The sequence below is a fragment of the Heyndrickxia sp. NPDC080065 genome (assembly GCF_050281185.1).
Classification (GTDB): domain Bacteria; phylum Bacillota; class Bacilli; order Bacillales; family Bacillaceae_C; genus Heyndrickxia.
In genome coordinates, this window is sequence record NZ_JBNNWS010000021.1 from 1 (window position 1) to 57,671 (window position 57,671).

Below are 57,671 nucleotides of genomic sequence, written 5' to 3' on the forward strand. Positions count from 1 at the left end.
TGTAATATAAATTGAAACGCCGTATACGCGAACCGTACGTACGGTGTTGTGAGAGGGGCGAAAATAAATTACTTTATTTTCCCTCTACTCGATTGTCCAGCTCCAGCGCTTCGAGGGGGGCTTCCGCTTTTAATATTTTATGAATATCCCTATTTTTATGAGAGATGATAAAGATAAAAAAAGGGGATATTTTATGCGTCAGTTTATGCTGTTATTATTCTTCGATTTATTATTCTGTCCTCAAATTAGTTTAGCCGCAAAGTGGGATATTCCGCCTTTACCCAAGCCCTCGCCTAACGAAGAAGTAGTGATGATTTTTGCTACAAATGGCCCACCAAAAAAATCCGAAATAGATAATCATATTGGAAGTTATCAATCAATCAAGCTAAGGTCTCTTTTTACAGAATCTTTCGAGGGGTTTTCTGTGAGTGGCAGGAGAAGCGAGCTTACTGAATTATCACGTATGTACCACAAAACTTCAGCAATGTATGAAAACAACGAATATAGTGTCGATGATGACGATGGTGCTATTTTGTCACTAATAGGTGCAGAAAAGGCAAGGGATTATTATGATTCAAAAGGAAACCATTTAACAGGAAAAGGAATAAAGATAGGAATTATCGACACTGGTATTGATTACGAACATCCCGATTTAAGAACAAATTATAGTGGGGGATATGATCTTATAGATGATGATAAGAATCCAATGGAGACGCTGATTCATCAAGGAAAACCAACAATACACGGAACTCATGTTGCGGGTGTGATTGCTGCTAACGGTCAGATGCAAGGAGTTGCCTCAGAAGCTAGGATATATGCGTACAGAGCGTTAGGTCCGGGGGGGAAGGGGACTACAGAGCAAATATTGTCTGCTATTGAAAAAACTATAAAAGATAAGATGGATATTATCAACCTTTCTTTAGGGTCAGATGTTAATGGACCAGACTTACCTATTAGTAAGGCGTTAAATAAAGTTGTAGAAAAAGGGATCGTAGCAGTTACTTCGAATGGTAATTCAGGCCCAAAACTATGGACAGTTGGTACGCCTGGAACATCATCTAAAGCAATATCTGTAGGGGCTTCCACACCATTAATAAAAACTCCTTACTTATCCGCTGTCCCGATAAACCGGCCAATTAAGCTAATCCCGCTAGTGGGTAGTGTAAAGTGGAATCTTGGGCAATCCTACCCAATTGAATATATTGGACTCGGAAAGAAAAATGAGTCGAAAAACCTAAATGGAAAAATTGCTCTTATAAAACGTGGTGAAATTGAGTTTTCCAAGAAAGTAAAAAATGCAGAAGCAGCAGGTGCAGTTGGGGTGATTATTTTCAATAATACAAAAGGACAATTCATTGGAAAAATGGAAGAAAACACGAATATACCTGCAATGTCAATTTCTAAAATGGACGGGGAGAAGTTATTGCAGGAATGGAAAAAGAGTCCCTTTCTTACTTCTACAATCTATAAACGGGAAAAAGATCTATTAGCTGACTTCAGCTCTAGAGGTCCAGTTACATTTAATTGGTCGATAAAACCGGACATTACAGCTCCTGGTGTGGCAATTAAAAGTACAATTCCTAACAGGAGATACGTAGAGCTTCAAGGAACAAGTATGGCATCACCTTATATTGCAGGTGCGGCAGCATTGATTAAACAAGCTCATCCAAAATGGAGTCCGAATGAAATAAAAGCAGCAATGATGAATACAGCGACACCGCTTTACAATGAAAAAGGAGAGCGTTATAAAGTATATGAACAGGGGGCGGGAAGAATCAATATAGATAAAGCTATAAAGACGGAAACGTTAGTATTACCCGGCAGTTTATCATTTGGAATATTATCGGAAAAGTATGATGAAAATAAAAAAGATGTAATGATAAAAAATATTAGTAATCAAACGAAGCATTATTATTTTCAAACTCCACGATATAATCCTTATATTGATTGGCAGCTGCCTCTGCCTTTTGCTTTAAAGCCAGGACAGAAAAGAACTATAACTATAAAAGCACTTATAAAAAGAGAGTTTCAAAACAATAAAGAAATGGTGGAAGGAAATTTCATATTAACAGAAAGAAACCAAAATATTAAAATACCTTATCTATTTATTAAAGAAGAACCAAGCTACCCTAGGATTATGGGATTCACTATTGCTCCAGGGGATTCACCGGAAAAAATCCGCTATGAAGTGTATTTGCCTATGGGAGCAGAGGAGTTTGGAATTGCGCTATTTGATTCAACATCATTACAATTCATAGGGTATTTAGAAAAAAGAAGCAATTTAGGACCAGGCATTAAAGAAAACCAAATAGAGTTAATGAATCTAGGGCATATTAATCAAGTGGTAGCTGTAGCATTTGCCATCAAAAATGGGCAGGAGGATAGGCAAACACAAACAATAAAATTTTCTGCTAAATAATTTGCTATTGGATTGTTAAATATTTGACGAAACAATATTCTTCTTTTGTAAAAATAGTGTATTTATGGAAAAAATAAATATAGAAATACTAGAACAAAAAACTATAAAATAAAATATGTGGTTTAAAGGGAATAGTTTACTAAATTTTGAAATGCAAACTATTTGTAAAATTTGATGATTTTGTGACAATTTATATGAGAATGATTGAGACAGTAACGTTTTTCACAGAAACAGATTGACATTGATAATACCCTATTGTATGCTAACAGAGGGTGTTAAATGATAGGGTTTTCAGGTGTTTTTTTACATGAAAAATCTGCTTGTTCAACTAACCTAACAAGAATTGCTTAATAGGAATTTGATAGTAGCAAATACTGGTTCTATTACCATATAGGATACCGTTTTGCAGATTCTTTTTAAAATAATTCTTGATAGTTGAGTAGATCCTCATTTTAATACTGAACCACTATTTATTTCATCGGACTACTCCCTGACCATAATGCTAGCATGTTGGTCATGCTTCATAAAAGTCCGACATTTCTTTTCAGGAGAGATTAGAAAGACATGCCGGAACTCCAACTAATGTTTAATAGGCATCGCAAGTACATGCTGTATCTTTTATCCCTTTATGTTTTAGGTTGGGGATTTACCCAATATCAATCTGTCTTTTTAGGCTTAATTCTTGGTACAACAATCAGCCTATATAATCATTGGCTTATGGTAAGGAGAACGAAACGCTTCGGTGAAGCAATTGAGACTGGAGGAAAGTTTCGATCTTTTGGGACTGTGACGAGAATGGTCGCAGCGGTTCTTGCTGTTATGATTGCCACAAAGTATCCAGATTACTTTAATTTTTTATGTGTTATTTTGGGAATAGTGACTTCTTATGTCGTCATTATGATAGATTTTATTATTCATCACATTATACAATCACATAAATAAGCAGGAAGAGAGGTGAAATTGATTGGAACACGAAGCGCCTTTATGGGAATTTATGGGGCTTACCTTTAATTTAGCCAACGTTTTGATGATTACAGTTGCGTCAGTAATTGTTTTTCTTATTGCGTTAATTTCCACTAGAAAATTAGCAATGAAACCTACAGGTATGCAGAACTTTTTTGAGTGGATTATGGATTTTGTTAAAGGGATTATTAAGAGTAACATGGATTGGAAAACAGGTGGTGCCTTTCATGTATTAGGTATAACTGTTATTATGTATATTTTTGTTTCCAACATGTTAGGACTTCCATTTTCAGTACAAATAAATGGAAAATTGTGGTGGAAATCTCCGACTGCCGACCCTGCAATTGCTTTAACACTCGCAGTTATGATTGTGGGCTTAACTCATTTCTATGGTGTTAGACAAAAGGGATTTGGTGGATATTTGAAAGGCTTTAAAGAGCCATTTGCATTTATGGTTCCTTTCAAAATTATTGAGGAATTTTCAAACACATTAACATTAGGTCTCCGTCTATACGGAAATATCTATGCTGGGGAAATTTTATTATCTCTTCTAGCTGGTGGACTTGCAATGTCAGGTCCCGGAGGATTGATTGGAGCTATCATTCCAACATTAGCATGGCAAGGATTCTCAGTCTTTGTCGGTTCAATCCAAGCATTTATTTTTACTATGTTAACGATGGTTTATATGGCCCATAAAGTGAGTCATGACCATTAATATATTTATCGTCCAAATTTGGACAAAGCTTATTTTTACAAAATAAATTTTTTTATACATTTAAAGGAGGAACTTTATAATGAGTTTGGGTGTAATCGCAGCAGCTATTGCTATCGGTTTAGGTGCACTTGGTGCAGGTATTGGTAACGGTCTTATTGTATCTCGTACAGTTGAGGGTATTGCTCGTCAACCAGAAGCACGTGGTATGCTTCAAACAACTATGTTCATCGGGGTTGCGTTAGTTGAGGCCCTTCCGATTATCGCAGCGGTAATCGCGTTCATGGTTGTTAATAAATAGTTTTAACATTTCCAAATGGCGAAGATCATTCGATAGAACCTTCGCCATTGCTTTATGTTAGGAAAAAGAAAGACGTTCTACTTTACTTAGGGTAACAAGTATAGCAGAAATACTAGAAAAAATACGAATGATATGCATCTTTCTATAGAAAGCTTATCGATTTAACATTGATAGGAATTAACTCTTTGAAAGGAGTGAATAACGGTGTCAACAAGTAGTTTTGTACTTGGAGCAGCTGATCATCCGTTTCTTAACACGGGAGATATTCTTTTCCAGCTGGTCATGTTTATTATACTGTTAGTCTTACTTAAGATATTTGCTTGGGGTCCATTAATGGGCATCATGAAGCAACGTGAAGAACATGTTGCAAATGAAATTGAAACAGCAGAAAAAAGCCGTGCTGAAGCAAGTAAATTACTAGAAGAACAGCGTGAATTACTTAAAGAGGCTCGCCTAGAAGCACAAGGTTTGATTGAAAATGCGAAAAAGCAAGGCGACCTTCAACGCGAAGAAATTATTACTACTGCCCGTGCAGAAGCAAATCGCTTAAAAGATGGTGCAAAAATCGAAATCGAGCAGCAAAAAGAACAAGCAGTTGCTGCTTTACGTGAGCAAGTTGCATCTTTATCGGTTCTTATTGCATCTAAAGTGATTGAAAAAGAGTTAAGCATAGATGATCAAGAAAAGCTTATTAACGATTATATTCAAGAGGCAGGAGAAAAGCGATGAGTAACAATGCAGTTGCAAAACGTTATGCTACAGCGCTTTTTGAGCTAGCGAAAGAGCAAAATCAATTGGAACAAGTCGAAGGTGAGCTTCGTGTCATTAAGAAAGCAATAAAAGATAATCCAGAATTAATAAATCTTTTAAAGTCACCAAGATTCTCAAAAGAGAAGAAGAAAGAGATTTTAAAAGATATATTTTCTTCTACTTCAATACTAGTTTCAAATACACTTTTGTTATTAACAGATGTTCATCGTGTAAATGAAATTGAAAATATTGCAGATGAATTTATTGAACTTGCAAATAATGCTCGTGGGATTGCAGAAGCTAAAGTTTATTCTATTAGACCGCTAACAGCAAGCGAAAGTGCATCTATTTCATCTGTTTTTGCACAAAAAGTGGGTAAAATCTCATTAAATATTGAAAATATCATTGATACGGATCTTCTCGGAGGAGTAAAGGTTCGCATTGGTAATAAAATATTTGACGGTAGTTTACGTGGTAAGCTAGAACGTCTTGAACGTAATTTAGTTGTTTAAATTTATTCTTGAGGGGTGAAATTCATGAGCATTAAAGCTGAAGAAATCAGTGCGCTGATAAAAAAGCAAATTGAAAACTATCAGTCTGAAATGAAGGTTAGCGATGTTGGTACTGTTATTTCAATCGGTGACGGTATTGCTCGTGCTCATGGTCTCGACAATGCAATGTCTGGTGAGCTTGTAGAGTTTTCGAACGGAGTTATGGGTCTTGCTCAAAACTTGGAAGAAAACAATGTAGGTATCATTATTTTAGGACCATATACTGATATACGTGAAGGTGACGAAGTTCGTCGTACAGGTAGAATCATGGAAGTACCTGTCGGTGAAGAATTAATTGGACGTGTTGTCAATTCATTAGGTCAACCTGTGGATGGACTTGGACCAATTAACACTTCAAAAACTCGTCCAATTGAAAAGAAAGCTCCTGGTGTAATGGCTCGTAAATCTGTACATGAACCATTACAAACAGGTATTAAAGCGATTGACGCACTAGTTCCAATCGGACGTGGTCAACGTGAATTAATTATCGGTGACCGTCAAACAGGTAAAACAACAGTTGCAATCGATGCGATTATCAATCAACAAGATCAAGATATGATTTGTATCTATGTTGCTATCGGTCAGAAGGAATCTACAGTTAGAAGTACAGTAGAAACACTTCGTAAACATGGAGCATTAGATTATACAATTGTTGTAACAGCTTCTGCATCACAACCATCTCCATTATTATACTTAGCACCATATACTGGGGTAACAATGGCAGAGGAATTCATGTACAACGGCAAGCATGTTTTAATTATTTATGATGATCTTTCTAAACAAGCTGCTGCTTACCGTGAGCTTTCCTTGCTATTACGTCGTCCTCCAGGTCGTGAAGCATATCCAGGGGATGTATTCTACTTGCATTCACGCTTACTAGAACGTGCGGCTAAGCTAAATGATGAATTAGGTGGAGGATCAATCACAGCTCTTCCTTTCGTTGAAACACAAGCAGGTGATATTTCTGCTTACATTCCGACAAACGTAATTTCGATTACAGATGGTCAGATTTTCTTACAATCAGACTTATTCTTCTCTGGTGTACGTCCAGCGATTAATGCGGGTCTTTCCGTATCACGTGTAGGTGGATCAGCACAAATTAAGGCGATGAAAAACGTTTCAGGTACATTACGTCTAGACCTTGCTTCATTCCGTGAGCTTGAATCTTTTGCTCAATTCGGTTCTGATCTAGATCAAGCTACACAAGCGAAATTGGCTCGTGGTCAACGTACGGTTGAAGTATTGAAACAAGACTTGAATAAACCGATTAAGGTTGAAAAGCAAGTAACGATTCTTTATGCCTTAACAAAAGGCTTCCTAGATGATATTCCTGTTCAAGACATCGTTCGTTTTGAATTAGAAATGTACACTTGGTTAGATGCTAATCGTGCAGAATTATTAGGTCAAATTCGTACAACAGGTAAACTGCCTGCTGATGAAGATATGGCTTCAGCGATCAATGAATTTAAGAAAACATTTTCTAAATCTGAATAATACTGTTTGAAAATAGATGTGGACTAATATGCCTTCACTTAAATTTAGGTTATATCCTTGGTTGTGAAGGCCTACTTTAAAACAAGGGTGGTGAGATTAAGTGGCATCCTTACGTGATTTAAAATCTCGTATTACTTCGACGAAAAAAACAAGTCAAATAACAAAAGCTATGCAAATGGTTTCTGCCTCTGCCTTAAATAGGGCTGAAATGAATGCAAAATCCTTTGTACCATATATGGAAAAAATTCAAGAAGTAGTTGCTAGTATTGCTTTAGGAAGCAAAGATGCAAGTCACCCAATGCTTGTTTCGCGACCTGTGAAAAAAACTTGTTATTTGGTGATCACATCTGATCGTGGTTTAGCAGGTGCTTATAACAGCAGTGTTCTAAAAGCTGTGCATACTAGAATTCTTGAAAAGCATCGTTCCAATGATGAATTTGTTATTGTAGCGATTGGACGTGTAGGTGCGGATTATTTCAGAAAACGTGATATGAATGTAGTATTAGATGTGATCGGTCTTCCTGATCATCCATCATTTGCTGATATTGTAAAAATTACAAATAAAACAGTAAGCATGTTTGCTGACGGTACGTATGATGAGCTTTACATGTATTACAACCATTTTGTAAATGCAATCAGTCAAGAAGTTACAGAGAAAAAACTGTTGCCACTTACTGATATTACTTCCTCTAATAAGTTGATTTCGTATGAATTTGAACCTTCTGCTGAAGAAATATTAGAAACTCTACTTCCTCAGTATGCTGAAAGTCTTATCTTCGGAGCTTTATTAGACGGAAAAGCAAGTGAGCATGCAGCCAGAATGACTGCGATGAAAAATGCAACAGACAATGCAAAAGAATTGATTGATACGTTAACACTTTCTTATAACCGTGCACGCCAAGCGGCCATCACTCAAGAAATCACTGAGATTGTTGGCGGAGCGGCTGCACTTGAATAGACTGAAAAAATTGTTTGATTAAAAGAGACTTTGGAATAGTTTCTATTCTTAAAGCTTTCTCTAATGCAAGATAGGAGGGAAAATGATGAACACTGGACGCGTTCTTCAAGTAATGGGTCCGGTTGTTGACGTAAAGTTTGATAACGGTCAACTTCCAGATATTTATAATGCGATTAAAATTCAATATAAAGCCCAAACTGCAACTGAAGTTGATATTGAATTAACTTTAGAAGTTGCACTTCACTTAGGTGATGACTCTGTTCGTACAATTGCTATGGATTCAACAGACGGTGTCCAACGTGGTATGGATGTTATCGACAGTGGTGCACCAATTTCTGTTCCTGTAGGTGACGTTACACTTGGTCGTGTTTTCAACGTATTAGGTGAAACGATTGACTTAAATGGTGATGTTCCTGCAGATGCTCGCCGTGATCCAATTCATCGATCAGCACCAAGCTTTGATCAACTTTCAACTGAAGTTGAAATTCTTGAAACAGGTATTAAAGTAGTTGACTTACTTGCTCCTTATATTAAAGGTGGTAAGATTGGTCTATTTGGTGGTGCCGGTGTTGGTAAAACGGTATTAATCCAAGAACTTATTAATAATATCGCACAAGAACATGGTGGTATTTCTGTATTTGCTGGTGTAGGTGAACGTACTCGTGAAGGAAATGACCTATACTGGGAAATGACTGATTCAGGAGTTATTAAGAAAACAGCAATGGTTTTTGGTCAAATGAATGAGCCACCAGGTGCACGTATGCGTGTTGCATTAACAGGCTTAACAATGGCTGAATATTTCCGTGATGTTCAAGGCCAAGACGTGCTTCTTTTCATTGATAATATTTTCCGTTTCACACAAGCAGGTTCAGAGGTTTCTGCCCTTTTAGGACGTATGCCATCTGCTGTTGGTTACCAACCAACACTTGCAACTGAAATGGGTCTATTACAAGAACGTATTACATCTACAAATGTAGGTTCTGTTACATCTATCCAAGCAATCTACGTTCCTGCCGATGATTATACCGATCCGGCTCCAGCAACTACGTTTGCTCACTTAGATGCAACAACAAACTTAGAGCGTAAACTATCAGAAATGGGTATTTATCCTGCGGTTGATCCACTTGCTTCAACATCTCGTGCACTTTCACCTGAGATAGTTGGTGAAGAGCATTACAATGTTGCTCGTCAAGTTCAACAAACATTACAACGTTATAGAGAATTACAAGATATTATTGCTATTTTAGGTATGGATGAGCTAAGTGATGAAGACAAACTTATTGTTGCTCGTGCTCGTCGTATCCAGTTCTTCTTATCCCAAAACTTCCACGTAGCGGAACAGTTTACAGGTCAAAAAGGTTCTTATGTACCTGTAAAAGAAACAGTTAAAGGATTTAAAGAAGTACTTGAAGGTAAATATGACCATCTTCCAGAAGATGCTTTCCGTCTTGTTGGTTCAATTGAAGATGTTATCAAGCAAGCTAAAGAGATGGGCGTAGAGGTATAATAAGGGACCAGGAGGATCAAAAATGAAGACATTAAAAGTCAGTATTGTCACTCCAGACGGCCCAGTGTATGAATCGAATGTTGAAATGGTAAGTACAAAAGCCCAAAGTGGTGAATTGGGTATTTTGCCGGGACATATTCCAATGGTTGCTCCACTTCAAATAGGTGCTGTGCGACTAAAAAACGGCAATAACACTGAGCTTGTAGCAGTGAGCGGTGGTTTTCTTGAAGTTCGTTCGGAGCAAGTAACTATTTTAGCACAATCAGCTGAAAAGGAAGAAAGCATTGATATAGAGCGTGCAAAAGAAGCAAAGATTCGTGCTGAAGAACGTATTCAATCGAATCAAGCTGAAATTGATCATGCACGAGCAGAGCTGGCACTAAGACGTGCAATCAATCGTATAAATGTATATGAACACCGCTTCTAAAATCCAAAACACCTTCTGATTAGAAGTCAGAAGGTGTTTTTTCTAAGATAAGAATGTAAAAGCTTATTTTAGTAATCAAGGTCAGATTGGAAAAAAGCTTAATAATATCGGTAACTCGCCGACTTACTCCAGTTTTACCTCGGAAAAACGCGGAGAGTTTTTCTTAAGAAAGGGGTATAACCATGACCTCAGGTTTTGGTCAACAAGCATTGACAAGTATAATTTCTCATTTATTTTTTATATGTTTAACCTTTTGGGCACTGGGTGCACTTAATTTTGAAAAATTGCTTAAACCTAATCGTGTATTACAAGCAAGATTATTATATATAATTTTAACCATTGCCATTGGATCGATAATTAGTAACTTCTTCTTAGATTATCTTCTTTGGTCGAGGCAGCTTCCTCTTATATTTCAATTCGTCATAAATTTGTAATAATTAATCCATCTACCCTGTTTTCAATTGAATAAATATTGATTATGATTTGAGTTATTGGGGATCTTTCCTTATACTTGATTGTATTATGTAAATGCTGTTACTTTTTTTAATTTAAAACGTCTAATATAAGGAAAGATAATTACATATGCTGATTATCGATTTGTCAAAAGATGACGACTTTTCCCAAGTATGTACTCTTCTCTACTGGTAAAGACTTTTACTAAGGAGAGGGGAAATTTATATGTGGAAAAATACATTAGTTTTAGTAATAATTGCTATTGTTATTAGTTTGTCATATGGAATTGTTGGGAAAAAGAGTGTATCAGCAAAAGTAAGCTCAGATTTAGAATTATTGGCGGATGAAATTAATCGTCAAAGTGGTAAAATTACTGAATGGTCTCTATATACAAGAGAAGCCATAGATGTTTCTTCAAAAACTGAATGGATTAATCAGGTAGAATCATTTAAGCAGCAATTTCCAAATATGAAGTGGAATGAATTTACAAAGGGAAATCAATTGACTTTAGAGGGTTATTTTAAAGAAAAAAGATATGTCGAAACAATAAAATTTTTGTCGACCCCTACAAAAAAAAATTATCCATCGTATTTAATATATGAGATAAAAGGAACTCATTGGAATAAAAAAATTGCTGTCGACATAAATGAAAAAATTGGTAGCAAATTGGATGCGCTTTACATCCATAAACCTGTGATTTTCTCTTGTATCAAAGGCGAATTCAGTGATAAAATTGATAAGGTTTTGTTGTCAGAAATGAATCATTTATTGACAAGCTTAAATGCTCACGAAAAAGAGGCGTTGAAAGAAAAAGATTTCTATTCTATATCTGCATACTCAAAGAAATTATTACAATCAATTCCTACGAAAGATAATCAAATGAATTTGCAAATTGGTTTAAGAAAAACTGGATTGGGCGCTAATACGAGCTTCGTTATTGGCACACCTATCATAACGATTGAATATTAATATAGAGAAAATGGACGCGGAGGGGAATACTTTTGGAAAAAATCATCGTCCGCGGCGGAAAAAGGCTAAACGGTACGGTTCAAGTTGAAGGTGCAAAAAATGCTGTACTGCCTGTTATCGCTGCATCATTGTTAGCTAGTGAAGGAAGAAGTATCATTCGTGATGTACCAAAACTCTCCGATGTATATACAATTAGTGAAGTGTTACGATATTTAAATGCTGATGTAACGTTTCAAGATAATATAATTTCTGTAGATGCATCAAGAGAGTTATTAATTGAAGCTCCATTTGAATATGTACGTAAAATGCGTGCATCTGTTCTTGTTATGGGACCACTTTTAGCAAGATTAGGAAGAGCACGTGTTGCATTGCCTGGCGGGTGTGCAATTGGATCAAGACCAATTGATTTACACCTTAAAGGATTTGAGGCCATGGGAGCGAAAGTAACGGTAGGAAATGGATTTATTGAAGCTGAGACAGAAGGCCGTTTACGGGGTGCAAAGATTTATTTAGATTTCCCAAGTGTTGGTGCAACGCAAAATATTATGATGGCTGCAGCATTGGCTGAAGGTACATCAACGATTGAAAACTGTGCAAAAGAACCAGAAATTGTTGATTTAGCAAATTATTTAAATAAAATGGGTGCCGTTGTAAAGGGAGCAGGAACGGGTACGATTCGTATTGAAGGTGTTGAACGTTTATATGCAGCTGATCATACAATCATTCCTGACCGAATAGAAGCAGGTTCATTTATGATTGCTTCTGCTATTACTGGTGGAAATGTACTTGTTAAAGGCGCTGTTCCTGAACATTTGACATCTCTTATTGCCAAGCTTGAAGAAATGGGTGTCATTATTATTGAAGAGGAACAAGGACTTCGTGTAATTGGCCCTGATAAGCTTAAGGCAGTAGATATTAAAACTATGCCTCATCCTGGTTTCCCAACTGATATGCAATCACAAATGATGTCTTTATTAGTAGTTGCTGAGGGCACGGGAATGATTACGGAAACCGTTTTTGAGAACAGATTCATGCATGTGGAAGAATTCCGCCGAATGAATTCAGACATAAAAATAGAAGGCCGATCAGTAATTATCAGTGGACCTTGTCAACTTCAGGGAGCAGAGGTAGCAGCTACCGATCTTCGTGCAGCAGCCGCGTTAATTATTGCTGGATTAAAAGCAGAAGGTTATACGAGGGTTACTGAATTAAAACATCTAGATCGGGGTTATTTGAATTTCCATCAGAAACTTGCGGCCCTTGGTGCGGATATAGAGCGTGTGAATGATGAAGTAGAAGCTTCAAAAGATTCCAAACAGATCCTTTCAGAACAAGTATAATCAATTAAGAAAAACCCAAAATTTTTGGGTTTTTTTATTTTGGGCATAATAAAGAAACAAGTGATATTATTACTAATAATATTTTTTGATATTAAAATTTATTGAAACCTTTTCGTGTTGTTAATCGATATACATATAAGAGGAGTGAAATAAATGAAAAAAGGCAGCATTATATTAATAAGTATAGTAGTTGTATTAGCTATTCTAATTTTTGGAACAGTTTCAAGCTATAATAGCTTTGTTTCCGCAGAGGAAAATGTAAATCAGCAGTATTCAAATATTGATACCCAGCTGCAAAGACGCATAGATTTGATACCAAACTTAGTGAACACTGTTAAAGGATATGCAGCGCATGAAAAAGGAGTCATTAAGGATGTATCTGATGCTCGCGCAAAGCTAGCAGGTGCTAAGACTCCGGTTGATCAAGCATCCGCTAATGATCAACTTTCGGGGGCATTGAGCCGGCTGCTAGTAGTTGTAGAGAAATATCCTGATTTGAAGGCGAATCAAAATTTCCAACAATTAATGGATGAACTTGCGGGTACAGAAAATCGAATTGCGGTGGCAAGAAAAGATTACAATGATTCAGTAGCAGACTATAATAAGAAGGTAAAGCGATTCCCAGGGGCTATGATAGCTAACGTATTTGGGTTTAATCAAAAAGAATACTTTAAAGCTCAAAGTGGGGCTGAAGAGGCTCCAAAAGTCGATTTTGAGGGGCAAGGAAAATGATGAAAAAAACTCTTCTCGGCATTGCAGTTATTGTTTTCATGGCAATAAGCATGTTGGGAAGTAAAGTGAACGCAGAGATACCTACTCCAAAAGGTGATATTTATGTTCAAGATTTTTCTAAAGTCTTATCAGTCGATGAAAAAAATGAGTTAATAACTCTAGGAAGACAGCTCGAAGATCAAACTAAAGCACAAATTGCTGTGTTAACTATCCCGACACTTGAGGGGCAAGATATTGCATCATATGCTAATCGAGCATTTAGAAAATATCAGCTAGGGGATAAGAAATTAAATAATGGTGTTCTTTTACTACTTGCTACTAAGGATCAAGAAATTAGAATAGAAGTAGGCTATGGATTAGAGGGAGCATTACCAGATGGCAAAGTGGGGAGAATACTTAATAATTATGCTCTCCCTTATTTAAAAGAAAATAAAACTAATGCAGCAATCGTAAATACGTATAAGGAATTGCTGAACGTTGTAGCAAATGAGTATCATTTGGATAATATAGCACAACCTAAGCCCTATAAGGAAAGCCAAACGATTCTCTCTTATTGGAAGGTTATATTAATTACAATAGGGATAATTATTTTAATCATTATTGATACAAAATATTTTGGCGGAACATTAACTTATTTGCTTATCAATATCCTCTCTGCTTTTATGAGAAGTGGTGGAGGCGGTGGAGGTAACCGTGGCGGCGGAGGTGGATCCTCGGGCGGCGGAGGTGGATCCTCGGGCGGCGGAGGCGCAAGTAGGAAATGGTAAAGAGCAAGATTCAGTTTGAAGATAACAAACTGAAATCTTGCTCTTTTTCTTCGTTTAGCGTAATTATAAAATATTCGCACTGTGGATAACTTTATAAAGTGCGAGGTTTACGTCTAGCGCAAGCAGCCGTCGGCTAGCGGATTTCTCCGTCTCCTCCCTACGATAAGTCAACATCAGGTGAAATTTGAAGTGCCAATTTCACTAGCTCGTGAACTACCTCACCGTGTTTCCTTTATCTCAGTCGAAGACTACGAAATCCGTACGCTAGACCTGCGGCGCTTGCGCTTTTGTTTTTTTCGACAAAATAAACAGGGATACTAGTAATAAAAGCTTGTCCTTCACCATATGAATGAATGTAGTGGAAACTATTTAAATTTAAATATGGAGGCATCAAGCATGAAACAACAATTTAAACTAATTATTCTTATCGCCGTTCTAGTTCTCGTCGTATCATTCGCCATTCCAATCTTACTCGTCCTGCCTTTTTCCGGTGAAAAGGCCAGTGGCAAGCTTGATGAAAATTTAAAGAATACAGCTAGTACGCTTAAATCTTCCGTTGAAGTGGCTGTTTATAGAAACAGTAGTAAAAAGGTTGAAAAATTCCCTCTTGAGGAGTATGTCATAGGAGTGGTCGCTTCGGAAATGCCGGCAAAATTTGAAGAAGAAGCATTAAAGGCTCAAGCATTAGCCGCTAGAACCTATATTGTTAACCATTTGTTAATAAAGAGTGACTTACCTAAGGGTGCCAATGTAACTGATACAGTTAATGACCAAGTCTTCAAAAGCAAACAAGAACTAAAAAAGATCTGGGCAAAAGATTATAATTGGAAGATTAATAAAATTACACAGGCCGTAAAATCCACAGAAGGCAAAATATTAACCTATCAAGGAAAACCTATTTTTGCCGCATTTTTTTCAACAAGTAACGGATATACAGAAAATGCAGAAGAATATTGGTCAAAAGCTATTCCCTATTTAAAAAGTGTTGAGAGTCCGTGGGATAAAAATTCACCAGAATACGTTAGTAAGAAGACACTGACGGTAAATGATTTTGAAAATATGCTTGGTGTCAAATTAAATGGAACGAATGATATAGGTACCATTACTACACTTACAAAAGGGAAAAAAGTTGGAACGATAGTAATAGCAGGAAAAAAATTCTCAGGAAGAGAAGTACGTGAAAAACTTAATCTCCGATCTTCCGATTTTAGCTTTGTAAGAGTGGACGATAAAATTATTATTACGACAAAAGGATATGGTCATGGTGTAGGGATGAGCCAATATGGTGCAAATGAAATGGCTAAAAGTGGAGAAAACTATTTAAATATTGTAAAGCATTATTATAAAGGGGTAAAGGTTGAAAGCTCCAATCAGTTATTAGATAAAGTGACTGCGAAAAGATAAAAGCAAAAAATAGCTTGTCAGAGGCAAGCTATTTTTTGTTTTATTATGACTAATCCTAATTTAAAGAGTTAAATAATCAACAATTATAAATGCATATTTTGGAGAATAATATCAAATAATAAAAAGTTTAAAAAATTTTTCGGAAAAATGTATATATTTGCTTATTTGTGTTCAAAATGGTTGCTGAGGTGATGAAAATGAGAGAGGAAGAAAAGAAACTAACTTCTCGAAAAAAGGGTAATAAAAGCTTTTTTAAAAAACGCTGGGTTTATCCTGCTATTTATCTAGCAAGTGCAGCATTAATTATTACAGCAATCTTTTGGTATCAATCAATCGGAAATAATTCAGCAAAGAATAACTTTGGATATCAAGGGGATAAACTAGGCGAAAATGGCTACAAAAATCCTGCGGTTGAAGCAAATAAGTCAGTAGAAGATTTTAAATGGCCGGTAAAAAATTATGAACAGGCACAAATTGATAAGGAATTCTATGACTCTAACGCTTCAGAAGAAAAGCAAGAAGCAGCAATGATTGTATACGGATCTACCTATGAACCTAATCGTGGAATTGATATTACGATGAAGGATGGGAAGGAATTTGAAGTTATTGCAGCTTTAAGTGGAACCATTTTAAAGGTTGAAAATGATGCGTTATTAGGAAATACCATTGATATTCAGCATGAAAATGGTGTGGTAACACAATATCAATCCATTAAAGATGTAAAGGTAAAAGTTGGAGACAAAGTGAAACAAGGACAAGCTATTGCAACTGCAAGCACAAGTCAATTAAGTGAAAAAGGGAAAACACATCTTCACTTTGAAATTAGAAAAGACAATGTAGCAGTGAATCCAGTAACATACTTTGATAAACCATCATCTTCCATTGAAGTAATGAAAGACGATAAAGCAAATAAGCAAAATCAAGATAAATCAAATGATGCTTCTGATGATGGAAAATCAAATGAATCGAATTCAGAAAAAAATACAAATGATAAAAGCAATACAAACGAAGATTCACAAGGATAATGTTAAAAGAGCGGAATTCAAAGGATTCTGCTCTTTTTTCTTTTTGTATGTAAATTGCACTATACTTTATTTTATAACAATAATCATTAACAATACTTTCTTTTCAGTGATATATTTAAATAAAGGCTGTTTTCGTAATGATTGTTGCTTTTCGTAAATTGCTCCAATACTTAACTAAATTGGTATCGTGCTCTTTTCTTCATCCCATACTTATTATATAAATGCAAAAACAACCGTAAAAATCCTACTGCCGATTTTTACTTTGCTACAAATAGCAACAAAGTATAAGAAAAGAGCCTAAATAAATCACTAAAAAGGGGATTAATTTCGATGAAAAAACTTCTTCTCACAGGATTTGAACCATTTTTAGGGCTGCCGATCAACCCAACGGAAAAAATTGTTAAGGAATTACAAAATAAAAATATTGGTCAATATCAAATTCAAAGTGTCCTTTTGCCAGTTGATTTTGAAAAGGGACCAGAACTTCTGATATCCTGCCTCAATGATATAAAGCCTGATGCGGTTATTTCCTTAGGACTAGCGGCTGGGAGAAAAAAAATAACTCCCGAAAGAATTGCTATTAATTGTCGTGATGGTGAACCAGATAATAATGGAGTAGTAATGGTTGATTCTCCAATTTACGAGGATGAACCAGCTGGCTACTTTTCTACATTACCTATTCGGGAAATTGTCCAAATACTTAATGAAAATGGCTACCCTGCTAATATATCAAATTCAGCAGGAACCTATTTATGCAATAATATTATGTATACATTACTTAATGAGCTAAATAAAAACAATTTACATATCCCGGCTGGTTTCATTCATATTCCTGCTTCACATGAATTAGTAATAGAAGGGAAAAAGAATATGCCAAGCTGGTCACAAAGAGACCTCCAGCAAGCAATTGAACTTATCATTGAAAATATTTAAAGGTGTCGTTGTTGAAATATAATGAAGTAACTAACAAAATCCTGTGGTGCTTACGTGCAGCTAGTTATACTACGTATAGAAATTGCTGCCTGCATGCACCACAGATAATTTTTTATTAGCAACTTTAAATTAATTATAAAATCTAAAAATTCAACAAAATTCCTCAGGAAATAACTTTGAAATTGTCGAATGAAATGTAGCATCCATATTTATGAGAAATTTTTTAATAATGCCTTGTCCTTATTGTTGTTTTTGTGCATATATTTTAATCCAAGCTAATAAAATGTTACAAACTTGACAAAAACAAAGAGAGTGTTTGAGGTGAGCAATCGTTAAAAACAATTCCTATAGATATAGTTGCATACGTGATTAGTCATTGTAAAAGCAGAAAGGTGATTCATTGCTTTCTGCCACATATGAGAATAGTCATTAAGACTTAGAAAATAGTTTTACCTCATATGGGGGATACAGTATATTCAGTTGATAAATAGGCGAGTCTCATTTCACACTTCTCACACATCCAATTTAGGGAGGGCGAGTGGTGTGCACGATTACATCAAAGAGAGAACTATCAAGATTGGAAAGTATATCGTGGAGACGAAAAAAACAGTTCGCGTAATTGCGAAGGAGTTTGGCGTGTCCAAAAGTACTGTCCACAAAGACCTTACAGAAAGATTGCCAGAAATAAATCCTGAACTTGCCAATGAAGTAAAGGAAATATTAGATTATCATAAATCAATTCGGCACCTACGCGGTGGTGAAGCAACAAAGCAAAAATATAAAAAGGAAGAACTTCAAAGCAATTAAAGGGGGGCAGGAGCAATCTAAATAATAGGTTGCTTCTTTTATTTTGGCTGTTTTCGTAAAGTTTGTTGCTTTTTTAGTGATATTTTATTAACAATCTGAGTTGATTGTAGCGGAGGACACTTGACTCCTGCGGGAAAAAGAGGGAAGTGGGAGACCCCACAGGCGGTAACGCCGAGGAGGCTCCCATCCCTCCCCGCGGAAAGCAAGTGTCTGGAGCGGAAATCAACGGACTAAGTTTATAGTCTAAAAACAACAATTTATACGAAAAGAGCCTTTATTTTAAATAGGCTTTGTTAATGCTTTTATCAACAAAAAGCATTAACAAAGCCTTTAAATAAAAAAAGGTATTTGTATTATGAAATCCGCACAGTGGATTTCTAATACAAATGCTGGTTTTTTTCTGTGAAAAAAGTTTCAATTATTTTTTCCATTTTTTAAAAATATTTTATGACAATTCATTCCTAATATCGACAAAAATATGCTAAAATATTATCTTAGGGAATAAAAACTTTTGAACATATAAATTTTACATAGATAGCCCTTTAATAATAAAAAATAAAGCTTTTACAAATGGAAGGAGTATCAATTGATGTTTGCGAAGGATATAGGTATAGACTTAGGGACGGCGAATGTATTAATACATGTAAAAGGACAGGGAATAGTCTTAAATGAGCCTTCTGTAGTGGCGATTGATAAAAACGTAAATAAAGTATTGGCAGTTGGCGAAGAAGCTCGCCGTATGGTCGGTAGAACTCCTGGAAACATTGTTGCAATCCGTCCTTTAAAAGATGGAGTAATCGCTGATTTTGATGTAACGGAAACAATGTTAAGACATTTTATAAATAAATTAAATGTAAAAGGATTTTTATCAAAGCCAAGAATCTTAATTTGCTGCCCAACAAACATTACAAGCGTAGAGCAAAAAGCAATCAGAGAAGCAGCAGAAAAAAGCGGTGGGAAAAAGGTTTATTTAGAAGAAGAACCTAAAGTAGCTGCCATTGGTGCGGGAATGGATATTTTTCAGCCAAGTGGGAATATGGTAGTTGACATTGGTGGCGGAACAACAGATGTTGCCGTACTTTCCATGGGTGATATTGTTACATCCGCTTCGATAAAAATGGCAGGAGATAAATTTGATAGTGAAATTCTTCAATATATTAAAAAAGAGTACAAATTGCTAATTGGTGAGCGTACTGCTGAAAATATCAAAATTAATATTGGAACGGTCTTCCCGGGTTCAAGAAACGAAGAAATGGAAATACGAGGACGTGATATGGTTACAGGTCTTCCTAGAACCATTGCTGTTAATTCAAAAGAAGTGGAATTAGCTTTAAGAGAATCCGTTTCCGTAATTGTTCAAGCAGCGAAAAATGTTTTAGAAAAAACTCCACCGGAACTATCAGCTGATATTATTGATCGTGGCGTGATTTTAACTGGAGGTGGAGCCCTTCTTCATGGAATCGACCAACTGCTTGCTGAAGAGCTAAAAGTTCCAGTATTGGTTGCTGAAGAACCTATGGACTCTGTTGCCATTGGAACAGGAATTATGCTTGAGAACATGGATAAAATCGCAAATCGCAGATTATTATAATTTATCAATAAAGGCGGGTGTAGAGCAGTGTTAAGAGGTTTTTATACAGCAGCATCAGGAATGCTTACACAACAGCGGAAAACTGATTTGCTGACGAATAATATGGCAAATTCAAATACTCCTGGCTATAAAAGTGACCAATCAACGATTAGGGCATTTCCAGAGATGTTGCTTGAGCGGATTGACCCAAAATCTATACCCGTGGAGAATAATATTTCATTTTCAAAATTTCAAACGATTGGTGCACTTAATACTGGAGTTTATTTGCAAGAAGCAATTCCAAAGTTTAAACAAGGCGACTTACAAGAGACGGAACTAAATACTGATTTAGCTATTATCGATATGAATGGAAACACGAGTAGTGCTTTTTTTACGGTCAGGGATCAAAATGGGCAAACAAAATACACTCGTAATGGTAACTTTACCTTAGATCAAAACGGATATTTAACTACTGCAAATGGCCTTTATGTATTAGATAATCAGCAAAATCGGATTCGATTAGATAGTGATCAATTTAAGGTGAACAGTACAGGAGTCATTACCTCTAATGGAGCCGGTCCTATTCAATTAGGTATAGCTTTTTCAAATAATCCTAATTCTTTGCTTAAAGAAGGGGATGGTTTATACCGGCCCGAAAATAATACGATGCTTCCTACTGCAGCTAATAATCAATATCGTTTGCAGCAAGGCTATCTTGAGGCTTCTAATGTCGATGTCTCTCAAACGATGACCGAAATGCTTTCGACATATCGATCTTTTGAAGCAAACCAAAAGGTTCTACAAGCGTATGATAAGAGCATGGAAAAAGCAGTAAATGAAATCGGACGAGTAAATGGCTAATCGAAATGTATTGTGAGGGAATAATCTGTGAATAGATCAATGATTGTAGCATCTAATACGATGAATCAATTGCAAAAACAACTTGATATTATTAGCAACAATATGGCTAATGCCCAAACGAATGGGTTTAAAAAAAGAGAAGTTACTTTTACCGATCTTTTAGCGCAATCATTTAATAATCAGCCGAATAAAAATGATGAAGTAGGGAGATTGACCCCTGCCGAAATACGCTTAGGTGTAGGTGCGAAAATTGCTCAGTCTCAAATGGTTTTAAAGCAGGGGAACCTCAAAGAAACTGGACGTCCTTTAGATATTGCCTTTACAAATGAAAAACAATTTTTGAAGGTATTAGTAAATACTAATGGAGTAAACCAAGTTCGATATACAAGAGATGGTGCCCTATCTCTATCTCCGATTAGTCAAAATGAAGTCATGCTTGTAAATAGTGAAGGTTATCCAATCCTAGATGAAAATAATCAAATGATTACGTTTAATAGAAATGCAAATCAATTTTCTATATCGGGAACAGGGAATTTATCAGTAAAGTTACCAAATGGAAAACTGCAGAATGTGAATCTAGGTATCATTTCCTTAGAGAAGCCCCAATTTCTTGAAAAAGTGGGTGAAAATCTACTTGGTTTACCTGAAAATGTGGGAGTAAATGTAAGTAATGTTTTAACAGAATTGACAGGTCCATTAAGAAACCAAGTTTCAATGAAACAAGGTTCCTTAGAAGAGTCTAATGTAGATCTAGGTAAAGAAATGACAGATTTAATTAATGTTCAACGTTCCTATCAATTTCAATCAAGAGCAATTACGTTGTCAGATCAAATGATGGGATTAGTAAACGGAATTCGTTAAAGAGGTTGTTCAAAAAGTCCGGGAAAAATAGCTGTCGAATTTCTTCGTCAGCTTGCTGCTCTGCTCCTCACGTATTAAAAGCATACGTTCCGGTGCTCGCAGACTGCCCTTCCTCGAACTTCTCGGCTCTTTTTGTCCTCCTTTTTGAACTTGTACTTAAAGAGGGGTTTTTTCAATGACTGAAAAGGAAATCCAGCAAAGTCCAAAAACACGTGAACAATATAAAAAAGAAAAGACCAAAGAAAAACCGCAAAGGAAAGAGAAGCGGAGGGTCAGAGTTCGCTTATTTCCTATATGGTTGAGAATCATCATTGTGGTTGTTACAGTGTTCATTAGTGTTATAGCAGGAGTAATTGTTGGCTATGGGGTACTTGGTGATGGAAATCCGAAGGACGCATTGAAAAAGTCAACATGGACCCATATAATTGATTTAGTAAATAAAAAATAAGGAAAGGGGCAAGAAGACTCCCTTTTCTTTTTTTGTAAACCTGAAGTACATATGGAGGTTTTTGCATTGTTAGATATTCAACAAATAAAAGAAATTATTCCACATCGTTATCCATTTTTATTAATTGATCAAATTTTAGAAGTTGAAGAAGGAAAAAAAGCTATCGGAATTAAGAATGTAACTGGCAATGAGGAGTTTTTCAATGGACACTTCCCAGATTACCCAGTTATGCCAGGAGTATTAATTGTAGAAGCTCTTGCACAAGTTGGAGCGGTAGCTATGCTTAAAATGGAAGAAAACAAAGGGAAATTAGCCTTTTTTGCTGGAATTGATAATTGTCGATTTAAACGCCAAGTGAGACCAGGGGATCAACTAAAATTAGAAGTTGAGATTATCCGTTTAAAAGGCCCCGTTGGCAAAGGAAAAGGCATAGCGACCGTAAACGGTGAAATTGCATGTGAGACGGAAATCATGTTTGCATTAGGGAATTAAGAAAAGCTCGAGGTTAGAACTATATTTGTAAGCTCTTTAGAGGTCTGTAAAGAAACAGACCTTTTCTGTATGCAATTTGTAAATAGAGGGAATAGTAATGTTACCATTGCATACGGGAAATAGAAAGGAGTTTCACAAATGTTTAAGATGATAAAAGTATTGGGAATTACTGTGCTCGCAGCTATGCTTATTGCAGGCTGTACACCAAATAAGCAAAAACCTGTAACACCGACGAATAATCCCAATCCCACTGATTTAAATAACAATAAAACAGATTTAAATAATACTAATACCAATAGCACCGACAATAAAATAGAAAAATATGATACAGACATAAATATGGGAAATATAAAGAAGAAAAAGTAAATAAGGCTCTTATTTTTAAGTATGTATTAATAAAGAAAAATACATATCTTCCCATTCAATATTTGAGTGCGGATTTTTTTAAGGAAAGATGCCGCAAAATCGTAATTGCTAGAAATTATGACATTTAAAAAAAGAAGCAATTTTAAAAAAATAATTAATTAATAGCAGAAGAATCTCTGCTTTTTCTTGTAGTTAAAAGTTGAATTATGTTATAGTAAGAAATGGTCTAAATAGTAATTTATTTAGGGGGTATTTTACATAGATGTTAAATACATTATCTTCGGGCATGAAAATTAGCATTTCCCGATCCATCTCAACGGTTTTTGAGCAATATATGGAGGAAATTGGCTGGGATGAAGAAAAGTATAATCTAGAGGATTTTATTAAGCAATGGCAAGTATATATTAATGAGCAGGCTTCATGGTATAAGAATTTAAGTGATGATATTAAGAGGGATCCGACTTTTCATGAAGAGTTGGCTGCCAAAATTAATGAAACCATTCAAAAAATTCTTACCGATTCGCCAACAGACGAACAAATTAAAGCATTTGATCAACTACAAGAAGATTACTCTTTTTCTTGTAAAATGGAAGCGAAATATCTATTGAATCATTTAAAAAATTAGTATTTATATAGAAAAGCTCACCGGTTTAAAAACCGAGCGAGCTTTTTAGTGCTTTATTTTTTCGCTTTTGCAAATCGAGTCTTTTTGCGCATTCGGTTTTTAAATTCTTCCACTAAATTTTGACCGCTAAATCCTTCTTTAATTAAATCATTTAAAAGTAATTCTGCATATTCACTTCGTTTAATATTTAAGTGCCCTTCCAGTAAAACACTCATAAACTTATCAAATGACTTGATCGTACGAACATGGGTTTTAAAAGGAGCAGGGTCATTTGCTTCATTAGTTATAACGGCTTGTACCTCTAAATCATCAGGCTTTTGTTGGGCTGATCGAAAATAATCATAAAATTTCTTATCAGTATATGCTTCAATTAACCAAGTCATTTTTCCGTCTTCTTTATTGATGATGATCCCTTCTTCTAAAGGGATATCCATAATATTTGTATCATCTACAACTTGCAGCGACACTAATTTGAAGGTTTTCATCTAAATTCCTCCTCCACATTTGTTCAAATTATAACATATTCTATTTGAAAGAAGAAAAATCTCTTTCCCTATTTTTTAGCATTATGAACAAAAGGGTCTACAAAAAAAGTGATAAAAAACTAAAAAAGTACTTTTGAATAAAAGTTAAAAGCAAAATCTAATTTTGAGTATGAATACTTTATTTTTATCCTAATTAAAATGGTGAAAACACAATTTCCTTAATTTTACCATTTTTGCAAATCAAGATATGATAAGAGCAGTTAAAGAAAGGAGATGATTACTGCTTGCTCAATCAAGTTACTTTAGTAGGGAGGTTGACAAAAAAACCTGAGCTTCGCTATACATTGGATGGAAAAGCTGTCCTGAATGTAACCCTCGCTTTAAATCGTCAATATCGGAACAGTGCAGGAGAATATGATGCCGATTTTGTACTATGTACGTTATGGAACAAAGCCGCAGAAAACACCGTTAAATATTGCACAAAAGGTTCAATCCTCGGTGTTGTTGGACAACTTCAAACGAGAAACTATGAAAACCAAGAGGGTAAAAAAGTTTATGTGACAGAGGTAGTCGCAAATTCGGTAAAATTTTTAGGAGGAAAGCCATCTGAAGATCGGGAGCTTCATACAACTTAAAAAGGAAAGGATACGATATGGAAGATCTTAAGAAAAGAATAGAAAGATTAGAAAATTTAGTAGAAGACCTAATCATAATGTTGGGAAAAGCCAATCAAAGAGTAGTTAACCTCAGCTTACAAACAAGTTTTTTAGAAAAGCAGCTAAATAGCAAACTTGATTCAACACAAATAAGAAAGAATGTCTCATAATTTTAATTAAATCCTATTCTCCAATCAATCCCCATCAGAGAAGAAGTAACAAACCTCATACGCTTCTTAATTATGGTGACCAGCTAAAAAACTGGTCACTTTTTTTAACTTCATAAATTTATGAGAGAGCCAATAGATGCTGCAGTTCGATATTTGAAAGTTCGGTAATCCAGTTATCACTTTGAATAATTTCATCGTTTAGCGCTTGCTTCTTTTCGAGCATTGCATCGATTTTTTCTTCTAATGTACCAGTTGTAATGAATTTATGAACATGGACAAAACGATTCTGGCCGATTCGGTAAGCTCGGTCGGTTGCCTGATTTTCAACTGCAGGGTTCCACCAACGATCGAAGTGTATGACATGATTTGCCGCAGTTAAGTTTAACCCTGTTCCTCCCGCTTTCAGGGAGATAAGAAAGATTGGAAACTCTCCATTTTGAAATGCCTGTACATATTCATCACGCTTGGCTTTTGGCATGCTACCGTTTAAAAACGGGGCAGTTAAGTTAAAGTGTTGTTTGAGTATTTGCTGGATCATTTTTCCCATTCCAATATACTGGGTAAAAATTAAGCAAGCTTCATTTGCATCTAGTATAGATGTCAGGAGTTCTAGCAGCTTCTCAATTTTATAAGATCGCTTTTCTACATGCTGTGGAGCTTCCTCTTTCAAATAAAGACTTGGATGATTACATAATTGCTTTAAACGGTTAAGCATTTGCAATATTAATCCTTTTCGCTCAAAGCTGGATAATGTTTCGATTTGATCGAATGTATCACGAATCAACTGTTCATAAAGGGATGCCTGCTCTGGCGTTAATGGGCAGTATTCCTTTTGCTCAATTTTATCTGGAAGATTCAATTCTACATCAGGATCCTTTTTGGTCCGTCTCAGTAAGAATGGGCGAATCAATGATTGCAAATCACGAATTTTTTCCTCAACACCGTCCTTTTCAATCGGTAATATATATTTCTTTTGAAACTGTGTAAAATTCCCTAGAAAGCTGTGATTAGTGAAATCAAAAATTGACCATAGCTCTGATAATCGGTTCTCCATAGGTGTTCCGGTTAACGCAATTTTATGATCTCCTTGAAGCTTACGGATGGCTCTCGACTGCTTTGTCCCTGCATTTTTTATGTTTTGTGCTTCATCGATTGTGATCGTACTCCAATTTATTCCTGACAACTCATCAAAATCAAGATGGGATATACCATATGTGGTCAAAATAACGTCCACATTTTCGAGAGACCTGTTAAACGCCTCTCCCTTTGGACGATTAGAACCATAATGAAGAACCACCTGTAAATCGGGTGCAAAGCGTTCAAACTCCTTCTGCCAGTTCCCGAGCACCGAGGTAGGGCATATAATTAAGGCTGGTGTTGCTGGATCAAATGTGTTTTTGACATGTAATAAATAAGCAATGAGCTGAATGGTTTTCCCAAGCCCCATATCATCAGCTAGTATCGCACCAAATTGGAATGGCCGTAAAAAGGCTAACCAACTATATCCTTGTATTTGATACGGACGTAAAGTACCTTGAAATTCAAAAGGCACTTCCAGCTGAGGAATATTCGTCATATCTGTAAGCTGCCCGATCAATGCCTTTATCGAACGATTAAGTTCAATTTGTATTTTTGCAAAAGCTCTCGGATCAAAGTCTTCTAAAAGGTCTTCATCATTAGGGATAAATTCCTGTTCAAAGATGTCTCTAACTGTTAAACCTTCTTTTTTGGCGCGATTCATTAAACCCTGTATCTGCAAAATCATTTTTGGATCGAATCGAACCCACTGCCCATTCAATTTAATCAGTCTTCGTTTACTTTCGATCATTTCTTGAAATTCATCTTCGGATAAATCCGAACCGTTAACGGATAAACGCCAATCGAAATCGATCATAGCATTTAATCCGACAAATGATGGACGATAACTGCTGCCAGTTTGCTTCATTCTAGCTTTTACAGTAATTTGTGCATCTTTTATCGCCATCCACCATGATGGAAGTAATATTTCTACACCTAATACGTGCAGTTTCTCACTAGCTTCGGTTAAGAAATTCCATGCTTGTTCCTCATCAAGCTCATCCGTCAGTCCTTTGTTTCCTTTTAACCAGGGAAATAGCTTTAGCCATCTGGATTGTTCTTCAAGAATTTCATTTACAAAAGGTTTCCACTTTGAGGGCAAATCGTTCATTGAATACAACCGATCAGTTATTTGAATATCTCGTAAAACAGTTTCTAATTTCCATGGATCCAACTCTGACTCAGGTTCGGTAAGCCGAAGTCCGATATGAAAGGGCCGTTTATTGTCTATCCCTAACCATTTTTGAAATCGAACCTCGTCAAAATAGGTTGTAAGTTCTTCTGATGATAGAGCCGAGCTTATTAAGGTGGAAATTTTCTCATTCAATTCCGGACTTGAACTTAAATAATTTTCAACGGCTGATTGAAACCATTCTTCTATTATTTCCAAAACATTTTTATCACTAATTTTTTGTTCCCAAAACGATTCATTAAAATCATCTATGACTAACGATGGAAGGGGCCATTTTATGCTTGCTTCATCACTTTTGAAAGAGGGGGAGAAGGCTCCATTATTTACTGCTTCATACATCGTATAGGCTGTTGCAAGGTATATCTGTGCCACTTCATCCCAATCCCATTGAATAATGGAGCTAAAGCTTTCCGTTGCTAATAATGTTAAGAGCTCCCAGCTATTTAGTTTAACTCCTTCAACGTTTTGAAGTTCAGTCAAGGCCAATGCCGTTCCGAAAAAGCTTTCTTTGTGCCAAATAAATAATTGTCGCTTCCATCCAACTGGATTAACCTGATTCCCATTTTCATCATTTACATGGATAAAGAACATTCCATCGTCCCATTGTTTAATATGAACCTTTAACAACCTTGTTTTAAGCATGAATCAATTTGCCCCTTTTACATTCTTCGTGAAACGCTCGTAATCGTTTCGTTTTTATTAATAAATCGTCAAAATAGTTTTCCCAAATGTCTGTTGTTTTTTCTTTTTTATACAGAGTGCGCAATTTTTTTAAATATTTTACGGCTTTTTTATAAGAATCCCTATTACGGCTAGCAATCAAAAAATCAATTGCCTCATGGTAAAGTGGCATGAGGAGATGTGGATCCCGTTTAGCCACGCTTTCAAGCTTGGACCGATCAATAGACTCAAGTTCAACACCTTTAAAGTGTTGTAATTCAACCCACTCTTTATATTTTTCCTTAGCAAACAAGTAATCACTGTACTGATAATAGGTATGAGGGAGAGTCTGTATATATATCTTTTCCAATAAAATCGGGTTTTGTTCTGCTAATACTTCTTCATTAATAAATTGAAAAAATGACCGAATGAACGCAAAACGGTCATAATCACTAGTCTTTTCTAAGTAATGTGGCAGGAATGCTACGATTGTATTTAAATAAAGATAAAAGCGATTATGAGCTTTTTGTTCACTTAAGAATTTAAGCCATAAGGACGAAAAATAAACGATATCCGAACCATACTTTTGAATTTCCTCAATTGCTAAATCATCATAGCCACACAAAATAGAAAGGTGGATAAGCCCGATTTTTACCCGAACACTATTTTCTCTTTTTAGATCAATTAACCGTTGATGTTCTAATTTTCGCCAAATCGTTTGCTTGAAAAGCCATGTCCATAATAATTGGTATAATTCAACCATTTCTAGTTCATAAAATGTGGACTCTTTTAGTAAAAAAATACAGTCCTCTCGTAAATAGCTTAAGTATGAATCGAATGCAAAAGGATTTGCTGACACCGTTAATATTTTCAAAGCTTCATCTATTTCATCTATCAAAAAATCATAGAATCTTTTAAATGTCCGAATTTGGTGATTGGAACAAATTTGGTTGACGATTTTCATCGACTCGTATGCAGCAAAAAGCTGATAGAGAGGTCTCCATTCACGTTGAACTGGAGCAAATTCAATGAGACTGCGGTATTTGTTTTTGCAAGTAACCTCTAAAACAAACTCATTCCCGGCATCAATACCTTGATAAGCTTTTTGAAAACGTGTTAACCATGCTTGTACTCCATCCTGTTCAGTAGATGCTTTTTCTTGTAATAAGTCACTGCCTCTTTTAATACTATGTAAAATCTGAGTAGATGAATCATTCTTTTTCCACTCCTGTATCCATTCAAACACACTTCCGATTTCACTGTAAGCGGAGAAAAAGAGAGCGAGCTGATGGCGGCATATTCCTTGGTGAGGGCAGGAGCATTGGCTTGCAGATGGATCAGACCATTCCAAAGCTACTTGAACAGGTGTCACATCTTGTACCTTGCCAGAAACCCCTGTTTGAGATGTTTTTTTGTTGTAAACTAGCTGCTGACGATATAGTAACAATCCCTTTTGAACAAGCTTTTGGTGAATTTCATTGGTAGGATCCAGTAGTTTTTGTAATTGATCACTGAATTGTTTTATATCTTCACGCATAGAAAAAACACCTCCTCATATAGAAAGAAAAGGGGGGAATTTCCCCCATTATTCAATACTAATCCAAAATTTATTTCCGTTATAAATGCTATTCCCTTTTAATTCTACAACATTTCCGTTAAAAACTTTAATATTTTTATTTGCAGGGTATTCTATACTCTCACCATCTTTATTGGCTAGGAAAACAGGGTTCGCTTTATTTGTAAGATCTATTTTAGTATTGTAACCTTTATTTTCGTAAAATTGTTTAGCGTCTACAAATAGAGACTGGTTCAGTTTAGTAAAGGACGGCAGGTCTAAGAAAGTAGCAATATGCTTTGGGATCTCTGTATTATTGATTAGTCCAGTTGGTTTACCGGGACCATATGCGTACAAAAATACATCTTCCCCTGTATGTCCTCGCGATGTAAAGCCAAGCTTTGCACGTTTTGCTAATTGCTTTGCCATCTCTGTTTCAATATCCTTTACATTCATTAAGCGATGAAAATCATGTTGAGATAAGGGGGTTAACCCATAGTCCTTTGCAACCTGTCGTAAATTAGAGCGGTCAATTTTAAGTTTGGCAACAGCACCTGTTAACGTATACTTCGCTTTTTTTAACGGATCAACAAATTGATGTACCGGTGTTTTATAATAAGTATGATTCGTATGACTATTTCCTATCGTCAGCCCGCTGTTCCCATGATCGGTTACTGCAATTAATAAAGTATTTTTATCCTTTTTGGCATAATCTAATGCCTCTTTAACAGCTGCATCAAAGGACAATACTTCACTAATCATCCCAACGGGGTCATTCTTATGTGCAGCCCAATCAATTTTACTCCCTTCTACAAAGAGAAAAAAACCGTTTGGATCTTTCGATAAAAGGTTTATCGCTTTTTTGGTCATCAGTGCTAAGGAAGGTTGATGTGGAGCTACTTTTTCTCGATCGAATTCATAGGCAATATCCTCATCAGCAAAGCTTCCCCATATATTCGGGCCTGTTGCTTTCTCTAGCTGGACCTTTGTTTCTAGATATTGATAGCCTTTATTTTTTATTACAGTAATCAAATTTTCTCCATCTTTTCGGTACACTGGAAGCTTAGATCCGATTGCATTGTTCCCGGAGTTTAATTTAGTATTTAAACTGCTCTCAGGGAGCAGCGCCATTTTCCCACCGCCTAATACTACGTTCATTCCTTGATAAACCTGTTGTTCAGCAATATCATCATAGTCATTCCTCGTGACGGAGTGGGCCGAAAATGCTGCTGGTGTTGCATGCTGGACAGGAGAAGTAGAGACAATACCAGTTGACATTCCTTTATATTTTGCAGCTTCTAGTACAGTTGATATGGGGCGGGCAATGTACCCGTCATTTTTATCTAAAAAAGGAATCATCCCAATCATATCTTCAATTGTTTTCTTTCCTGTAGCCATTGCTGTTCCAGCTGCTGCAGAATCGGTTATCCCGGATCGTAAGGAGTGTGTTTGAACCCCTCCAACGAGAAAGTCATCAAGTGCCAAAGGTCCACCTTTATACCAGCGTGAGAGTGTAACGACATCAGAATTTGTTCCATCCATAATCATAAAAATTACCTTTTTAGGTTTTTGAACAGGCTGCTCAGCATGTACAGTCATAGCTGAAAGAAAAAGCAGCATAAAGATAGAAAGTACTCTCATGATGGGTAATCACCTCAATTTTTTTAAAGGTAAAAAAGTATAAAATTTACTAAGGATATTAGACATGAAAAGTGTCTGCTATGTCTAGCTCCAGCGCCTATCAGCTAGCGGATTTCTCCGTCTCCTCTCTACGATAAGTCAACATCGGCTCGTGAACTACCTCACCGTGTTTCCTTTATCTCAGTCGAAGACTACGAAATTCGTACGCCGATGAGCAAGGCGCTTCCGCTTTTCCTAGTATGTATAGCTTTTGAGATTACAGGTAAAATATTCTTATTTCCACTTCTTTATTAAAGGAATATAAAGAAGCAAAACAAAAAAAGAGCTCCAACTACTGCTGGCGCTCTTTTACTTAGGCTGCTTTCGTAAAGATTGTTGCTTTTCGTAAACAGCTCCAATACTTAATTAAATTGGTTTCGTGCTCTTTTCTTCATCCCATACTTTTTGTATAGGTGCAAAAATAACCGTAAAAATCCTACTAGATATTTACTACGTAAAATCTCTGCCGATTTTTACTTTGTTACAAATAGCAACAAAGTATTAGAAAAGAGCCTTTACTTATCTCTGAAGAATCCCAATAAGGACATATTTAAGTGCTGATTTTACCCCTACATCTTTTATTGCAGATTTATTTATTTCTCCTGCTTTTAGATGAGTAATAAAGCTGCCTGATTGATCAATCATACTCGGATTGTTAAGATAAAAATTTCCTAATTCGACTCCGCTTTCCACCTGTTGTTTTCCATTTACTTGTAAGCCTAGTTTTATATTTTTCTTTTCTAGGAGTCCTCTATTCAAAACCCATAAAGAATATTGTTTATTATTGTTCACGATGCTGCCTTTTTCTACGATATTTGCATCCTTTACTTCCTTAGTTATAATTTGTGTTGTCACATGAAAGCCTTCTTGAATCTTCTGATCATGATCGCTAAGGGAGATTTCATATGGATAAAATGATTTTTTCTCAACCTTAGGCTTTTCTTTTGGTGTAGTAGAAACTTTTTCGATGACTCCATCAATTTTTCCTTTAAAAAGGCTCGAAGTGCTGACTGTTTTCATGCCGCTTTCAACCTTTGATAGCTGAGCTTCTGTTAATTTTCCTTGAATGATAGGGGTATTTGAGACAATCGTGATGACCGGATTTTTTAAATTATAGGATATCTTTTTTACAATACCAGAAGTATTGCTAACAATTTTTAAGTTTGAAGCCTCATCATCATAATTCGATTTTTGACTTTCGTATTGTTCGACTTGCTGTTCAAGCTTTTCTTTTTCGAGTTCCTTATCATTAATTTGCATTTCAATAGAATAGGAGACTACTTTAGGATTGGCTGTTCCTTTTTTATCTTTCTTATCTTTACTTTTATCCGTACGCTCATCAGCTTTTGCAGATGATAGCAAGGATTGTAAATTTTGAATATGTGTATCAATGCTAGAAATTTGTTTTTTTAGTCGTTCGATCTCAGTATCTAATAAATTTTTTTGTATTTCTATATTTGAAGTGGAGTATTCAAACAAAGGTGTTCCCGTTTCAACGGTGTCACCTTCCTTTACTAAGAACTGTTTAAATCCTGCTTCTTTATCAACATAAACATAATGATATTCAGATGGTGCAACAACACCGTTACTCGGGAAAGATTCAATCAAGTCATCTTTTTTTACGGTATCCCATTGAGAAATAAGATGTACTCGATCAATTTTATTATTCTTTTTTTCTATTAAAAATATATTTACTCCAATGAATAAAATAATTAAAGCTAATATATAGGGCCATTTTTTCATCATTTTTCACCTCGCCATCCGTTATAGTAAACGATAAAAATCAATATAAGTAAGCAGTGCTGTGACACCCCAGAAGATCAAATTGATCAGGATAACTAAAAGAAGTAATGGCAAACGATTTTTTTCTGAAAGTGTACAAAGTCCTTTATATTGAATATATATTCCCCAAATTTTAAAGATGGAGAGGCAGCCGAACAAAGCAACGAAAAAAGGAATGGTTGTTATGTATTGCCCGATAATCCCGAATGAAAGGGGAGAAGAGTACCAATCCAGGTTAAGCCACAATAACAAGGGAATAAAGGTTAATTGTTCCATTAAGAGGATAAACAATACAAATACTTGTAAAACAACTAATTTACGATAAGATACTTCAGCAAAAATGCTGAGAAAAAGTGAAGGGATAAACAATATGCAAACGGAATAAAGGATTCCGGAAATGATTTTTCCAAAGACGTAAAGGGCTTTATGCCATTCATAAATATTTGGATGAATAAGAGTAAGAGATCTAGATATGGATGCTGACCCAATCCCCAAAAACCCTTCAACAGTAAAAATAACTGTGCTCAATAAGATTAGCCAAAATAGCCTCCATTTAAGTCCATAGATAGTCTCTGCTTTATTTAATTGAAAGAATGTAGTTTTTGGTTTAAATAAGTGCAAAATACTAGATTGGTAGACCATAATTAAACCCCCGTCAGATTAAATATCTATCATTATTTTATATCATTCTACAAATATATTCCAACACTTCTAAAAAATAAGTATAAAGATGTAGGAAAAAATCGAGAAATGTCCAATCATGTGTCTAGCTCCAGCGCCTATCGGCTAGCGGATTTCTCCGTCTCCTCCCTACGATAAGTCAAGATCGGGTGAAATTTGAAGTGCCAATTTCACTAGCTCGTGAACTACCTCACCGTGTTTCCTTTATCTCAGTCGAAGACTACGAAATCCGTACGCTAGAGCTGCGGCGCTTGCGCTTTTCTTAGCATAATAGAAATTGGTTTATTTCTAATTATTGGGTTGATACAATTGAATCAAAGTTTGAAGGAGATGGTAACTGTGTTACAAAATGAATGGAGCAAAAGCTTGAATATTGAGTACCCAATCATTCAGGCGCCAATGGCTGGTGGAATTACGACACCACAATTGGTTGCAGCAGTTTCAAATGCTGGTGGTTTAGGAATGATTGGTGCGGGATACTTAAATCCTGATCAAACAAGGCAGCTTATTCGTGAGGTGAAAGCTTTAACCCGGAAGCCATTTGGAATTAATTTATTTATTCCTGAACAATGTGTGGCAAATGAAGAGCAGATAAGGAAGGCTAACGAACGGCTGCAAAAATATCGTGAGGACTTAAATATCCGATCTGAAACTCCAATATTACATAATAAAAGTGGATATGAAGAACAAGTGAATATTATTTTGGAAGAGGAAGTACCTGTTTGCTCCTTTACTTTTGGACTTCCATCTGAAGATGTAGTGACCAAGTTAAAAAGTGCTGGGATATATTTAATGGGGACGGCAACAACCGTTACGGAGTCCATATTAGTGGAGCAATTAGGCATGGATGTAGTGGTGGCTCAAGGGAGTGAAGCGGGAGGACATCGCGGGACCTTTCTTGAAAAACCAGAGATGAGTTTAATCGGATTAATGTCTCTTGTTCCGCAAATGGTAGATCAGGTGAATCTCCCCGTTATTGCTGCAGGAGGTATTATGGATGAAAGAGGTCTAATGGCTGCACTATGTTTAGGGGCAAAAGGAGTTCAAATGGGTACGGCATTCTTGACTTGTAAGGAAAGCGGCGCCCATGAATTATATAAAAAAGCTATAATGAATGTACCTGAAGATGAAACCGTTCTTACAACAGTGTTTTCTGGTAAGCATGCAAGAGGAATAAATAATCAATTCATCAAAGAAATGAGCAAATATGAAAGTGAATTACTAGGGTACCCTTTTCAAAACACATTAACGAAGGAAATTCGTAAAGCAGCAGGTGAACAAAACAAACCTAACTTCATGTCGCTTTGGTCCGGACAAAGTCCAAGACTAAGTAAGAATTTAACTGCAGCTGAACTTATTCAACAAATTGTAGATAGGTGTAAAAATATAGGAGATAGTATGAAATAGAACACTGTGACAGCCTTGAAGAGGGCTGTTTTTTTGTTTAGAAATACTCTAAGGAAGTGTTTCGTTATGGGCATTCTAACTATTTTTTTATTTTTATTAAAAAAGCAATTGCGTAACGTAACAGTGTTATGTTACATTAATTTCATGAAAGGAGTCGTTAAAGATGAGTCAGGATTTAATATCAAAAAAGGACTTGTTAGAACTTACTGGAATCTCATATGGGCAGTTATATAGATGGAAGCGGAAAAATTTAATACCTGAAGAATGGTTTATTCGTAAATCAACTTTTACAGGGCAAGAAACATTTTTCCCAAAAGAAAAGATTTTAGATAGAATTGAAAAAATTCAACTAATGAAGGAGAACTTATCATTAGATGAGCTGGCAGACGTATTTTCTCCTGATCTAGCAAAACTAAATCTTAGTGAAGGCGAAATTATAAAACGTGAAATTGCCTCACAGCCTGTTATACATTTTTTTAAAGAAAATAGTGGACCTATGAAGGAATATTCTTTTGAGCAAACTTTAACGATTTATATTCTTGAAAAGATGCTTCGATCAGGTGATATCAATCTTGACGAAGGAAAAATGGTTATGCAAGTACTTCGTGATTATTATCGGAAAGTAGATTTAAAAACAGCTGAATTAATCTTTATACGTAAATTAGGTGTTTCTTCATGTTTCTTAGCTTCAAATAGTGACGAACTATTCTTTGAAAATGGAACGAAAAGGGTGTCTCGTCTTTCGATATCTAATTGTTTAGAAGAATTGAAATCAAAGTGGATGTAATGGAGGGATTATTCATGAGTGTGGATAAAAAACACGATTTAATGATTAATGGGTTTGGATCATCTGGCGGTGGTCAATTTAAAGAGGTTGTTGTCAATGGTAATGGAACAATCAATGGAAATATAGATTGTAGAAACTATGATTGTAATGGTATGGGAACATTAAACGGCGATGCTTCTGCAGAAAGTGTAAGAATAAATGGTAAGGGTAAAATCAACGGTAGTGTTGTGGCTAGGGATATAAAGGTTGATGGTCATGCGGCATTAAATGGTGATGTAACTTCTGAAACAATTAGGATCTCAGGCCATTGTTCGATAGGCGGTACAGTAAAAAGCGAAAAAATCAAAATCAATGGGAAGGCGAATATCGGTGGAAACTGTGAGAGCGAAGAGTTTGTTACGGAAGGTCAATTTTCTATTGGCGGTCTATTAAATGCAGAGGATATCGACATTACTCTTCATGCAGAGTGTAAAGCAAAGGAAATAGGCGGGCAGACAATCAGAATTAGACAGAAACCATCGGGATTTATGAAATTGATTAAAGCCTTATTTCCTACAAGACTTATTACTGACATGATTGAAGGTGACGATATTTATCTTGAAGGAGTCCATGCAAAAGTGGTTAGAGGGAACAATGTTACGATTGGATCAAGTTGTGAAATTGATTTAGTGGAATATTATGAGGAGTGTTCAATCGATAAAGGTTCATCTGTGAAAGAAAGCAACAAATTATAACGAGAATAAAAATGGAAGGAGGTTAAAAAGTAATGGAACGAAGGAATTTAAATATATTTGGTTCTGGGAGTTATGCGGGTGGTCACTATAACAAGATAAAAGTAAAAGGGGAAGCGACAATTACGGATGATATTGATTGTCATCAATTCAAAATTCACGGTACGAGTTCTTTATTAGGAAATGTAAAGGCTGGATCGATTTCTATCTTTGGAACCGTGGATGTAAAGGAAAATATTAAATCTGATTTAATTAAAATTTACGGTACTCTGGATACAAATGGGGATTTATCAATAAATAAAATGGTTATCCGAGGTACAGGGGATATTGGGGGAGATGTACAAGGGGAAGAGTTAGATGTAAAAGGGAGTATATCCGTAAAAGGAGATTGCGAGGTTGAAACCTTTCAGCTTGATGGTGGATTTCAAATTGGCGGACTATTAAATGCAGGCAGTATTAATATAGGCTTGAAATATGGAGAAAGTAGAGTGAAAGAAATTGGTGGAGAGGCTATCAATATTAAAAAAAGGTCTTCTTTTTTCGGCCTAGGTAAACATGTTGGTAATTTAACAACGGAATTGATCGAGGGAGACCATATTTATATAGAATATACAAATGCAAAGGTTGTTAGAGGGAATAGTGTTGAAATTGGTCCAGGATGTGAAATTGACTTAGTTGAATATAAAGAGAACTATAATCAACATAAATCGGCAACGGTAAAAGAGAAGAAAAAATAATAGGTTTTTTGGGAGATGAATGTATGGTAGATCAAAAAAGTAAATTAGGATTTGTCGTAGCGGGGTTATTATTAGGAATATTAATGGCTTCCATGGACAATACGATTGTTGTAACTGCAATGGGGACAATAGTTGGAGATTTAGGTGGATTAGATAGTTTCGTATGGGTTGTATCTGCTTATATGGTAGCAGAAATGGCTGGGATGCCGATCTTTGGAAAGCTATCAGATATGTTTGGCAGAAAGCGATTTTTTATAATGGGATTAATCTTATTTATGGCAGGTTCCATTCTCTGTGCAACTGCAGACAGTATTACGCAGCTAAGTATTTATCGAGCGATTCAAGGGATTGGTGGCGGAGCATTAGTTCCAATTGCCTTCACGATTGTATTTGATATATTCCCTCCAGAAAAACGCGGGAAAATGGGGGGATTATTTGGAGCGGTTTTTGGTCTTTCGAGTATTTTTGGACCACTAATTGGCGCTTATATTACAGACTATATTAGCTGGCATTGGGTGTTTTTAATCAACCTTCCGTTAGGGATCCTTGCTCTAGTGTTAGTGACATTCTTTTATTATGAATCGAAACAGCATGTTCAACAGAAAATTGACTGGTGGGGAGCCATTACTCTTGTCGGTGCAGTCGTATGCTTAATGTTTGCTCTTGAATTGGGCGGGAAAAAATTCGATTGGGATTCCTCTGTCATTTTAGGTTTATTTGCAGGTTTTATAGGGTTATCGCTCATATTTATTTGGGTTGAGAAGAAAGTATCTGATCCGATCATTTCTTTTAAGATGTTTCAAAAGCGGCTATTTGCTGGAAGTACACTAGTAGCTTTGTTTTATGGTGCAGCTTTTATGGCGGCAACGGTTTATATCCCTATCTTTGTCCAAGGTGTTTATGGGGGGAGTGCAACGAATTCTGGATTGATTCTTTTACCGATGATGTTAGGTTCAGTCGTTTCTGCACAATTAGGAGGATTTTTAACAACGAAATTAAGCTACCGGAACATCATGTTTTTCTCAGGAGTCATTACCATTATAGGAATGTTTTTATTAACGACATTAACTCCAGAAACAAAAAGAATAGTCCTCACACTATATATGATCATTACGGGATTTGGAGTCGGTTTCTCCTTTTCGGTATTAGGAATGGCATCTATCCATAATTTTGGAACAGAACAGCGGGGTTCCGCTACGTCAACGAGTAACTTCGTTCGGTCTTTAGGTATGACGATAGGGATTACTATATTTGGAATGATTCAAAAAAATGTATTCTCGAATAAAATGGAAGATGCATTCAAAGGAATGGGATCAATGCCTAACAATGTATCCCTTGATCCCAATCAAATTCTTAATGAGCAGGCACGTACACAAATACCAGCAGAAATTCTGGATAAAATAACTACGAGTCTATCATCATCTATCGTTCAAACATTTATGTGGGGATTAGTTCCGGCAGTCCTAGCGTTTTTATTTATTTTTGTTATGAGTAAAGAGAGAATGGTATTTAATAAAGAAAAGAAGTTAGATTAGAAAATAGTAAAAATTCATTAAAAAAATGTTAAAATTTTTCGAAATCAATATACATCATTAGTAGTTTAGGTTAAAATATGAGCAGATGTTAAATTTGAAGAGGTGATCTTCCTTGAAAAGAGATCATGATCAATTAAAAAAAGTCATTGCTAACTTTGCGGAAATTGGGGTAAAACTTTCAAAGACAAAGTCCCGACTAGAAATCTTCAAAGTGCTAGAAGAAGTAAAAAACATCCCAAAATATCCGAAACTACATCATTAATTATAAAAATAAGTCAGATATTGTATCTGGCTTATTTTTTTTAGGCTTTTTCAAAAGGTAAGAAAGAATAAAGTTTACTAAGGATATTAGACATGAAAAGTGTCTGCTATGTCCAGCTCCAGCACTTATCGGCTAGCGGATTTCTTCGTCTCCTCCCTACGATAAGTCAACATCGGCTCCCTGAACTACCTCGCCGTGTTTCCTTTATCTCAGTCGAAGACTACGAAATCCGTACGCCGATGAGCAAGGTGCTTGCGCATTTCTAATTAACAGCCCCCTTTTCCCATAAAAGTCTGAAAAAATATCAGTCTCAAGATGGAGAACATTGGAAAATGATATTGTATAATGAATACAGAAAATTCTTTCATAAGAGGTGTTTGGATGGAGTATGTTATAGATATTCAAAATTTGAAGAAGAGCTATAAAAAAAGGAAGTCGAACGAATTAATTGAAGCTGTAAAAGGGATCTCATTACAGGTGAAAAAAGGGGAGGTTGTTGGGCTGCTTGGCCCGAATGGAGCTGGTAAAACGACCACAATAAAGATGATGTGCGGCTTGTTGCTGCCAAACGAAGGCACTGTTACAATCAATGGAATTGATATGATAAAGCATCGATTGAAGGCACTTCGACATATTTCCACTGTTTTAGAAGGAAATCGGAACCTTTATTGGCGATTGACGGTGCGAGAAAACATGGAATATTTCTCAGGAAATCGAGGATTGTCGAAAAAGGAAATATCTGCACGGATAGATGAACTTCTTGAACGACTAAATTTGACGGAAAAAGCAAATGAAATGGTCAATTCATTATCGCGCGGGATGCAACAGAAGCTTTCGATTGCGGTTGCAATTCTTGCTAACACAGAAATTATCTTTCTAGACGAGCCAACCTTAGGATTAGATGTGGAAATAAGCTATGAAATACGAAAATTATTGAAAGAAATTGCCCAAGAATATAATAAAACCATTCTCCTAAGCTCTCATGATATGCCTGTAGTACAGGAAATATGCGAAAGGGTTGTGATCATTAACGAGGGAAGAATTGTAACAGATGATAGTGTTAGCAATTTACTATCACTGTTTGATACGAAGGCTTATTCATTTACTGTCGGTTCAACATTGTCATTGAAAGATCGAGAAACTATTGAACAACAGTTTATCGTTCAAACGGAAATGAACGAATCGGGACAATCAATTGTAACTGTAACTATTCAACACAGTGATGATTTCTATAAAGTGATTGAAATTTTTAAAGAAAGAAATATTGTTATAGAAAAAGTAGATCGTTCGATTATTGACTTTGAACAGGTCTTTATGAAAATTGTTAAGGGGGAAACAGGGCATGAAGTGGCTGTATCTGTTTAAGGCGAATTTTCGCCGTGAGTATATTTACTTAAAAAGGTATCTCCCCAATACCATTAGTGAGTTAATTACGTTCTATGCGATTTTTCTCTTTCTTTTCTTTGGTATTCAAATTGTTGGGGATCCATCGACTATCGAATTAAATGTACAGAATACAATTGTTAATTATTTGTTTTGGTTTTTAGCGATGATGGTTATGCAAGGAATCGGATGGAGTATTATGAATGAGGCACAGCTCGGTACACTTGAGCAGTTGTATATGTCACCGATGGGCGCGTGGAGAATATTATTAGCTAGAATCATCTCTACGACGGTTCTTCAGCTTATTATGATCATTATACTTCTATATTTATCAATGCTCACAACGAATACATGGTTAAATATAGATGCATTTTCTATTATTCCGATTCTTATGTTGACATTAATTAGCATGATTGGTGTTAGTTTTATGATTGCAGGATTGGCGATCATCTTTAAACAAATAGGTTCATTCTTGCAAATTTTTCAATTTATATTAATGGGGTTAACCTTCGCGCCTATTTCAAACTTGCCTTACTTAGTTGTTCTTCCAGTTGTTAAAGGAGTAGACATGTCAAGGGGGATCATGATTCATAATTCTAGGTTAAGCGATTTTACTTTTAGTGATTATACATTATTAATCGCTAATGCTGTGATTTATCTCATAATTGGAATTGTGGTATTTAAACGCTGCGAAAAAACAGCAATGATAAAGGGTGTATTGGGACAGCATTAATCGAGATTAGGATTCATCGGTAATACCTAATGTATAGGAGGAAAGTCCTGTTTCGTTCGGTTCGAACTGGTTTTCGTGCAGTTCGGACCGGTTTTCATGCAGATCGGACTCAATTTTGTGCGGTTACGACCAAAATTCGTGCAGTAGCGACAATATTTCGCACATTAAAAAAGGCACTGCAATTTTTGCAGTGCTTTTTTATTATAGTACAGCTTCCGAATTAGCAATAGGAACTTGTGATTTGAGCATAACATCTTGTGTTTGCTTTTTCTTTACTTCAATGTATTTTACATGAAGGTCTTCCATTTCCTTAATGATGAATTCGTAGCTTTCATAATCAATGATATCGCCTTGTTTGGCTTCGTAATTTTCCGTTAATACCCATCCACCGATGGTATCAACGTCTTCATCATTTATATCAATACCGAGTAAACTATTTACTTCAGAAACAAGTACCTTTGAATCGATAATGTAGTGATCCTCTTTCACTTTTCGAACAAGAGGCACTTCATCCATATCGAATTCGTCACGGATTTCACCGACAATTTCCTCGACGATATCTTCAACAGTTACAAGACCTGAAGTTCCGCCATATTCATCGATTAATACGGCCATGTGAATACGTTCCTTTTGCATCATTACGAGTAATTCTTGGATTGGAATCGTATCTATTACACGAATGATTGGCCGTATAAAAGAGTTAAGCGTTTGTTTTGTCATTTCCCGATTACTTAATAATTCTGTAAGCAATTCTTTCGCATTAACCATTCCGATGATATGGTCTTTATCTCCATCAATCACTGGATAACGAGTATAGCGTTCCACGCGAATTATTTGTAGAAGCTCTTCAAGTGAATCCTCTTTTGAAAGAGAAGTAATCTCAGTTCGTGGAACCATAATTTCTTTCGCAATTCGATTATCGAATTCAAATATTTTATTCACATATTTAAACTCAGATTGGTTAATTTCACCGCTTTTATAGCTTTCGGACACAATAATGCGCAATTCTTCCTCCGTATGGGCTAATTCATTCTCACTTACATCCTTGATTCCAAATAGTTTTGTCACAAGTCGAGAGGAGCTGTTTAAAAGCCAAACAAACGGATATAGTATACGATGGATAAAGATAAGTGGTCGAGAAGTTAACAAACTTACTGTTTCAGCCTTTTGAATAGCAATCGTTTTAGGAGCCAATTCACCCACAACTACATGAACAAATGTAATCAATATGAATGACAGTATAGTTGAGATGACGTGTACCGATGGGCCAGATATGTGCATAAAAGTAAATATTGGTTCCAACAGTTTTGAAACAACGCCTTCTCCAATCCACCCTAAAACAAGAGAAAGTATAGTAATACCTAGCTGAACTGTAGATAAATATTCATCTAAGTTAGAAAGAATTTTCTTTACAGCAAGGGCATTTTTGCTACCTTCTTCAATTAGCTGATCAATACGCGAGCTTCTTATCTTTACAATCGAAAACTCCGAAGCAACAAAAAATGCGGAAAGTGCTATTAATACAAAAACAAGCACCAGCTTAAATATGTCCAAATAAGTTTACCTATCCCGTATGTTGAACGAGATAGGAGTCACCTCCTATTTTGTAAGTAGATTAATAGATTGTACTAAACAATTGCTTTCTGGTAACAACTTTTTGTAAAACTCTGCTTTTTCCTCTTGATTTAATGTTTCTAGTGCTTTAACTAAATCAGATAAATCATTATTTAATTGTTTAATTTGATGATGAATAAAATCGACTCTTTGTAAAAGCAATTTTTCATCTAGCTTGCTACCTTTTTTAATTTGTAATTTCTTACGAATGGTATCAAGAGGCAGGGACAGTTTTTTACACTCTTCAATAAATTTTAAGTCATCTAATGCCTCTGTTTCGTATATACGATAGTTAGACTTCGAGCGATTTGCACGTAATAATCCAATACTAGTATAGTAATCTATCGTTCTTTTAGAAACATTCGCTAAAGATGCTAGTTCTCCAATACGATATACAGCCCCATCCGATCACCCCTTAACATACTTAATATACGTATTATAGAAAAAATAAACCGTACAGTCAAACGTGCTGCTTTTTGAGTTCCTTTATCATAATTTATGGAGGCGCATTGTACAGTATTCTCTTTTATTCATTAATATAAAAAATAGACTAGCTCAATTTTTCGAAGAAAACATATATTCTTTATGATGAAAACGTATACTAAAAATGATTCCTAATGCTAACATGTTTCCCATTAATGAGCTCCCGCCATAGCTGATAAACGGAAGTGGAATACCTGTTATTGGAAGTACTTGAATGGTCATTCCGATATTTTGAAAGACATGAAAAGTTATCATGCAAATAACTCCGGCACAAACATAGGAATTGAAAGGGATTTTTGTAATAATGGCTGTTTTCGTTAAATGATAAATTAAAAAGAAGTATAAACAAATGACAATACTAGCTCCAATAAATCCATATTCCTCTCCAATCACACTAAAAATAAAATCGGTGTGTCTTTCTGGTAAATATACTTCTTTATTGAAAAGACCTTTACCAGATATTTCACCTGACCCTATAGCGGTAAGTGATAATAAGAGATGCCAACTTTCGTCAGGGTAATTTTCAGGGTATAGCCATGCATAAATCCTATCAAACTGATACGATTTAACTTTTAAGTATTTTACAAGAAAGTCAGGTGCCCAAATAACAAAGTAAAGAATAGTTCCTCCAATGACAAGTATGGAGGAATACAACGGGACGATGATTTTCCAAGAGATTCCTGAAATAAGAACTAGTCCCCCTACAATGGCGATAAAAACCAAACCTGTACCTAAGTCTGGTTGCTTCATGATTAATCCAAGGGGTAGTGCAGTTATCAGCCCTACTTTAAGCAAAAGATACAAATCGGTCTTTAGCGTTTTTATAGTAAACTTTTCATTATGAGAGGCTATGATACTACTTACGGCCAAGATTAAAAAGGTTTTCATGAATTCAGATGGCTGAATTTGTCCAAGGCCAGGTAGGACGTACCAGCTGGTAGCCCCGTTTTTTCTTGGAACTAAACATCCATTATCAATACAGTGAGGTGCTACAATCAGTCCGATTAATAATAAAATTCCGAATCCATAAAAGTAAAAGCTTAGCTTTCGGTATTGGCTAGGATCAAGAAAAAGGGACATCACAATGATCACTAATCCAATTCCATACCAAAAACCTTGCTGAAGGACAAAATTTCCTTTATATTGTGCAGAAGTTTGAGCACTCGAAATAGAAATACAACTTATAATTAAAAACATGAGCAAGATAAGAACCAATGTCCAATCAATTTTATCCAATAATTTTTTCTGCTGACTCAATTATTTCACCTAATTTCTATGTTAACACGTCAATATTTATAGACGCTTAAACTTCGGAAAAGGTTTCCTTTTTTTAATTTCGCGGATAGATAAGGGAACAGATTAAAAATGATGATCAAAAAGATGAGCTATTGTATCTTTTTAACCTCCACATATTGAACATGTGATTGTTCCATATCAGAAACAATAAATTCATAATCCTCTGTTAAGACAATATCTCCCTTTTTTAAATCGTATTTTTTTGTAAGCAGCCATCCGCCAAGTGTATCAATTTCTTCATCATAGATATGTGTTCCTAAAAGATCATTTACATCCTCAATTAATACCTTAGCATCGAAAATATAATGATAATCATTTACTTTACGAACGAGCGGAATTTCATCCGCATCGAATTCATCTTGAATTTCACCGACAATTTCTTCAAGGATATCTTCCACAGTAACTAATCCTGCCGTTCCGCCATATTCATCTAATAATATTACCATATGTGTTCGGTCTTTCTGGATTTTTGCAAGAAGGCCTTTGATAGGAACAGTTTCGATAACTCTTGGAACGGGTTTAATGTATTTTTCTATCGGATTTTTTTCAAGACATTCATTAAATATACAGTCTGTTAGTATTTCTTTTATGTTAACGAGCCCTATGATATTATCCTTATCCCTATTATTTGTAATAGGGTATCTGGTGAATTTTTCGATCTTCACAATTTCTAATATTTCATCTATGGTAGCCTCTTTTTCTAGGCTAACTATTTCTGTGCGGGGAACCATAATTTCTTTAGCAATTCGATTATCAAATTCAAAGATATTATTGACATACTTATATTCTGATTGATTTATTTCTCCACTCTTTAGGCTTTCTGACAATATAATTCTTAATTCTTCTTCAGAAGGAGCTAGTTCATTTTCAGATGCTGGTTGGAGTCCAGCTAATCTAGTAACTAAACGGGATGACTTGTTCAATGTCCATATAAATGGATACATGATACGATTAAACCAAACTAACGGTTTAGCAACGAATAAAGTAATCGATTCAGTTTTTTGGATGGCAAACGTTTTAGGAGCTAATTCGCCCAATACAACATTGAAAAAAGTAATAAGTGCAAATGAAACAATAAATGAGAGTACTTTTGATAGTGAAACAGGGATATCTAATTTTTCAAAAATCGGTGAAAGAAAGTATTGAACCGTGGGCTCACCTAACCAGCCTAAAATTAATGAAGTAACTGTAATCCCTAACTGTATAGCCGATAAGTAACTGTCAAGATTAGAAATCACTTTTTTTACTGTCAATGCAGTCAGATTACCTTCTGCAATTAATTGATCGATTCTCGAAGTGCGTACACGGACAATGGCAAATTCGGAGGCAACAAAAAATGCAGTAATGGCTATTAGAACAATTATAATAAAAAGATTAAATATTGGCATATTTATTTCTTACAAGATCTATATAGAGTCGATATTCTTCTTTACTATATAGCATGAAGGAATTAGAATTCTTCTAATAAGGTGGTGAGAGCAGAGCGAAGATAAACTATTTTATTACGGTATTTTAGTATGAATATGAACACTTATCCGTAATTGCTGAATTAGGTAGCGGCGCTCCGCCCCTTTTCCTTCATAAGTAAGAAAGGCACCTCCTTACATTTGCAGTTTCACTTTATAATGTTCCCGAAAATTGTGCAGAATACTAAAAAAATAAAGGTTAGCTATAAAATGAAACGACATAAAGAAAGGCTGTTTTCGCATAGATTGTTAAAATCCTAATGCCGATTTTAACCTGTTGCTTTTCGTATATAGCTCCAATCCTTAAACAAATAGGCTTCGCGCTCTTTTCATCATCCCATACTCATTATGAAAGTAGTAAATAACCGTAAAAATTCCTACTAGATATTTACTTCGTAAAATCTTTGATATTTACTTCGTAAAATCTTTGATATTTACTTCGTAAAATCTTTGATATTTACTTCGTAAAATCTTTGATATTTACTTAATAAAATCTCTGCCGATTTTTACTTTGTTACAGAAAGCAACAATGTTTCAGAAAAGAGCCTAAAGAAAAATAAAAAAATATTTAGGGATTTATTTAAAGAATTTGGTAAAATAAGATTATAAAAAATGGACTTATTTGCAGTTTCAATAAATGAAGCTGTTTTTTTACGATAAGATTGTATAAATTTCAACATGTCCAGCTCCAGCGCCTATCGGCTAGTGGATTTCTCCGTCTCCTCGCTATGATAAGTCAACATCGGCTCGTGAACTACCTCACCGTGTTTCCTTTATCTCAGTCGAAGACTACGAAATCCGTACGTTAGAGCTACGGCGCTTGCGCTTTTCTTAATCGGAGGGAACTCATTTGAAAAATCGTGTAGCAAATCGGGGAGTCATCTATGCCCATATGAATGTTGTCGACCAATATGTTTTGTCTTATGGGATTGAATTTCATGAATTTTATCATGCCTTTTCTGATTTACCAAACCTTCTGCTTCTTCGACATCAATTTGATGATGGGAATTTTAATCTTCATACTCTACTTGAATATGTTGATTCTGAATCGATGCCAAAGCTTTCTGAAGATGATGTGTATGAATATGGAGATTTCTGTTGGGTTGATTTTGAAGATGAGGAGGCATTAAACCGTTTAGACGGTCAGGAAATAGCTGAGTTACTATATTTAAGTCATTTAAAAACGCACCTGCGCCTTCCGTTTTATCGAAAATTAAACAATCGCTTTGTCTATTTATCTCATGACGATGGATGGTTTAATAAGACATACTATCGTTCATTTGATGACTTTTACAAAACCCTTGGTGTATCCATTTCAAGTAAACTAAATGAAAAGGGAGAGAAAACATTTTTTGGGCTTAAAAAGAAAAAGGAAATACCATCGATTCCTATAGAAATTCTTTATCCCTTTATCGAAGATATGAAAGAAGGCATGATTATTTCAATTGAGAGGGCAATACATACTCGAGCTTCAGTGGAGATTCCTATTTGGATAATAGGAGACTACTATGATATGGACGAAATGTACGAGGAATACGAGGGGCTGTATAACCGTCCATTAGATGGGAAGATTGTTTTTGATCGTAAAGTAAAAGAATGGAAAGCATTTGTGAAATAGATATTATTCATTGTAAATCCCATCGACACATTTGGGTCGATGGGTTCCTTATTGTCTAGCTCCAGCGCCTATCGGCTAGCGGATTTCTCCGTCTTCTCCCTACGATAAGCGGGCATCGACTCGTTCCTCGCCGTGTCTCCTTTATCTCAGTCGAAGACTACGAAATCCGTACGCTAGAGCTGCGGCGCTTGCGCATTTCGATTTTTTTGGGAAACATTAAAAAAAGCGTGATTCTTTCTTTTTTTTGAGCTAATATTATTACCGTTATACTAAATTGTTTTAGGAACATGAGATTATTTTTTTACATAGATTATGTTAGGTGAATGTCATGATTCGATGGGGAAATATTACTAATATCTAAGAAAATAAATGATTCTTCAATGAAAATGATAAAATAGAAGTATCTCTTAATGATGGAGGTTTAACATGAAAACCAAACTTTGTTTACTTTATGGTGGAAAATCTGCGGAACATCAGGTGTCATTGCAAACAGCGAAAGCAGTTATACAAGCACTTGATTTTGAAAAGTTCGATATAGATCCTATTTTTATTGATACAGATGGGAATTGGGTGAAAGGTCCGCAAATTTCAGGTCCTATCCAAGATGTAAAAGCACTAGAATTTTCAAATGGTGAAATCATTGCTCCAAATGCATTATCAACCTCTCTAGTCAAGGATTCTACGGGTTCTAAAGGAAATCCAACATATGATATTGTATTTCCTCTCTTACATGGACCAAATGGTGAAGATGGAACTGTTCAGGGAATGCTAGAATTACTTAACCTTCCATACGTTGGCAACGGGGTTCTTGCTTCAGCAGCGGGAATGGATAAAGTAATAATGAAAAATTTATTTGAACAAGCGGGTCTCCCACAAGTAAAATACGTTTGGTTTATTCGTAGTTCTTGGGAAAATAACCGTGAACCTTCATATACAAAGGTTGAAGAGGAACTGGGATATCCTTGTTTTGTAAAACCTGCAAACCTAGGTTCAAGTGTAGGGATTAGTAAGTGTACAAACAGAGACGAACTAGAACAAGCATTTATAGAAGCTTTTAAATTTGATCGTAAAATTATTATTGAAGAGGGTGTCGTTGCCAGAGAAATTGAATTAGGAATTATCGGAAATGATGATCCGGAATGCTCTGTTCCAGGCGAAATTGTACCTAAGAAAGACTTTTACGACTATAAGGCCAAATACGAGGATGGGGATACAGCTTTAATTATTCCAGCGGAAATTCCTGCTAGTGTTTATGAAGAATTAAAGTCTATGGCAATCAATGCATTTAAGGCTTTAGATTGTTCTGGCTTAGTCCGTGCAGACTTTTTCGTTACTAGCTCCGGCAAGATTCTAATTAATGAAGTAAATACAATGCCAGGTTTTACACCTGTAAGCATGTTCCCGCTTCTATGGAAACATAGTGGGGTAGAATATCCAGCATTGATTGAACGATTAATAGAACTTGCGAAAGAGCGTCATGAGGATAAACAAAATATAAAACATACAGTTTAATATGAACTTATTAATATAAATGCTCTTCTAGTGGAGGAAAAGCGGATGATTCAAAGAACGATTGGTCAGTTAACCGAAATGATGCAAGTTGAAAATGATGTAACAAGATTTGCTGAAACGATGATAGATGGTGTATGCATTGATACACGTAAACTTCAAAAAGGTAATCTTTTCATACCTTTCAAAGGCCGGAATGTTGATGGTCACCAATTAGTAGAGGATGCAATAAATTCTGGTGCGGCATGTGCATTATGGCAAGAGGATGTTCCTAATCCTCCTGCCCAATTACCAATCCTTATTGTCAAAGATACAGAAAAGGCTCTTCAAGATTTAGCAAGAAGCTACCGTAATGAGCTTCAGGTAAAAGTAGTGGGTGTTACGGGGAGTAATGGGAAGACGACAACAAAAGACATGGTAACATCTGTGCTAAGTGAGAAATATAAAGTTCAAAAGACTGAAGGTAATTTCAATAATCATCTTGGCCTTCCTCTTACTATCCTTTCTTTACATGAAGATACCGATATTGCTGTCCTGGAAATGGGAATGAGTGCAAGAGGAGAAATTGAATTCTTAACTCAAATGGCTAAACCAGATATTGCAATCATTACAAATATTGGTGAAGCACATCTTCAAGATCTTGGCTCAAGAGATGCAATTGCAGAAGCAAAATTAGAAATCACAAAAGGATTATCTAATGATGGATTATTTATCTATATTGGTGATGAGCCGCTTTTGAAAGAAAGGGCAGACAACTATAACCACCTTCGAGTTCAAACATTTGGTAAAGCGGAAACTAATGATATATACCCTTTGTCAATTGAAAAAAATGAAGACGGGAGCGTATTTTCTGTCAATATAGCACCTGAAATCAATTTTTTTCTCCCTGTACTAGGTGAATACAATGTGCAAAATTCATTGGCGGCGATCTTGGCAGCGGTTGAATTAAATCTCACTATGGAAGAGATTAAAGCAGGGTTGAAAAAGTTAAAGTTGTCTGCAATGAGAATGGAGCTGCTTTCAGGAATTCGTGGAACAAAAATAATTAATGATGCTTATAATGCAAGCCCAACATCAATGAAAGCAGCTATTCATATGCTAGAAAGTCTAGATCAGTATGCTGGGAAGATTGTTGTTCTCGGTGACATGCTAGAGCTTGGAGACAATGAGAGAGAGTTCCACTATGAAATAGGTAAGGAATTGGACCCGGAAAAAATTCAATATGTTTTCACTTATGGAGAACTAGCGAAAAATATTACAGAAAGTGCAAAGACTTCATTCTCTCATAATAATGTATTTGCATTTTCGGACAAACAAGAACTTATTCAATCATTACTATCGGTTATAAAGGGAGACGAATGGATACTAGTAAAAGGTTCTAGGGGCATGAAGCTTGAAGAAATAGTTAAAGCCATAAAAAAAGACTAAAACATCACAAAAAAACAAATATGATTATTACTATTTATTTTTATTATAAAAAGGGAATACTATATAAAGAACTAACGTTTCCTTAAAAGAGAAGGCAATTTGGGATTTTCTTCGCGTTGAAATCTCAACCTATTAATGGTAACATAACCATACATCGTTTACACTTTTTGCCGTAACTCTTTATTAATAAGGCTTGGTTAAATAATTATGTGCTATTTATATTCTGTAAGGTAAACGTTCGGCTAGTTATACTGATAGAACGCTCTTACATTCCCTACAGGAAAATTTTTAGCATTGCTGATTAACAAAGCTGTTTTAAAAAAGAGTATCTTTTTTTGTTTTATTTCGGGGAAACGAGGTTTATTGGCCCTGTTTAGTTATAAAGGAGAATGAGAAGCATTGACGAATTTTTCAGAATTAAATTTAAGCCCCTCTATATTAAAATCATTGAAGAGAATGGGCTTTGAAGAGGCATCACCTATTCAAGCAAAAACCATACCTTTAAGTACACAAGGTAAAGATATTATTGGGCAAGCGCAAACTGGAACTGGAAAAACAGCAGCGTTTGGAATTCCGCTCATTGAAAAAATTGATATTAAAAATCCAAACATTCAGGGGATAATTATCGCACCTACCCGTGAATTAGCGATTCAAGTATCAGAAGAATTGTATAAAATTGGCTACGATGCAAGAACGAAAGTATTAGCAGTCTATGGTGGCCAAGATATTCAACGACAAATTAGAGCGTTAAAAAAGGGACCACAAATTATTGTTGGTACACCAGGTCGAATTCTTGATCATATCAAACGACGTACATTAAAGCTTGATCAAGTTTCAACATTAATTCTTGATGAAGCCGATGAAATGCTAAATATGGGATTCATTGATGATATTGAATCTATTTTATCTAGTGTCCCTGAAGAACGTCAAACATTACTTTTCTCAGCAACGATGCCGGATCCTATTCGTAGAATTGCTGAAAAATTTATGGATAACCCTGAATTGGTTCGGGTAAAAGCAAAAGAAATGACTGTTCCTTTAATTGAACAATATTATGTAAAAGTACATGAAAAAGAAAAGTTTGATGTCCTTTCACGATTAATTGATGTTCAATCACCTGAACTTGCTATTGTATTTGGACGTACAAAGCGTCGTGTTGATGAATTAGCGAATGCCTTAAATCTAAGAGGATATTTAGCAGAAGGTATTCATGGTGATCTTAGCCAAGCTAAACGTTTATCTGTTCTACGGAAATTTAAAGACGGGAAAGTTGATGTTTTAGTAGCAACAGACGTTGCTGCTCGTGGATTAGATATTTCAGGCGTCACACATGTATATAACTATGATATTCCTCAAGATCCAGAAAGCTATGTTCACCGAATTGGCCGAACAGGGCGTGCTGGTAAGGAAGGAATGGCAATCACATTTGTCAGCCCGCGTGAAATGGGCTATCTAAAGATTGTTGAACAAACTACGAAAAAAAGAATGACACCAATGCGTCCTCCAACTTGGGATGAAGCATTTGGAGGCCAAATTCGTGTCTCTATGGAGAAGCTTAATGAAGTAGTTAAAGAAGGCAATCTTAACGAGTATGTAACGGTAGCGAATGAATTATTGGCAGAAAATGAAGCGGCACAAATCATTGCAGCTGCTCTAAAACTGATGACAAAAGAACCTGATAAAACGCCTGTCCACATAACTGAGGAACGTCCTCTTCCGATGAAAAAGGATGGACAAAAGTCTTCTTCTTCTAGACGTGGGAAACATTCATATAATAGTAATAAAGGCGGAAATGGCGGCCGGAAGCCAAAAAGATCTGGCAGAAGAGAATTCAATAGAGATCATAATCGATCTAAATAAGTAAAATCGAATATTAAATAAGTAATACGGGGCCTAAAAAAGAGTAAGCGATTATCAGGCTGGATAATAAAGAGGAGGATTGATTTCTTCCTCATTGAAAATAGAGCTTGCTAAACAAAAGCAATCGGAGTGATGTCCGGTTGCTTTTATTTTCGTTTAGGAAATTATAAAATATTTGCTTGTAGGGGCTAATCAAGGTGCTTACGCAATTTCGAGTTTACTAGTATTCTGATTTACGAATACTAAAATACCATAATCCTAGTAAAAGTCCCGTAATAAGCCCAAAAATATGTGCAGTTACATTTATATTTGTTTCAAAAAAGGTCATAACGAGGGCAATAACTATAATAGGTATAATAATTTGTTGATTAACTCTTTTCATTCTACGTTTATTATATAGGACCATAGCTAAATAGATGCCAAATAGACCAAATATAGCTCCGCTAGCACCCACATGCATATAAGTAAGTGGTAGAAGCATGAAGGTCGCGATATTTGCAATAAAACCAGAAACAAGATAAGACCAACAGAAAATCCATTTTCCGAGTGATCTTTCTAAGAATGGACCAAATATAATAAGCGACAGGGAATTAAAGAGTAAGTGTGAAAAACTACTATGGAGAAAAATAGGGGTAAACAGACGCCAATATTCCCCTTCAGCAATATATAAATTCACCCCAGCTAAACTTTGAAAGATGAATTTATAAGGGATAAAAGGGATAAAATTCATAATATATAAGAGTAACTGTAGTAAAATAATAGTGCTAATGATTGGATAGCTTCTCACATACCGTGAAAAACTCTCGTTACGAATAAACATCATGGAAACTCCTTTCAGAAAGATTAATACTTTTACATATTATGTATGCAACATTTTTGTACAATAGAAGGGGTTGGTAAAATGATTCAGGGGATTGGAATAGATATAATAGAGATCGATCGAATACATGAATTAAGGATTCGTCAATCACAGTTTCCGAAAAGAATATTAACTGAAAAAGAGTTAGAACACTATGAGACCATTAAGGAATCTAGAAAATCTGAATTTCTAGCGGGCAGGTTTGCTGCAAAAGAAGCTTTCTCCAAAGCATTTGGAACAGGTATTGGTAAGGATCTGTCTCTCCAAGATATGGAGATTGCAGTCGATGATAGAGGAAAGCCGTTTTTTAAAAAACCAAGAGAAATCGGTGTCCATCTATCTATTACACATAGTAGAGATTACGCAGCTGCTCAAGTCGTTATAGAAGCAACCTGAAAAATACTAACCCATTTGCATATTCCTTTAGGTTGTCTCATATATTCATAGTGCGATAGGAGAGACAAGGCTTATTTGAACATTTCTATAAGTTCGTATCAATTACAAAAAAATTAAAGCATAATGGAACTTTGGTAAATGATAAAACTTGCCTTTCTCTTCACCAACGAAAATCACACTATGAAGGGGTTGAAGGGATGAAAAGAAAGGTTTGGATGCTTGTTGTGGCTCTCACAGCAGTTTTAGTACTATCAGCTTGTGGATCCAAATCGCAAGAAGATGTAGTTAAGCATTTAAATGAAAAGATGGGGGAAATGAAGGGGTACAAGGCTAAAGCAAAAATGACCTTGCAAATGGGGAATGAACCACAAACATACGATATTGAAATTTGGTATAATAAACCAAATTTTTACCGAGTTCATTTGAAAAATGACAAAAAAGAACAAAGCCAAATGATATTGAGAAATAAAGAAGGGGTATATGTTTTAACCCCTGCACTTAATAAAAGCTATAAATTTCAAAGTGACTGGCCCAAAAATAGTAGTCAAGCTTATTTATACGAATCACTTGTAAAGGATATATTAATGGATAAGGATGCAAAATTTAAATCGACAAAGGATCAATATGTCTTTGAAACGAAAACAAGATACCAAAATAATAAAATGCTACCTTATCAAGAAATTATTTTTAATAAAAAGAATCTATCCCCTGAAAGGGTAAAAGTGATGGATACTGATCGTAAAACATTAGTCTCTGTAGAATTCACTAAAGTAGAGTTCAATGCGAAATTTGATGATAATGCATTTGATACAGACAAGAATTTGACTAGTTCGAAACTTGAAATTCCTGTAAATGCAAAACCAGAGGGTAATGAATTTACTGTGAAGTATCCAACTGCTAATATTGGTAATATGGATCTCCTTGATGAGAATGAAATCAATACTGGAAATGGAAAACGAGTTGTTTTAACGTACACAGGAGACAAATCATTTACAATGATTCAAGAAAAAGCGGAATTTGTTCCAACTGCTATGATGCTTCCAACACAAGTAGATGGTAAAATTGTTGACTTAGGATTTGCTGTTGGAGCATTAACAAGTAATTCAATTTCTTGGACAAATGATGGGGTGGACTATATGATTGCTTCTAAGGATTTATCAGAAAGTGAATTAATTGAAGTTGCCCAATCAGTACAATCAGAGCCTGTAAAATAATTTTAATTCCAAATTAACTCCAAGCTCATAAATAAAAATTCAGATGCAGCAGGTTCATTTTCTAGAACCTGTTTTCTTTTTTGTAAATAATATGATTTAATGGGGAATGAATAAGATCTTTAAGAGGTTGTTCAAAAAGTCCGGGAAAAATAGCTGGCGAATTTCTTCGTCAACTTGCTGCTCCGCTCCTCACGTATTATTAGCATACGCTCCGGTGCTCAGAGTCTCGCGTTTCCTCGAACTTCTCGGCTCTTTTTGTCCTCCTTTTTGAACATGCACATTTAATGGAATTAGGAAGTGGATTTGATGAGCAAAGTAACTCCGTTTTTTCGAGATACTTGGGTAGAAATCAATTTGGATCAATTAACAGAAAACGTTACATTAATTAAAAATCACTTGCCTAGTGAAATGAAAATATTTGCAGTCGTAAAAGCAAATGCCTACGGACATGGTGATGTACAAATTGGCAAAACAGCTTTACAAGCAGGTGCATTCGGTTTAGCAGTTGCCTTTCTTGACGAAGCTATTTCATTAAGAAATAGTGGGATTCAGTCTCCGATTCTAGTATTAGGTGCAAGTCGAGCATGTGATGCCCCTGTAGCTGCTAAACATGGAATTGCATTAACTGTTTTCCAAAGGGAATGGCTGGAAGAGGCTGTGAGTTTTCTAAATAAAGACAAGCTGCTTGTACACGTGAAATGTGATACCGGTATGGGGCGAATTGGTGTTAGGGAAATAAAGGACTTAAAAGAAGTCGAAACCTTTATTCGCCATTCAGAATGCATTCAATTTGAGGGGCTTTTTACCCATTTTGCAACTGCTGATGAACTTGATGATCATTATTATAAATTGCAGCTGCATCGTTTTAAAGAAATGGTTGAAGCGTTAGATGAAAAACCTCCATTGATTCATTGTGCTAATAGTGCTACAGCCCTAAGATTTGATCAATCTGAATTTAATGCTGTTAGATATGGAATCGCTATGTATGGATTGTCTCCATCAGAAGAAATAAAAAAAATACTGCCTTTTCCTTTACATGAGGTTTTCTCTTTGCATACAAAAATTGTACATGTAAAAAAAGTTCAAGCAGGAGAAGGAGTTAGCTATGGTTCCGTTTATAAGACTGAAAAAGAGGAATGGATAGCAACATTGCCTATAGGCTATGCAGATGGATGGCTTCGTAAATTACAAGGTCAAGAGGTTCTAGTCGAAGGAAGGAGAGTCCCGATCGTAGGACGTATTTGCATGGATCAATGTATGGTTAGACTTTCACACCCTGTTGCAGTAGGAACAACTGTTACGTTGATTGGAAAACAAGGGAATGAATCGATTACAATAGATGAGATAGCTAAGAAGCTCGAAACAATTAATTATGAAATCCCATGTATAACTTCAACAAGGATTCCGAGAGTCTATATTCAAGATGGAAAGATTGTTGAAGTAGTAAATCGATTATTATAATCACTAAAATCCCTAATTATATAATTACATGCATAATTGGTAGATTTTTATGGCGATAATAGTTAGGAATGCACAATTTATCTTTGCATATAGTTAATTTGATGGTATTATTAAATTGGTATTTAAGAATCGGTGTGTAGTGATTGGTGGAGGTGTAGTTTGTGTCTGAATCCAGCGCAACAACGGAAATATTAATTCGGTTACCGCAACAACTATTATTAGAACTTGATGGATTTGCTGAACAAGAGAATGTAAATCGTAATGAATTTATTTATCGCGCTACAAAGATGTATCTTCGTGAGCGTAAAAAGAGACAAATTCGTGAATCAATGAGACGCGGCTACATGGAAATGGCTAAAATAAATTTAGCAATAGCATCTGAGGCGATTCAAGCAGAATACGAAGCAGAACATACAGTAGAACGCTTAGTAAGCGGAGGTTAGTCCTTTGATTGTTAAGCGTGGTGACGTGTATTTTGCTGACCTTTCCCCTGTTGTCGGTTCCGAACAAGGAGGAGTCCGTCCTGTTCTAGTAATACAAAACGACATTGGGAATCGGTTTAGTCCCACTGTAATTGTTGCTGCCATTACAGCGCAAATCCAAAAAGCAAAACTTCCAACACATGTAGAAATTGATGCAAAGCGTTATGGCTTTGAACGCGATTCTGTTATTTTGCTTGAACAAATTCGCACAATTGATAAACAACGCTTAACAGACAAAATCACACATCTAGATGAAGAAATGATGGAAAAAGTGGACGATGCACTGCAAATTAGTTTAGGACTTATAGAATTTTAAAACAAGAAACGCTCACATTATAAAGAGGGTTTCTTTTTTTGTATTTAAGACATATATCCAGGGTTACAACATATTAAAATTGGCGTTAAGATTTTTAACAATCTTAACGAACATAGTTCTAATAATACCGACTAAAATTATTGGGTAAATTGACCTATTGCCCTAATTACAAATGACCTAGATAATGATTTGGAGATAAAACAACAAAAAACTGGGGGATTAACTAATGGAAGTTCAATCCTGCGTAAAAATATTAAACGAGTGGGACATCGTTTCTGTTCGTCAATTAGGACGTAACGCTGCAAAAGAGCTGCACTTTGGAATAGTTGACCAAGCAAGAATTACTACTGCTATAAGTGAATTAGCAAGAAATATTTTTCTTTATGCTGGTCAAGGACAAATTTGTATAGAAAAGGTCTTC

57 protein-coding genes and 1 pseudogene (1 of these 58 running past the window's edge) are annotated in these 57,671 nt (G+C 35.6%); 46 read left to right on the forward strand and 12 right to left on the reverse strand.

Annotation, left to right across the window (positions count from 1 at the left end; genetic code table 11):
• Window positions 1–193: 193 nt before the first annotated feature.
• The 26 genes from ACQKP0_RS21300 (at window position 194) to ACQKP0_RS21425 (ending at window position 23,735) form a co-directional block, all read left to right on the forward strand.
• Window positions 194–2,419, forward strand: a complete 2,226-nt coding sequence (locus tag ACQKP0_RS21300; RefSeq protein ID WP_427407849.1) for a S8 family serine peptidase — start codon at window positions 194–196, stop codon at window positions 2,417–2,419.
• 564 nt (window positions 2,420–2,983) lie between these two features.
• A complete protein-coding gene (locus tag ACQKP0_RS21305; protein WP_427407850.1) occupies window positions 2,984–3,361 on the forward strand; it encodes an ATP synthase subunit I in 378 nt (125 codons plus the stop codon).
• A 22-nt stretch (window positions 3,362–3,383) separates the two neighbouring features.
• Entirely contained in the window at window positions 3,384–4,097 is a 714-nt protein-coding gene (gene atpB / locus ACQKP0_RS21310; RefSeq protein WP_427407851.1) for a F0F1 ATP synthase subunit A, read from the forward strand.
• Between the two features lie 79 nt (window positions 4,098–4,176).
• Window positions 4,177–4,395 carry a F0F1 ATP synthase subunit C gene (gene atpE / locus ACQKP0_RS21315; protein WP_058005271.1) on the forward strand — a complete coding sequence of 73 codons (219 nt, stop codon included), beginning with the start codon at window positions 4,177–4,179 and terminating at the stop codon, window positions 4,393–4,395.
• A 204-nt stretch (window positions 4,396–4,599) separates the two neighbouring features.
• Entirely contained in the window at window positions 4,600–5,124 is a 525-nt protein-coding gene (gene atpF / locus ACQKP0_RS21320; protein ID WP_427407852.1) for a F0F1 ATP synthase subunit B, read from the forward strand.
• On the forward strand, window positions 5,121–5,657 hold the full coding sequence (locus ACQKP0_RS21325) for a F0F1 ATP synthase subunit delta (RefSeq protein WP_427407853.1): 537 nt from the start codon (window positions 5,121–5,123) through the stop codon (window positions 5,655–5,657). The genes atpF and ACQKP0_RS21325 overlap by 4 nt, the downstream gene beginning before the upstream one ends.
• Window positions 5,658–5,681: 24 nt before the next feature.
• Entirely contained in the window at window positions 5,682–7,190 is a 1,509-nt protein-coding gene (gene atpA, locus ACQKP0_RS21330) for a F0F1 ATP synthase subunit alpha (protein ID WP_427407854.1), read from the forward strand.
• Window positions 7,191–7,290: 100 nt separating this feature from the next.
• Complete coding sequence (locus ACQKP0_RS21335) at window positions 7,291–8,148, forward strand: F0F1 ATP synthase subunit gamma (RefSeq protein ID WP_427407855.1); 858 nt, start codon at window positions 7,291–7,293, stop codon at window positions 8,146–8,148.
• A gap of 85 nt (window positions 8,149–8,233) precedes the next feature.
• Window positions 8,234–9,655: a F0F1 ATP synthase subunit beta gene (atpD, locus tag ACQKP0_RS21340; protein ID WP_427407856.1), complete on the forward strand. Its 1,422-nt coding sequence runs from the start codon at window positions 8,234–8,236 to the stop codon at window positions 9,653–9,655.
• 22 nt (window positions 9,656–9,677) lie between these two features.
• Window positions 9,678–10,082 (forward strand): F0F1 ATP synthase subunit epsilon, encoded by a 405-nt coding sequence (locus ACQKP0_RS21345; RefSeq protein ID WP_427407857.1) that lies wholly within the window; start codon window positions 9,678–9,680, stop codon window positions 10,080–10,082.
• Between the two features lie 182 nt (window positions 10,083–10,264).
• Window positions 10,265–10,516 (forward strand): DUF1146 family protein, encoded by a 252-nt coding sequence (locus ACQKP0_RS21350; protein WP_427407858.1) that lies wholly within the window; start codon window positions 10,265–10,267, stop codon window positions 10,514–10,516.
• Between the two features lie 244 nt (window positions 10,517–10,760).
• The gene (locus ACQKP0_RS21355; protein ID WP_427407859.1) at window positions 10,761–11,504 is read left to right on the forward strand and encodes a YwmB family TATA-box binding protein; all 744 of its coding nucleotides are present in this window, start codon (window positions 10,761–10,763) and stop codon (window positions 11,502–11,504) included.
• Window positions 11,505–11,536: 32 nt separating this feature from the next.
• Window positions 11,537–12,844 carry a UDP-N-acetylglucosamine 1-carboxyvinyltransferase gene (gene murA, locus ACQKP0_RS21360; RefSeq protein WP_427407860.1) on the forward strand — a complete coding sequence of 436 codons (1,308 nt, stop codon included), beginning with the start codon at window positions 11,537–11,539 and terminating at the stop codon, window positions 12,842–12,844.
• Between the two features lie 153 nt (window positions 12,845–12,997).
• The gene (locus tag ACQKP0_RS21365) at window positions 12,998–13,576 is read left to right on the forward strand and encodes a LemA family protein (protein ID WP_427407861.1); all 579 of its coding nucleotides are present in this window, start codon (window positions 12,998–13,000) and stop codon (window positions 13,574–13,576) included.
• Window positions 13,576–14,343 (forward strand): TPM domain-containing protein, encoded by a 768-nt coding sequence (locus ACQKP0_RS21370; RefSeq protein ID WP_427407904.1) that lies wholly within the window; start codon window positions 13,576–13,578, stop codon window positions 14,341–14,343. The genes ACQKP0_RS21365 and ACQKP0_RS21370 overlap by 1 nt, the downstream gene beginning before the upstream one ends.
• 396 nt (window positions 14,344–14,739) lie before the next feature.
• On the forward strand, window positions 14,740–15,747 hold the full coding sequence (gene spoIID, locus ACQKP0_RS21375; RefSeq protein ID WP_427407862.1) for a stage II sporulation protein D: 1,008 nt from the start codon (window positions 14,740–14,742) through the stop codon (window positions 15,745–15,747).
• A gap of 197 nt (window positions 15,748–15,944) precedes the next feature.
• Window positions 15,945–16,772, forward strand: a complete 828-nt coding sequence (locus tag ACQKP0_RS21380; protein WP_427407863.1) for a peptidoglycan DD-metalloendopeptidase family protein — start codon at window positions 15,945–15,947, stop codon at window positions 16,770–16,772.
• A 330-nt stretch (window positions 16,773–17,102) separates the two neighbouring features.
• Window positions 17,103–17,705 (forward strand): pyroglutamyl-peptidase I, encoded by a 603-nt coding sequence (locus ACQKP0_RS21385; RefSeq protein ID WP_427407864.1) that lies wholly within the window; start codon window positions 17,103–17,105, stop codon window positions 17,703–17,705.
• Window positions 17,706–18,248: 543 nt separating this feature from the next.
• On the forward strand, window positions 18,249–18,512 hold the full coding sequence (gene spoIIID / locus ACQKP0_RS21390) for a sporulation transcriptional regulator SpoIIID (protein WP_427407865.1): 264 nt from the start codon (window positions 18,249–18,251) through the stop codon (window positions 18,510–18,512).
• Between the two features lie 589 nt (window positions 18,513–19,101).
• Window positions 19,102–20,103, forward strand: a complete 1,002-nt coding sequence (locus tag ACQKP0_RS21395) for a rod shape-determining protein (RefSeq protein ID WP_427407866.1) — start codon at window positions 19,102–19,104, stop codon at window positions 20,101–20,103.
• A 27-nt stretch (window positions 20,104–20,130) separates the two neighbouring features.
• The gene (locus ACQKP0_RS21400) at window positions 20,131–20,943 is read left to right on the forward strand and encodes a flagellar hook-basal body protein (RefSeq protein WP_427407867.1); all 813 of its coding nucleotides are present in this window, start codon (window positions 20,131–20,133) and stop codon (window positions 20,941–20,943) included.
• 27 nt (window positions 20,944–20,970) lie between these two features.
• Window positions 20,971–21,804, forward strand: coding sequence for a flagellar hook-basal body protein (locus tag ACQKP0_RS21405; protein WP_427407868.1), 834 nt, complete (start codon window positions 20,971–20,973; stop codon window positions 21,802–21,804).
• A gap of 175 nt (window positions 21,805–21,979) precedes the next feature.
• Window positions 21,980–22,252, forward strand: a complete 273-nt coding sequence (locus ACQKP0_RS21410) for a DNA-directed RNA polymerase subunit beta (protein WP_427407869.1) — start codon at window positions 21,980–21,982, stop codon at window positions 22,250–22,252.
• A gap of 66 nt (window positions 22,253–22,318) precedes the next feature.
• A complete protein-coding gene (fabZ, locus tag ACQKP0_RS21415) occupies window positions 22,319–22,744 on the forward strand; it encodes a 3-hydroxyacyl-ACP dehydratase FabZ (RefSeq protein WP_427407870.1) in 426 nt (141 codons plus the stop codon).
• A gap of 138 nt (window positions 22,745–22,882) precedes the next feature.
• On the forward strand, window positions 22,883–23,110 hold the full coding sequence (locus ACQKP0_RS21420) for a hypothetical protein (protein ID WP_427407871.1): 228 nt from the start codon (window positions 22,883–22,885) through the stop codon (window positions 23,108–23,110).
• Between the two features lie 262 nt (window positions 23,111–23,372).
• Entirely contained in the window at window positions 23,373–23,735 is a 363-nt protein-coding gene (locus ACQKP0_RS21425; RefSeq protein WP_427407872.1) for a hypothetical protein, read from the forward strand.
• A 53-nt stretch (window positions 23,736–23,788) separates the two neighbouring features.
• Here ACQKP0_RS21425 and ACQKP0_RS21430 read toward each other — a convergent pair whose 3' ends face one another.
• Entirely contained in the window at window positions 23,789–24,220 is a 432-nt protein-coding gene (locus ACQKP0_RS21430; RefSeq protein WP_427407873.1) for a YwpF-like family protein, read from the reverse strand.
• A gap of 284 nt (window positions 24,221–24,504) precedes the next feature.
• Here ACQKP0_RS21430 and ACQKP0_RS21435 point away from each other — a divergent pair, with 284 nt between their 5' ends.
• Window positions 24,505–24,855, forward strand: a complete 351-nt coding sequence (locus tag ACQKP0_RS21435) for a single-stranded DNA-binding protein (protein ID WP_427407874.1) — start codon at window positions 24,505–24,507, stop codon at window positions 24,853–24,855.
• A gap of 17 nt (window positions 24,856–24,872) precedes the next feature.
• Window positions 24,873–25,046 (forward strand): hypothetical protein, encoded by a 174-nt coding sequence (locus tag ACQKP0_RS21440; protein ID WP_427407875.1) that lies wholly within the window; start codon window positions 24,873–24,875, stop codon window positions 25,044–25,046.
• 118 nt (window positions 25,047–25,164) lie between these two features.
• Here ACQKP0_RS21440 and ACQKP0_RS21445 read toward each other — a convergent pair whose 3' ends face one another.
• The 5 genes from ACQKP0_RS21445 to ACQKP0_RS21465 all read right to left on the reverse strand — a co-directional run bounded on the left by ACQKP0_RS21445 (window position 25,165) and on the right by ACQKP0_RS21465 (window position 33,634).
• On the reverse strand, window positions 25,165–27,957 hold the full coding sequence (locus ACQKP0_RS21445) for a DEAD/DEAH box helicase (RefSeq protein WP_427407876.1): 2,793 nt from the start codon (window positions 27,955–27,957) through the stop codon (window positions 25,165–25,167).
• Window positions 27,950–29,512 carry an SWIM zinc finger family protein gene (locus tag ACQKP0_RS21450; RefSeq protein WP_427407877.1) on the reverse strand — a complete coding sequence of 521 codons (1,563 nt, stop codon included), beginning with the start codon at window positions 29,510–29,512 and terminating at the stop codon, window positions 27,950–27,952. The genes ACQKP0_RS21445 and ACQKP0_RS21450 overlap by 8 nt, the downstream gene beginning before the upstream one ends.
• A gap of 48 nt (window positions 29,513–29,560) precedes the next feature.
• Window positions 29,561–31,171, reverse strand: coding sequence for an alkaline phosphatase (locus ACQKP0_RS21455; protein ID WP_427407878.1), 1,611 nt, complete (start codon window positions 31,169–31,171; stop codon window positions 29,561–29,563).
• 558 nt (window positions 31,172–31,729) lie between these two features.
• On the reverse strand, window positions 31,730–32,953 hold the full coding sequence (locus ACQKP0_RS21460) for an efflux RND transporter periplasmic adaptor subunit (protein WP_427407879.1): 1,224 nt from the start codon (window positions 32,951–32,953) through the stop codon (window positions 31,730–31,732).
• Window positions 32,954–32,974: 21 nt separating this feature from the next.
• Window positions 32,975–33,634, reverse strand: a complete 660-nt coding sequence (locus ACQKP0_RS21465) for a hypothetical protein (RefSeq protein WP_427407880.1) — start codon at window positions 33,632–33,634, stop codon at window positions 32,975–32,977.
• 378 nt (window positions 33,635–34,012) lie between these two features.
• On the opposite strand from ACQKP0_RS21465, the gene ACQKP0_RS21470 reads away from it, so the two are divergent.
• The 8 genes from ACQKP0_RS21470 to ACQKP0_RS21505 all read left to right on the forward strand — a co-directional run bounded on the left by ACQKP0_RS21470 (window position 34,013) and on the right by ACQKP0_RS21505 (window position 41,248).
• On the forward strand, window positions 34,013–35,080 hold the full coding sequence (locus ACQKP0_RS21470) for an NAD(P)H-dependent flavin oxidoreductase (protein ID WP_427407881.1): 1,068 nt from the start codon (window positions 34,013–34,015) through the stop codon (window positions 35,078–35,080).
• A gap of 163 nt (window positions 35,081–35,243) precedes the next feature.
• Entirely contained in the window at window positions 35,244–35,867 is a 624-nt protein-coding gene (locus ACQKP0_RS21475; RefSeq protein WP_427407882.1) for a YhbD family protein, read from the forward strand.
• A 14-nt stretch (window positions 35,868–35,881) separates the two neighbouring features.
• Window positions 35,882–36,601: a polymer-forming cytoskeletal protein gene (locus ACQKP0_RS21480; RefSeq protein WP_427407883.1), complete on the forward strand. Its 720-nt coding sequence runs from the start codon at window positions 35,882–35,884 to the stop codon at window positions 36,599–36,601.
• Window positions 36,602–36,633: 32 nt separating this feature from the next.
• A complete protein-coding gene (locus ACQKP0_RS21485; RefSeq protein WP_427407884.1) occupies window positions 36,634–37,335 on the forward strand; it encodes a cytoplasmic protein in 702 nt (233 codons plus the stop codon).
• 23 nt (window positions 37,336–37,358) lie between these two features.
• Window positions 37,359–38,870, forward strand: a complete 1,512-nt coding sequence (locus tag ACQKP0_RS21490; protein ID WP_427407885.1) for an MDR family MFS transporter — start codon at window positions 37,359–37,361, stop codon at window positions 38,868–38,870.
• Window positions 38,871–38,982: 112 nt separating this feature from the next.
• Window positions 38,983–39,132, forward strand: coding sequence for an Lmo0850 family protein (locus tag ACQKP0_RS21495; RefSeq protein ID WP_427407886.1), 150 nt, complete (start codon window positions 38,983–38,985; stop codon window positions 39,130–39,132).
• 381 nt (window positions 39,133–39,513) lie between these two features.
• Entirely contained in the window at window positions 39,514–40,497 is a 984-nt protein-coding gene (locus tag ACQKP0_RS21500) for an ABC transporter ATP-binding protein (protein ID WP_427407887.1), read from the forward strand.
• A complete protein-coding gene (locus tag ACQKP0_RS21505; RefSeq protein ID WP_427407888.1) occupies window positions 40,475–41,248 on the forward strand; it encodes an ABC transporter permease in 774 nt (257 codons plus the stop codon). The genes ACQKP0_RS21500 and ACQKP0_RS21505 overlap by 23 nt, the downstream gene beginning before the upstream one ends.
• Window positions 41,249–41,449: 201 nt before the next feature.
• On the opposite strand, the gene ACQKP0_RS21510 is transcribed toward ACQKP0_RS21505, so the two are convergent.
• The 5 genes and pseudogenes from ACQKP0_RS21510 to ACQKP0_RS21530 form a co-directional block, all read right to left on the reverse strand.
• Window positions 41,450–42,802, reverse strand: coding sequence for a hemolysin family protein (locus ACQKP0_RS21510; protein ID WP_427407889.1), 1,353 nt, complete (start codon window positions 42,800–42,802; stop codon window positions 41,450–41,452).
• 45 nt (window positions 42,803–42,847) lie between these two features.
• Window positions 42,848–43,024 carry a hypothetical protein gene (locus ACQKP0_RS21515; RefSeq protein WP_427407890.1) on the reverse strand — a complete coding sequence of 59 codons (177 nt, stop codon included), beginning with the start codon at window positions 43,022–43,024 and terminating at the stop codon, window positions 42,848–42,850.
• A 42-nt stretch (window positions 43,025–43,066) separates the two neighbouring features.
• Window positions 43,067–43,249: pseudogene (locus ACQKP0_RS21520) on the reverse strand (MerR family transcriptional regulator); the annotation flags it as partial.
• A gap of 168 nt (window positions 43,250–43,417) precedes the next feature.
• A complete protein-coding gene (locus ACQKP0_RS21525) occupies window positions 43,418–44,602 on the reverse strand; it encodes an FtsW/RodA/SpoVE family cell cycle protein (protein WP_427407891.1) in 1,185 nt (394 codons plus the stop codon).
• 128 nt (window positions 44,603–44,730) lie between these two features.
• Complete coding sequence (locus ACQKP0_RS21530; protein WP_427407892.1) at window positions 44,731–46,029, reverse strand: hemolysin family protein; 1,299 nt, start codon at window positions 46,027–46,029, stop codon at window positions 44,731–44,733.
• A 928-nt stretch (window positions 46,030–46,957) separates the two neighbouring features.
• Between ACQKP0_RS21530 and ACQKP0_RS21535 the strand changes: the two genes are divergently transcribed.
• The 4 genes from ACQKP0_RS21535 to ACQKP0_RS21550 all read left to right on the forward strand — a co-directional run bounded on the left by ACQKP0_RS21535 (window position 46,958) and on the right by ACQKP0_RS21550 (window position 52,522).
• Window positions 46,958–47,725 (forward strand): hypothetical protein, encoded by a 768-nt coding sequence (locus ACQKP0_RS21535; RefSeq protein WP_427407893.1) that lies wholly within the window; start codon window positions 46,958–46,960, stop codon window positions 47,723–47,725.
• A 426-nt stretch (window positions 47,726–48,151) separates the two neighbouring features.
• Window positions 48,152–49,237 carry a D-alanine--D-alanine ligase gene (locus ACQKP0_RS21540; RefSeq protein WP_427407894.1) on the forward strand — a complete coding sequence of 362 codons (1,086 nt, stop codon included), beginning with the start codon at window positions 48,152–48,154 and terminating at the stop codon, window positions 49,235–49,237.
• A 45-nt stretch (window positions 49,238–49,282) separates the two neighbouring features.
• On the forward strand, window positions 49,283–50,662 hold the full coding sequence (locus ACQKP0_RS21545) for a UDP-N-acetylmuramoyl-tripeptide--D-alanyl-D-alanine ligase (protein WP_427407895.1): 1,380 nt from the start codon (window positions 49,283–49,285) through the stop codon (window positions 50,660–50,662).
• 399 nt (window positions 50,663–51,061) lie between these two features.
• A complete protein-coding gene (locus ACQKP0_RS21550) occupies window positions 51,062–52,522 on the forward strand; it encodes a DEAD/DEAH box helicase (protein ID WP_427407896.1) in 1,461 nt (486 codons plus the stop codon).
• Window positions 52,523–52,742: 220 nt separating this feature from the next.
• Here the strand turns inward: ACQKP0_RS21550 and ACQKP0_RS21555 are convergent, their stop codons facing one another.
• Window positions 52,743–53,342 (reverse strand): rhomboid family intramembrane serine protease, encoded by a 600-nt coding sequence (locus ACQKP0_RS21555; RefSeq protein WP_427407897.1) that lies wholly within the window; start codon window positions 53,340–53,342, stop codon window positions 52,743–52,745.
• An 81-nt stretch (window positions 53,343–53,423) separates the two neighbouring features.
• Here ACQKP0_RS21555 and acpS point away from each other — a divergent pair, with 81 nt between their 5' ends.
• From acpS to ACQKP0_RS21585, 6 genes are all read left to right on the forward strand, one after another.
• Window positions 53,424–53,777 carry a holo-ACP synthase gene (gene acpS, locus ACQKP0_RS21560; protein WP_427407898.1) on the forward strand — a complete coding sequence of 118 codons (354 nt, stop codon included), beginning with the start codon at window positions 53,424–53,426 and terminating at the stop codon, window positions 53,775–53,777.
• A gap of 197 nt (window positions 53,778–53,974) precedes the next feature.
• On the forward strand, window positions 53,975–54,991 hold the full coding sequence (locus ACQKP0_RS21565; RefSeq protein ID WP_427407899.1) for a LolA family protein: 1,017 nt from the start codon (window positions 53,975–53,977) through the stop codon (window positions 54,989–54,991).
• Window positions 54,992–55,297: 306 nt separating this feature from the next.
• Window positions 55,298–56,452, forward strand: coding sequence for an alanine racemase (gene alr / locus ACQKP0_RS21570; RefSeq protein WP_427407900.1), 1,155 nt, complete (start codon window positions 55,298–55,300; stop codon window positions 56,450–56,452).
• A gap of 161 nt (window positions 56,453–56,613) precedes the next feature.
• Window positions 56,614–56,895 (forward strand): CopG family ribbon-helix-helix protein, encoded by a 282-nt coding sequence (locus tag ACQKP0_RS21575; protein ID WP_427407901.1) that lies wholly within the window; start codon window positions 56,614–56,616, stop codon window positions 56,893–56,895.
• A 4-nt stretch (window positions 56,896–56,899) separates the two neighbouring features.
• Window positions 56,900–57,250, forward strand: a complete 351-nt coding sequence (gene ndoA, locus ACQKP0_RS21580) for a type II toxin-antitoxin system endoribonuclease NdoA (RefSeq protein WP_055741345.1) — start codon at window positions 56,900–56,902, stop codon at window positions 57,248–57,250.
• Window positions 57,251–57,476: 226 nt separating this feature from the next.
• Window positions 57,477–57,671, forward strand: the 5' portion of a protein-coding gene (locus tag ACQKP0_RS21585) for an anti-sigma regulatory factor (RefSeq protein ID WP_427407902.1). Its footprint extends 207 nt past the window's final position; 195 of the gene's 402 nt are visible here — the first part of the coding sequence; its start codon is at window positions 57,477–57,479; the stop codon falls past the right edge of the window.

What these genes read in the sequence shown, in the direction of transcription:
- ACQKP0_RS21300 (WP_427407849.1), top strand. Translation starts at nt 194, where the DNA reads ATGCGTCAGTTTATGCTGTTATTATTCTTCGATTTATTATTCTGTCCT.
- ACQKP0_RS21475 (WP_427407882.1), top strand. Translation starts at nt 35,244, where the DNA reads ATGAGTCAGGATTTAATATCAAAAAAGGACTTGTTAGAACTTACTGGA.
- spoIID (WP_427407862.1), top strand. Translation starts at nt 14,740, where the DNA reads ATGAAACAACAATTTAAACTAATTATTCTTATCGCCGTTCTAGTTCTC.
- ACQKP0_RS21500 (WP_427407887.1), top strand. Translation starts at nt 39,514, where the DNA reads ATGGAGTATGTTATAGATATTCAAAATTTGAAGAAGAGCTATAAAAAA.
- ACQKP0_RS21410 (WP_427407869.1), top strand. Translation starts at nt 21,980, where the DNA reads ATGACTGAAAAGGAAATCCAGCAAAGTCCAAAAACACGTGAACAATAT.
- ACQKP0_RS21530 (WP_427407892.1), bottom strand. Translation starts at nt 46,029, where the DNA reads ATGCCAATATTTAATCTTTTTATTATAATTGTTCTAATAGCCATTACT.
- ACQKP0_RS21370 (WP_427407904.1), top strand. Translation starts at nt 13,576, where the DNA reads ATGAAAAAAACTCTTCTCGGCATTGCAGTTATTGTTTTCATGGCAATA.
- ACQKP0_RS21350 (WP_427407858.1), top strand. Translation starts at nt 10,265, where the DNA reads ATGACCTCAGGTTTTGGTCAACAAGCATTGACAAGTATAATTTCTCAT.
- ACQKP0_RS21420 (WP_427407871.1), top strand. Translation starts at nt 22,883, where the DNA reads ATGTTTAAGATGATAAAAGTATTGGGAATTACTGTGCTCGCAGCTATG.
- ACQKP0_RS21385 (WP_427407864.1), top strand. Translation starts at nt 17,103, where the DNA reads ATGAAAAAACTTCTTCTCACAGGATTTGAACCATTTTTAGGGCTGCCG.
- ACQKP0_RS21540 (WP_427407894.1), top strand. Translation starts at nt 48,152, where the DNA reads ATGAAAACCAAACTTTGTTTACTTTATGGTGGAAAATCTGCGGAACAT.
- ACQKP0_RS21425 (WP_427407872.1), top strand. Translation starts at nt 23,373, where the DNA reads ATGTTAAATACATTATCTTCGGGCATGAAAATTAGCATTTCCCGATCC.
- ACQKP0_RS21480 (WP_427407883.1), top strand. Translation starts at nt 35,882, where the DNA reads ATGAGTGTGGATAAAAAACACGATTTAATGATTAATGGGTTTGGATCA.
- ACQKP0_RS21505 (WP_427407888.1), top strand. Translation starts at nt 40,475, where the DNA reads ATGAAGTGGCTGTATCTGTTTAAGGCGAATTTTCGCCGTGAGTATATT.
- ACQKP0_RS21430 (WP_427407873.1), bottom strand. Translation starts at nt 24,220, where the DNA reads ATGAAAACCTTCAAATTAGTGTCGCTGCAAGTTGTAGATGATACAAAT.
- ACQKP0_RS21490 (WP_427407885.1), top strand. Translation starts at nt 37,359, where the DNA reads ATGGTAGATCAAAAAAGTAAATTAGGATTTGTCGTAGCGGGGTTATTA.
- ACQKP0_RS21455 (WP_427407878.1), bottom strand. Translation starts at nt 31,171, where the DNA reads ATGAGAGTACTTTCTATCTTTATGCTGCTTTTTCTTTCAGCTATGACT.
- ACQKP0_RS21395 (WP_427407866.1), top strand. Translation starts at nt 19,102, where the DNA reads ATGTTTGCGAAGGATATAGGTATAGACTTAGGGACGGCGAATGTATTA.
- ACQKP0_RS21365 (WP_427407861.1), top strand. Translation starts at nt 12,998, where the DNA reads ATGAAAAAAGGCAGCATTATATTAATAAGTATAGTAGTTGTATTAGCT.
- acpS (WP_427407898.1), top strand. Translation starts at nt 53,424, where the DNA reads ATGATTCAGGGGATTGGAATAGATATAATAGAGATCGATCGAATACAT.
- ACQKP0_RS21345 (WP_427407857.1), top strand. Translation starts at nt 9,678, where the DNA reads ATGAAGACATTAAAAGTCAGTATTGTCACTCCAGACGGCCCAGTGTAT.
- ACQKP0_RS21445 (WP_427407876.1), bottom strand. Translation starts at nt 27,957, where the DNA reads ATGCTTAAAACAAGGTTGTTAAAGGTTCATATTAAACAATGGGACGAT.
- ACQKP0_RS21325 (WP_427407853.1), top strand. Translation starts at nt 5,121, where the DNA reads ATGAGTAACAATGCAGTTGCAAAACGTTATGCTACAGCGCTTTTTGAG.
- atpE (WP_058005271.1), top strand. Translation starts at nt 4,177, where the DNA reads ATGAGTTTGGGTGTAATCGCAGCAGCTATTGCTATCGGTTTAGGTGCA.
- ACQKP0_RS21565 (WP_427407899.1), top strand. Translation starts at nt 53,975, where the DNA reads ATGAAAAGAAAGGTTTGGATGCTTGTTGTGGCTCTCACAGCAGTTTTA.
- alr (WP_427407900.1), top strand. Translation starts at nt 55,298, where the DNA reads ATGAGCAAAGTAACTCCGTTTTTTCGAGATACTTGGGTAGAAATCAAT.
- ACQKP0_RS21440 (WP_427407875.1), top strand. Translation starts at nt 24,873, where the DNA reads ATGGAAGATCTTAAGAAAAGAATAGAAAGATTAGAAAATTTAGTAGAA.
- ACQKP0_RS21305 (WP_427407850.1), top strand. Translation starts at nt 2,984, where the DNA reads ATGCCGGAACTCCAACTAATGTTTAATAGGCATCGCAAGTACATGCTG.
- ACQKP0_RS21380 (WP_427407863.1), top strand. Translation starts at nt 15,945, where the DNA reads ATGAGAGAGGAAGAAAAGAAACTAACTTCTCGAAAAAAGGGTAATAAA.
- ACQKP0_RS21555 (WP_427407897.1), bottom strand. Translation starts at nt 53,342, where the DNA reads ATGTTTATTCGTAACGAGAGTTTTTCACGGTATGTGAGAAGCTATCCA.
- atpA (WP_427407854.1), top strand. Translation starts at nt 5,682, where the DNA reads ATGAGCATTAAAGCTGAAGAAATCAGTGCGCTGATAAAAAAGCAAATT.
- ACQKP0_RS21545 (WP_427407895.1), top strand. Translation starts at nt 49,283, where the DNA reads ATGATTCAAAGAACGATTGGTCAGTTAACCGAAATGATGCAAGTTGAA.
- ACQKP0_RS21485 (WP_427407884.1), top strand. Translation starts at nt 36,634, where the DNA reads ATGGAACGAAGGAATTTAAATATATTTGGTTCTGGGAGTTATGCGGGT.
- ACQKP0_RS21355 (WP_427407859.1), top strand. Translation starts at nt 10,761, where the DNA reads ATGTGGAAAAATACATTAGTTTTAGTAATAATTGCTATTGTTATTAGT.
- ACQKP0_RS21450 (WP_427407877.1), bottom strand. Translation starts at nt 29,512, where the DNA reads ATGCGTGAAGATATAAAACAATTCAGTGATCAATTACAAAAACTACTG.
- ACQKP0_RS21460 (WP_427407879.1), bottom strand. Translation starts at nt 32,953, where the DNA reads ATGAAAAAATGGCCCTATATATTAGCTTTAATTATTTTATTCATTGGA.
- ACQKP0_RS21465 (WP_427407880.1), bottom strand. Translation starts at nt 33,634, where the DNA reads ATGGTCTACCAATCTAGTATTTTGCACTTATTTAAACCAAAAACTACA.
- atpD (WP_427407856.1), top strand. Translation starts at nt 8,234, where the DNA reads ATGAACACTGGACGCGTTCTTCAAGTAATGGGTCCGGTTGTTGACGTA.